57 protein-coding genes, 1 tRNA gene and 1 pseudogene (1 of these 59 running past the window's edge) are annotated in these 57671 nt (G+C 57.4%); 37 read left to right on the top strand and 22 right to left on the bottom strand.

Going from position 1 to position 57671, the window contains the following annotated elements:
• Positions 1-184 carry the 5' portion of a hypothetical protein gene (locus C482_RS17645; protein WP_152422043.1) on the bottom strand. 38 nt of this gene lie to the left of the window's left edge, so only the first 184 of its 222 coding nucleotides appear in the window; it begins with the start codon at positions 182-184; its stop codon lies beyond the left edge, outside the window.
• A 360-nt stretch (positions 185-544) separates the two neighbouring features.
• Between C482_RS17645 and C482_RS17640 the strand changes: the two genes are divergently transcribed.
• The 17 genes and pseudogenes from C482_RS17640 (at position 545) to C482_RS22910 (ending at position 14471) form a co-directional block, all read left to right on the top strand.
• On the top strand, positions 545-2362 hold the full coding sequence (locus tag C482_RS17640) for an eCIS core domain-containing protein (protein WP_049896935.1): 1818 nt from the start codon (positions 545-547) through the stop codon (positions 2360-2362).
• 16 nt (positions 2363-2378) lie between these two features.
• Complete coding sequence (locus tag C482_RS17635) at positions 2379-3074, top strand: hypothetical protein (protein ID WP_049896933.1); 696 nt, start codon at positions 2379-2381, stop codon at positions 3072-3074.
• A 4-nt stretch (positions 3075-3078) separates the two neighbouring features.
• On the top strand, positions 3079-3849 hold the full coding sequence (locus C482_RS17630; protein WP_006169151.1) for a hypothetical protein: 771 nt from the start codon (positions 3079-3081) through the stop codon (positions 3847-3849).
• Positions 3850-3893: 44 nt separating this feature from the next.
• Positions 3894-4331 carry a hypothetical protein gene (locus tag C482_RS17625; protein WP_049896932.1) on the top strand — a complete coding sequence of 146 codons (438 nt, stop codon included), beginning with the start codon at positions 3894-3896 and terminating at the stop codon, positions 4329-4331.
• Positions 4324-5037 carry a hypothetical protein gene (locus C482_RS17620; protein WP_006169149.1) on the top strand — a complete coding sequence of 238 codons (714 nt, stop codon included), beginning with the start codon at positions 4324-4326 and terminating at the stop codon, positions 5035-5037. Before C482_RS17625 ends, C482_RS17620 begins: the two co-directional genes overlap by 8 nt.
• Before the next feature lie 4 nt (positions 5038-5041).
• On the top strand, positions 5042-5806 hold the full coding sequence (locus tag C482_RS17615; RefSeq protein ID WP_006169148.1) for a hypothetical protein: 765 nt from the start codon (positions 5042-5044) through the stop codon (positions 5804-5806).
• Between the two features lie 47 nt (positions 5807-5853).
• A complete protein-coding gene (locus C482_RS17610; RefSeq protein WP_006169147.1) occupies positions 5854-6615 on the top strand; it encodes a hypothetical protein in 762 nt (253 codons plus the stop codon).
• Positions 6616-6674: 59 nt separating this feature from the next.
• Positions 6675-7454 (top strand): hypothetical protein, encoded by a 780-nt coding sequence (locus C482_RS17605; protein ID WP_006169146.1) that lies wholly within the window; start codon positions 6675-6677, stop codon positions 7452-7454.
• 59 nt (positions 7455-7513) lie between these two features.
• Complete coding sequence (locus tag C482_RS17600; RefSeq protein ID WP_241431950.1) at positions 7514-7927, top strand: hypothetical protein; 414 nt, start codon at positions 7514-7516, stop codon at positions 7925-7927.
• 798 nt (positions 7928-8725) lie between these two features.
• A complete protein-coding gene (locus C482_RS17590) occupies positions 8726-9514 on the top strand; it encodes a hypothetical protein (RefSeq protein WP_006169143.1) in 789 nt (262 codons plus the stop codon).
• A gap of 184 nt (positions 9515-9698) precedes the next feature.
• Positions 9699-9911 carry a hypothetical protein gene (locus C482_RS17585; RefSeq protein WP_049896930.1) on the top strand — a complete coding sequence of 71 codons (213 nt, stop codon included), beginning with the start codon at positions 9699-9701 and terminating at the stop codon, positions 9909-9911.
• A 153-nt stretch (positions 9912-10064) separates the two neighbouring features.
• A pseudogene (locus C482_RS17580) lies at positions 10065-10676 on the top strand (hypothetical protein); the annotation flags it as partial.
• 131 nt (positions 10677-10807) lie between these two features.
• A complete protein-coding gene (locus C482_RS17575; protein WP_193787764.1) occupies positions 10808-11560 on the top strand; it encodes a hypothetical protein in 753 nt (250 codons plus the stop codon).
• A 22-nt stretch (positions 11561-11582) separates the two neighbouring features.
• A complete protein-coding gene (locus C482_RS17570; RefSeq protein WP_006169140.1) occupies positions 11583-12224 on the top strand; it encodes a hypothetical protein in 642 nt (213 codons plus the stop codon).
• 4 nt (positions 12225-12228) lie between these two features.
• The gene (locus tag C482_RS17565) at positions 12229-12993 is read left to right on the top strand and encodes a hypothetical protein (RefSeq protein ID WP_006169139.1); all 765 of its coding nucleotides are present in this window, start codon (positions 12229-12231) and stop codon (positions 12991-12993) included.
• Between the two features lie 192 nt (positions 12994-13185).
• Positions 13186-13626 (top strand): hypothetical protein, encoded by a 441-nt coding sequence (locus C482_RS17560; RefSeq protein WP_006169138.1) that lies wholly within the window; start codon positions 13186-13188, stop codon positions 13624-13626.
• Positions 13627-13970: 344 nt separating this feature from the next.
• On the top strand, positions 13971-14471 hold the full coding sequence (locus C482_RS22910; RefSeq protein WP_394295547.1) for a hypothetical protein: 501 nt from the start codon (positions 13971-13973) through the stop codon (positions 14469-14471).
• A gap of 250 nt (positions 14472-14721) precedes the next feature.
• Here the strand turns inward: C482_RS22910 and C482_RS17550 are convergent, their stop codons facing one another.
• The 5 genes from C482_RS17550 to C482_RS17535 are packed head-to-tail and all read right to left on the bottom strand — an operon-like array spanning position 14722 to position 16977.
• The gene (locus C482_RS17550) at positions 14722-15489 is read right to left on the bottom strand and encodes a proteasome assembly chaperone family protein (protein WP_006169136.1); all 768 of its coding nucleotides are present in this window, start codon (positions 15487-15489) and stop codon (positions 14722-14724) included.
• Positions 15490-15494: 5 nt separating this feature from the next.
• Positions 15495-15677 (bottom strand): RNA-protein complex protein Nop10, encoded by a 183-nt coding sequence (locus C482_RS20725; RefSeq protein ID WP_006169135.1) that lies wholly within the window; start codon positions 15675-15677, stop codon positions 15495-15497.
• A gap of 42 nt (positions 15678-15719) precedes the next feature.
• Entirely contained in the window at positions 15720-16520 is an 801-nt protein-coding gene (locus tag C482_RS17545; protein WP_006169134.1) for a translation initiation factor IF-2 subunit alpha, read from the bottom strand.
• Positions 16517-16690 (bottom strand): 30S ribosomal protein S27e, encoded by a 174-nt coding sequence (locus C482_RS17540; RefSeq protein WP_004215334.1) that lies wholly within the window; start codon positions 16688-16690, stop codon positions 16517-16519. The genes C482_RS17545 and C482_RS17540 overlap by 4 nt, the downstream gene beginning before the upstream one ends.
• Positions 16691-16695: 5 nt before the next feature.
• A complete protein-coding gene (locus C482_RS17535; protein ID WP_006169133.1) occupies positions 16696-16977 on the bottom strand; it encodes a 50S ribosomal protein L44e in 282 nt (93 codons plus the stop codon).
• 248 nt (positions 16978-17225) lie between these two features.
• Here C482_RS17535 and C482_RS17530 point away from each other — a divergent pair, with 248 nt between their 5' ends.
• The 4 genes from C482_RS17530 to C482_RS17515 all read left to right on the top strand — a co-directional run bounded on the left by C482_RS17530 (position 17226) and on the right by C482_RS17515 (position 19098).
• On the top strand, positions 17226-17492 hold the full coding sequence (locus C482_RS17530) for an HAH_0734 family protein (RefSeq protein ID WP_006169132.1): 267 nt from the start codon (positions 17226-17228) through the stop codon (positions 17490-17492).
• A 211-nt stretch (positions 17493-17703) separates the two neighbouring features.
• A complete protein-coding gene (locus C482_RS17525) occupies positions 17704-18156 on the top strand; it encodes a GtrA family protein (RefSeq protein WP_006169131.1) in 453 nt (150 codons plus the stop codon).
• Positions 18157-18216: 60 nt separating this feature from the next.
• Positions 18217-18291, top strand: a tRNA-Met gene (locus tag C482_RS17520).
• Between the two features lie 393 nt (positions 18292-18684).
• Positions 18685-19098: a DUF7555 family protein gene (locus tag C482_RS17515; RefSeq protein WP_006169130.1), complete on the top strand. Its 414-nt coding sequence runs from the start codon at positions 18685-18687 to the stop codon at positions 19096-19098.
• A gap of 118 nt (positions 19099-19216) precedes the next feature.
• On the opposite strand, the gene C482_RS17510 is transcribed toward C482_RS17515, so the two are convergent.
• The 5 genes from C482_RS17510 to C482_RS17490 all read right to left on the bottom strand — a co-directional run bounded on the left by C482_RS17510 (position 19217) and on the right by C482_RS17490 (position 26005).
• The gene (locus tag C482_RS17510) at positions 19217-20584 is read right to left on the bottom strand and encodes an ABC transporter ATP-binding protein (RefSeq protein ID WP_006169129.1); all 1368 of its coding nucleotides are present in this window, start codon (positions 20582-20584) and stop codon (positions 19217-19219) included.
• Positions 20568-21701, bottom strand: coding sequence for an ABC transporter ATP-binding protein (locus C482_RS17505; protein WP_193787763.1), 1134 nt, complete (start codon positions 21699-21701; stop codon positions 20568-20570). The genes C482_RS17510 and C482_RS17505 overlap by 17 nt, the downstream gene beginning before the upstream one ends.
• Positions 21702-21868: 167 nt before the next feature.
• Positions 21869-23080, bottom strand: coding sequence for an ABC transporter permease (locus C482_RS17500; protein ID WP_006169127.1), 1212 nt, complete (start codon positions 23078-23080; stop codon positions 21869-21871).
• The gene (locus C482_RS17495; RefSeq protein WP_083858645.1) at positions 23080-24048 is read right to left on the bottom strand and encodes an ABC transporter permease subunit; all 969 of its coding nucleotides are present in this window, start codon (positions 24046-24048) and stop codon (positions 23080-23082) included. Before C482_RS17495 ends, C482_RS17500 begins: the two co-directional genes overlap by 1 nt.
• A gap of 130 nt (positions 24049-24178) precedes the next feature.
• A complete protein-coding gene (locus C482_RS17490; protein WP_049896929.1) occupies positions 24179-26005 on the bottom strand; it encodes an ABC transporter substrate-binding protein in 1827 nt (608 codons plus the stop codon).
• Positions 26006-26514: 509 nt separating this feature from the next.
• On the opposite strand from C482_RS17490, the gene C482_RS17485 reads away from it, so the two are divergent.
• From C482_RS17485 to C482_RS17455, 7 genes are all read left to right on the top strand, one after another.
• Positions 26515-28293 (top strand): ABC transporter substrate-binding protein, encoded by a 1779-nt coding sequence (locus C482_RS17485; protein ID WP_006169124.1) that lies wholly within the window; start codon positions 26515-26517, stop codon positions 28291-28293.
• Between the two features lie 170 nt (positions 28294-28463).
• Complete coding sequence (locus tag C482_RS17480; protein ID WP_006169123.1) at positions 28464-29525, top strand: ABC transporter permease; 1062 nt, start codon at positions 28464-28466, stop codon at positions 29523-29525.
• Positions 29526-31238: an ABC transporter permease gene (locus tag C482_RS17475; RefSeq protein ID WP_006169122.1), complete on the top strand. Its 1713-nt coding sequence runs from the start codon at positions 29526-29528 to the stop codon at positions 31236-31238.
• A gap of 5 nt (positions 31239-31243) precedes the next feature.
• Positions 31244-32680 (top strand): ABC transporter ATP-binding protein, encoded by a 1437-nt coding sequence (locus tag C482_RS17470; protein ID WP_006169121.1) that lies wholly within the window; start codon positions 31244-31246, stop codon positions 32678-32680.
• Positions 32680-34083 carry an ABC transporter ATP-binding protein gene (locus C482_RS17465; RefSeq protein ID WP_006169118.1) on the top strand — a complete coding sequence of 468 codons (1404 nt, stop codon included), beginning with the start codon at positions 32680-32682 and terminating at the stop codon, positions 34081-34083. Before C482_RS17470 ends, C482_RS17465 begins: the two co-directional genes overlap by 1 nt.
• Positions 34084-34304: 221 nt before the next feature.
• Positions 34305-34862, top strand: coding sequence for a DUF7555 family protein (locus C482_RS17460; protein ID WP_006169112.1), 558 nt, complete (start codon positions 34305-34307; stop codon positions 34860-34862).
• A gap of 270 nt (positions 34863-35132) precedes the next feature.
• Complete coding sequence (locus C482_RS17455) at positions 35133-35684, top strand: DUF7529 family protein (protein ID WP_006169111.1); 552 nt, start codon at positions 35133-35135, stop codon at positions 35682-35684.
• Between the two features lie 162 nt (positions 35685-35846).
• On the opposite strand, the gene hpt is transcribed toward C482_RS17455, so the two are convergent.
• The 5 genes from hpt to C482_RS17430 form a co-directional block, all read right to left on the bottom strand.
• Positions 35847-36416 carry a hypoxanthine/guanine phosphoribosyltransferase gene (gene hpt, locus C482_RS17450; RefSeq protein WP_006169109.1) on the bottom strand — a complete coding sequence of 190 codons (570 nt, stop codon included), beginning with the start codon at positions 36414-36416 and terminating at the stop codon, positions 35847-35849.
• Between the two features lie 97 nt (positions 36417-36513).
• Positions 36514-37218, bottom strand: coding sequence for a DUF7344 domain-containing protein (locus C482_RS17445; protein WP_006169107.1), 705 nt, complete (start codon positions 37216-37218; stop codon positions 36514-36516).
• A gap of 110 nt (positions 37219-37328) precedes the next feature.
• Entirely contained in the window at positions 37329-38498 is a 1170-nt protein-coding gene (coaBC, locus tag C482_RS17440) for a bifunctional phosphopantothenoylcysteine decarboxylase/phosphopantothenate--cysteine ligase CoaBC (RefSeq protein ID WP_006169106.1), read from the bottom strand.
• Between the two features lie 169 nt (positions 38499-38667).
• Positions 38668-39165 (bottom strand): DUF1269 domain-containing protein, encoded by a 498-nt coding sequence (locus tag C482_RS17435; protein WP_006169104.1) that lies wholly within the window; start codon positions 39163-39165, stop codon positions 38668-38670.
• Positions 39166-39354: 189 nt separating this feature from the next.
• Entirely contained in the window at positions 39355-41631 is a 2277-nt protein-coding gene (locus C482_RS17430; RefSeq protein WP_049896928.1) for an IucA/IucC family protein, read from the bottom strand.
• Between the two features lie 229 nt (positions 41632-41860).
• Between C482_RS17430 and C482_RS17425 the strand changes: the two genes are divergently transcribed.
• The gene (locus tag C482_RS17425) at positions 41861-42727 is read left to right on the top strand and encodes a hypothetical protein (RefSeq protein WP_006169102.1); all 867 of its coding nucleotides are present in this window, start codon (positions 41861-41863) and stop codon (positions 42725-42727) included.
• Positions 42728-42844: 117 nt separating this feature from the next.
• Here C482_RS17425 and C482_RS17420 read toward each other — a convergent pair whose 3' ends face one another.
• Positions 42845-43582, bottom strand: coding sequence for an NAD(P)/FAD-dependent oxidoreductase (locus tag C482_RS17420; RefSeq protein WP_006169101.1), 738 nt, complete (start codon positions 43580-43582; stop codon positions 42845-42847).
• Between the two features lie 109 nt (positions 43583-43691).
• On the opposite strand from C482_RS17420, the gene C482_RS17415 reads away from it, so the two are divergent.
• Positions 43692-44213: an SRPBCC family protein gene (locus tag C482_RS17415; protein WP_049896937.1), complete on the top strand. Its 522-nt coding sequence runs from the start codon at positions 43692-43694 to the stop codon at positions 44211-44213.
• A 246-nt stretch (positions 44214-44459) separates the two neighbouring features.
• Positions 44460-45797 carry a Trk system potassium transporter TrkA gene (trkA, locus tag C482_RS17410; RefSeq protein ID WP_006169099.1) on the top strand — a complete coding sequence of 446 codons (1338 nt, stop codon included), beginning with the start codon at positions 44460-44462 and terminating at the stop codon, positions 45795-45797.
• Positions 45798-45902: 105 nt separating this feature from the next.
• Here the strand turns inward: trkA and C482_RS17405 are convergent, their stop codons facing one another.
• Positions 45903-46982 (bottom strand): M42 family metallopeptidase, encoded by a 1080-nt coding sequence (locus C482_RS17405; protein WP_006169098.1) that lies wholly within the window; start codon positions 46980-46982, stop codon positions 45903-45905.
• 158 nt (positions 46983-47140) lie between these two features.
• On the opposite strand from C482_RS17405, the gene C482_RS17400 reads away from it, so the two are divergent.
• From C482_RS17400 to C482_RS17390, 3 genes are all read left to right on the top strand, one after another.
• Positions 47141-48310 carry a thiolase C-terminal domain-containing protein gene (locus C482_RS17400; protein ID WP_006169097.1) on the top strand — a complete coding sequence of 390 codons (1170 nt, stop codon included), beginning with the start codon at positions 47141-47143 and terminating at the stop codon, positions 48308-48310.
• Positions 48307-48705 carry a Zn-ribbon domain-containing OB-fold protein gene (locus C482_RS17395; RefSeq protein ID WP_006169096.1) on the top strand — a complete coding sequence of 133 codons (399 nt, stop codon included), beginning with the start codon at positions 48307-48309 and terminating at the stop codon, positions 48703-48705. The genes C482_RS17400 and C482_RS17395 overlap by 4 nt, the downstream gene beginning before the upstream one ends.
• 113 nt (positions 48706-48818) lie before the next feature.
• Positions 48819-49673: an NAD+ synthase gene (locus C482_RS17390; protein WP_006169095.1), complete on the top strand. Its 855-nt coding sequence runs from the start codon at positions 48819-48821 to the stop codon at positions 49671-49673.
• 12 nt (positions 49674-49685) lie between these two features.
• Here the strand turns inward: C482_RS17390 and C482_RS17385 are convergent, their stop codons facing one another.
• Positions 49686-50708 carry an alpha/beta fold hydrolase gene (locus C482_RS17385; protein WP_006169094.1) on the bottom strand — a complete coding sequence of 341 codons (1023 nt, stop codon included), beginning with the start codon at positions 50706-50708 and terminating at the stop codon, positions 49686-49688.
• Positions 50709-50911: 203 nt separating this feature from the next.
• On the opposite strand from C482_RS17385, the gene C482_RS17380 reads away from it, so the two are divergent.
• From C482_RS17380 to C482_RS20720, 3 genes are all read left to right on the top strand, one after another.
• Complete coding sequence (locus C482_RS17380; RefSeq protein ID WP_006169093.1) at positions 50912-51124, top strand: deaminase domain-containing protein; 213 nt, start codon at positions 50912-50914, stop codon at positions 51122-51124.
• Positions 51099-51533, top strand: coding sequence for an SMI1/KNR4 family protein (locus tag C482_RS17375; protein ID WP_241431947.1), 435 nt, complete (start codon positions 51099-51101; stop codon positions 51531-51533). Before C482_RS17380 ends, C482_RS17375 begins: the two co-directional genes overlap by 26 nt.
• A gap of 134 nt (positions 51534-51667) precedes the next feature.
• Positions 51668-52668 (top strand): IS630 family transposase gene (locus C482_RS20720; RefSeq protein WP_086009517.1). Its coding sequence is split into 2 segments (ribosomal slippage): positions 51668-52157 and positions 52157-52668, totalling 1002 coding nucleotides; the frame shifts between segments, so codons are not numbered across the junction.
• A gap of 574 nt (positions 52669-53242) precedes the next feature.
• Here the strand turns inward: C482_RS20720 and meaB are convergent.
• The 3 genes from meaB to C482_RS17350 form a co-directional block, all read right to left on the bottom strand.
• Positions 53243-54343: a methylmalonyl Co-A mutase-associated GTPase MeaB gene (meaB, locus tag C482_RS17360; protein ID WP_006169089.1), complete on the bottom strand. Its 1101-nt coding sequence runs from the start codon at positions 54341-54343 to the stop codon at positions 53243-53245.
• A complete protein-coding gene (locus C482_RS17355; RefSeq protein ID WP_006169088.1) occupies positions 54340-54798 on the bottom strand; it encodes a cobalamin B12-binding domain-containing protein in 459 nt (152 codons plus the stop codon). The genes meaB and C482_RS17355 overlap by 4 nt, the downstream gene beginning before the upstream one ends.
• A 190-nt stretch (positions 54799-54988) precedes the next feature.
• Positions 54989-56887 carry a carboxypeptidase regulatory-like domain-containing protein gene (locus C482_RS17350; protein ID WP_449406377.1) on the bottom strand — a complete coding sequence of 633 codons (1899 nt, stop codon included), beginning with the start codon at positions 56885-56887 and terminating at the stop codon, positions 54989-54991.
• Positions 56888-57671: the final 784 nt, after the last annotated feature.

Raw genomic sequence — 57671 nt, 5'->3', positions numbered from 1 at the left:
CAACCCAGCTCCCTTTTCTTGTACCGGGCTGAAAATATTGATGAGGGGGTTCGGGAACCGCTAAATCCCTTCTGCTTTCCAATGGTAAGTTATATAATTCCTTTCTGTATATGTCTGTAATAGATGGGATTTCGCCGTCCTCGGAAATCCAAATCCGACTCAGGTACTTCATCATCTCGGTCATCAGTGTCTCCAACATCGAAGGCGTCAAAAACGGCTCGTCGATCCAACCGCAACGCCACCCGCACTACAACCGACTCACAGTCATCTGCTGCTCGGCGTAGCCGGTCTGCTGCTGAGANCGGCTCGTCGATCCAACCGCAACGCCACCCGCACTACAACCGACTCACAGTCATCTGCTGCTCGGCGTAGCCGGTCTGCTGCTGAGACCAATAGCGAACACGCCGATCGAATCTGGCTCTCAGCCGACGACTGCGAAGCGGTACTCGGCCACTCGGTACCCACAGTGTCTCTCAGGCGAACGCTCGAGCAGGTAGTAAACACCGAAGGTCGTGAGACAGTTGAACAGTGGGCCGACGAAGGGATGCCAGTCGAGATAATGGGTGATTCTGAGAAGATGGCTGCGTTCCGAACGCGGCAAGCGCAGTCTCCTGANCACCGAAACAGATACACTCACCTGGATGATGACCGGTCTGGAGAAATAGCCGTTCCCGACCCTGTTCGCCGAGTTCTCTCCACACCTGGCCAGCCGCTGGATACAGCGACTCAGTCGGACTTAGCCGAGCGTCTGGGTGATCGTTTCGACGACGTCACGATTCATACCGGCCCGGAAGCAGCGAACGCCTGCGAGTCGATCGACGCCCGCGCGTTCNGCGCCACAGGCAAGTACCTGCTTGCCCACGAGTTGGTGCATACTCGCCAGCAGACGGACGGACAGGTCACTCGATTGCCGGCTGCAACGGAACTCGAGGTGCGAGATTCCTCGAGTGCGGACGAGCTTGCCAGTGAGGCGCTCCGATCGGACGCGGGCGTTGGGGCGCTCACGCCGAGCCAAGCAGCGCTGTCCGTCCAGCGGATGCACAAACACGAACTCCTCGAGGTCCTCGACGACGAACTCGAGGAGGACCTGTCCGAGGAGTTCGAGGATGGCCTGCCCGAAGAAATCCTCGAAAAGCTGCCGGAGGCACTGCGTGAAGGCTACGAGAACGGCCATCCAGCGTTCACGCGGGCTTACGAGCGGGAGTTCGACAACGCGACGTTTCAGGACCTCACCAAATCGTCGTTCCGAAACAGTGAGCGCTGGGGTGAGAAAGGAGAAGTCCACTGGACCTGGGAGGAGGTCGCCAGTTCGATCCTGTTCAATAGTCGAGACGGGATCGAGGACCTCAGCGAGCGCGAGCAACGAACGCTGGCGCTGTTCATGAACGAGTCAGACGAGATCGCTGCGGAGTTCGGAAAAGCCATCGAACGCCACTGGCAAGGTCTTTCCGGCGGAGACTATCTCAACGAGACCGTCGAGAAAGGGACTGCCGGTGCGATGGTCGATTTCTCGCTCGGACAGCCGTTTATCGCAACCGCAGTGGGGGCGATTACTGCGCCTGTCAAAGCGCAACTCGAGTATCAGGTCGATAAACGTCTGCCGAAGGATTACGAAGAGTACGGAAAGTTCGAGATCCTTGGTGCTGCTATCAATGAAGTTAGGGGAGATGATAATGACTACCTGGGAGAAAGTGAGGAGGAAGCCACAGCTGAAACTAATCAGGCGCAATTTGATGATGCAAAATACAATAATCAAATTCAACACGAAATAGAGCCCGATACTGGAGACCAGGTGATAGACCTAGAGCGGGTCGAAGACAATCTCCAGCAGCTCAGAACGATGCAGAGCGAGGAGTGGGTCGATCTGGGGCAGGACCAGCGTGAAGAGTACATTAAGACGTTGCAGAAGGAAGGACTCATGTCGCGCGTGCTCGTCGGGACGATGGCATCAGTCGATCCGGAACAAATTAATCGACCGGATCCTGTCGAATACGCGAAAGATGGTGCGACAAGTGGCGGGGTCTCTGGAACGGCCACGACAGCACGGGAGGCAGGAACCACTGCCGTAGATTCGGGGACGATCGATCTATTTAGTTCCGTGTCGTCTGGCGTGAGGCACGGGAGTCTAAAAGGAGTCGCGACGGCGATTACGAAGGTAGGAGCTGAGGCTTTCAACACTGAAAAGAAAATCAAGGGAACCGGCGATCAGCTGGAAGAAGTGCTTTTGAAAGGCGTAAAAGGCGTTCATCCCCAACCGGAACAAGAGCAGAGGTATGATTCGACGGACTCGTACGACGAACTCGTCGTTGAACTCATCAAGCTTCTCGAACAGGAGGAACTTCTGGAGGCATACAATGACTGATACTGGAACAACATCGATGGAAGCCCAAATTGTCGGTCGGGATCCGCCAGGAGTTGTTGTGCAGGTAATTGACCACAGAGAATACACACATCACGTGTTGTTCGATTGGGACGGGGACCTCATTGGGCACGTCCACGAACGATATACAGAGGAAACACAGACTGATCCCGAACCGAGTCGAATTCTCAAGCGCGTCCAATTTCGTGCACGGTACGAAGCTCACCGCGAGACGGATGCCCACTGTCTCGGGTCGATCGTCAATATAGACGTTATCGAAGACGCCATTACTGTCCTCGAAGCTCTCGATATTCCCCAGATAATGGACCACTTTGAGCCGTTCTTGGACACAATTCGTTCGCCGCCCGTTGACAAGGAAGTCGTTGCGTTCACTGCACTGTTCCTCTCTCTAAACGATTGCAGAGACGAACTTGTTGGTCAATCTGATCCGATTACGTTCTATCAGGAAAACGGAGAGCTAGTCAACACTGATGTAACTCTCCGGAAAGAGCCGGATGTCCATATTACTATTCCGCCTCTGGAACACTGTTTCGCCTGTGATAAACAGTTTCGCGATCTTATCGTTCGTCATCTCGAGTGTCAGGTTAGAGATCTCTACTACAAACAAGGTCGCCAGCCTCCTGAACGATATCGAGTCGAAGGGCGAGGACTCGATGAACCTGGAATCGTTCCTTTCGACGAACAAGCGAAATAGACCTATGAAAGCAAAAATCATCGGAACCGAAGACGATATTATTGGCGTCCAAGTCATTGACCCGCGTGGAAATGTCCACCTGGTTGAGATCGATGTTGAAAACGAGGATACCGAAGATCTCCACGCTCAAGAGTCATACCCGTTAGATTCGTCGGAGCGAACCGACGAACAGGAACGAATTATGAACCAGGTCGCCGCCCGAGCACGGTTCGAGGCCCATACACAGACAGAGTACGAGATTCTTCGAGATGGGTGGGTCCCACGACAACTACGACGAGGAATCGATGCGCTCGAAAATATGCCAGTCAAGGAGTTTGACGAGGCGTTTCGCGAGTATTATCATGCGCTGATTAACCCAGCGAAAGCCAAAGAAGAGTACGGTATCACTGAGGGTGAAGTCGAATTTTCTGGCGAACCCCAAATCGTGCTGATCATGAAAGGATTCTGTATTAATGAGCAGAACGAGGTTGTAAACGTGCTACCTGACCTATATCTCTATTATTCAAATGAGCACGTTAATGAAACATATACAACAGGGCACGCCGCAAGTTGTTCCACAGACACAACACAAATAACGCCGATGATTCCACCGTTCAAGGAACCTCCTGCTGATTTTGTCTACCCAGAAGATTTCCGAGGCTTTCTAATCCATAACATAATATGCCAAATTAGAGATGTATATCGGAATATGGGCGAGAAAGCGCCGGAGCAGTACGATATCGACGGGTATGGCAAGCCAAAAGGGAACTTTGACCGCGACGAGTATCTTCCATAGAGTGACTAAATGAAAATTTATATGCCATGGAAGTGTTACTTTTGATGTCGCGTGTGCTCGTCGGCACGATGGCATCGGTTGATCCGGAGAATATCGATCGACCGGATCCCGTTGAATACGCGAAAGACGGTGCGAGAAGTGCTGGAGTTTCAGGTACAGCTACTACATCGGGGAGCGCCGGGAAGAATGCCGTGACTGGAGAAAATATCGACCTGATTGGTTCGATCGCGACCGGGACAACGAGAGGCGGCCTGAAAGGCATTGCAACGGTTATCACAGCACTTGCTGCCGATCAACTTGGTACTAAAAAGAAGCTCACTGAAATTGGGGACAAACTGGAAGCCGATGTCTTGAAATACGTGAAAGGAATTCATCAGCAGCCAGAACAGACGGAGAAGTCAACAGACTCGTACGACGAGCTTGTTGTCGAGCTGGTTAGAATCCTAGATGAAGAAGCACTATTCGACGAACACTATGACTGACACTGATCACAAACCGATGGATGCACACGTTATCGGACAAGATGAAATGGGTATTGCCGTCGAAGTGGCTGATCGAAAGGGATACACGAATCACGTATTGTTCGGTCGAGATGGTGAACTGATCGGTCACGTTCACGAACGGTTTTCAGAATCGAGTCAAACTGACCCAGAACCCTCCCGGATTCTCAAACGCGTGCAGTTCCATGCTAGAAACGAAGCACATCGACAGACTAATGCTGGTCTCCTTCTGCCCGTTTTCGACTGGCAAGTCATCGAAGATACCATTGCGATCCTTGAATCATTTGATATTCAACAAATCATGGAGCAGTTCGGAGACTTTTACGATGCCATTCAATCCCCACCTGTGGATGACCTCGCTTTCACTGCACTCTTTCTTTCACTAAACGACAAGCGTGACGCGATCGTTAATCGGTCGGATCCGCTATCCTTCTACTTTGAGGACGAAACCCTCCTGCACACTCATTTCCGTTACGAGGAGGAGCCCGATGCCTACCTGACGATTCCACCGTTCGAAAGGCCGGTAGCCTGCGATAAAGGGTTCAGAGATATATTGGTTCATCACCTCAAATGTCGTATAAGAGATCTCCATTACATGCAAGGGCTTCAGCCTCCATCAGAATATCAGGTCAAGGGACTTGGAATCAATAAACAAGAAATCGTCCCGTATAATGATCAAGCACTATAGAACCATGAAAGCAGAAATCATTGGAATCAGAAATGGAATTATTGGTGTGAAAGTAGTTGACCCACGGGGTAATTTGCATCTTGTAGAAATTGATATTGAAGAAGAGGGGGCTAATCATACTCACGCGCAAGAATCCTACCCTTTAGATCCGAAAAACCAAACTGAAGAACAACAGCGCATAATGAACCAAGTTGAAGCCCGCGCCAGATTCGAGGCGCACACACAGACAAGTTACGATATACTACTCTCTGACTGGGACCCACGACAGTTGCGGCGTGGGATTGATGCCTTGGAGAAGATGCCACTCGACCAGTTCGACGATGCCTTTCGGGAGTATTATCATGCATTGATCAATCCAGAGCGAACTAAACAGGAATATGGAATAACCGAAGGCGCAGTTGAATTTGAGGGGGAACCTCGGATCGCACTGGTGATGAAAGGTTTCTGTATCAACGATAAAAACGAGGTCGTTGATGTCCTACCGGATATGTATATTTATTATTCGAAAGAGGACATCGAGGAGACTTACACGACTGGAACACCGGCAAGTTGTTCGGAGGATACGACACAGGTAACTCCGATGGTACCTCCGTTCATAGAAGTGCCCGAGGATTTCATTTACCCAGAGGATTTCCGGGGCTTCCTCATCAACAATCTTATCTGCCAGATTAGAGACATATACCGGAATATGGGTGAAACACCGCCCAAACAGTACGACATCGAGGGATATGGAAAACCAAAAGGGAATTTCGACCCAGATGAGGTTTGAGTTCCGCCTTTTTGTCTCAACTCGTTTATTGACGGTAGAATAGCGTCATGAAATCAGAAATAATTGGAATCAGAGAGGGTGTTATCGGCGTCGAAGTAGTTGATCCACAGGGCAATCCACATCTCATCGAACTTGCCGTAGATAATGACACTGCCGATGACTTCCACGGTCAAGACGTGTTTCCGACCAATCCGTCAGATCGCAGTGGAGAACAGGAACGAATTATGAATCAGGTCTTCGCTCGGGCACGGTTCGAAGTGCATACGCAAACAGAGTACGACATTCTTCGTTCTGGCTGGGACCCTCGGGCACTTCGGCGGGGAATCGACGCAATCGAGACGATGTCTGTCGAGAAGTTTGATACACTCTTTTATGAGTACTACAAATCACTCCTCGATCCAACCGCGCTTCGAGATGAATACGGGATCACAGATGATTCGACCGAGTTCGATGGCGAGCCACGAGTCGCACTTGTAATCAAAAGTATCTGTATCGATGAACATAACGAATACGTGACCGATCATCCGCTATTTATATTCTACACTGCCGAGGATCTCGACGTGAATTACACCGCAGGCCCCGATCCCACGTGCTCCGATAGGACCACAGAAATCCCCGTGATGCTTCCCCCATTCGATGGCTATCCAGAAGACCTGATTTACCCTGAAGATTTTAGAGGATTGCTTATTAATAATCTCATCTGCCAGATTAGAGATATCTATCGAAATATGGGAGAACAACCGCCAGACCAGTATGATATCAACGGCTTCGGGAAACCCCACGGAAACTTCGATCGCGACGAATATTAAATCGATTTAAAAACCATAAATAAATTATTAATTCTTCCGATAACAATCTAAGTAGAACAATGAAAGCCGAAATAATTGGATTCAAAAATGGAATTATTGGCGTGAAAGTTATCGATCATCAGGGTAACCCACATTTAGTTGAGATTGATATCGAAGATGAAGATGCAGAGGATTTTCACGCACAGGAGTCCTATCCTCGCAATCCATCTGACAGAACGTCGGAACAAAACCGTACTATGTATCAGGTCCGGGCACGGGCTAGGTTTGAGGCACATACACAGACAGAACACGAGATTCTTCTTTCCGACTGGGACCCTCGACAACTACGACGAGGAATCGATGCGCTTGAAACCATGCCGATAGAAGAGTTCGACGAGGCATTTCGCGAGTATTATCACGCACTTATCAATCCAGAACAGACAAAAAAAGAGTACGGAATTACCAGAGAGTCGGTCGAATTCGATGCTGAACCGGAGATTGCGTTACTGGTGAAAGGGTTCTGCATTGATGAGCAGAACGAGGTTGTGAACGTATTACCTGAGATGTATGTTTATTATTCGAACGAAGCTATCGAGGAGATGTATGCAACAGGGCACGCTGCGAGTTGTTCCAGCGAGACGACACAAATTACACCAATGGTGCCACCATTCAGGAATGTCCCGAGCGATTTTACTTACCCCGACGACTTCCGTGGTTTTCTAATCCACAATATAATTTGCCAGATCAGAGACATCTATCGTAATATGGGGGAAGAACCGCCGGAGCAGTACGATATCGACGGGTATGGCAAGCCAAAAGGAAACTTTGACCGCGACGAGTATCTTCCATGGAGTGACTAAATGAAAATTTATATGACATGGAAGTGTTACTTTTGATGTCGCGTGTGCTCGTCGGCACGATGGCATCGGTCGATCCGGAGAATATCGATCGACCGAATCCCGTTGAGTATGCAAAAGAGGGTGTATCGAGTGCTGGAGTATCAGGAACAGCGGGTACGGTACAGAAGGCAGGGACCAATACTGTCGACTCGGGCAGCACAGATCCAATAGAGGCACTGTCAATCGGAGCAGCGAAGGGGAGCATCAAAGGCTTTGCAACAATCCTCACGAAGATCGCTGCCGAGCGGCTTGGCACTGGAGAAAAAATCAAAGCGGTAGGAGACAGAATAGAGGAAGACCTTCTGAAAGCTGTGAAAGGAATCAAATCCCAGCCAGAACAGACGCAGGATTCGAAGGAAGCATACGACGAACTCGTCGTCGAACTAATTAGAATATTGGATGAGGAGGAGCGTTTCGAGGATTATGGCCAATAACGGATACGAATCGATGGACGCACATATTATCGGAGAAGACTCCGTGGGAATCGCAGTCGAAGTAACTGACTGCAAAGGATACACGAACCACGTGTTATTCGACCGGGATGGGGAACTCATTGGTCACGTACACGAACGATTCACAGAAGCAACCCAAACTGATCCAGAGCCATCCCGAATNCGTGTTATTCGACCGGGATGGGGAACTCATTGGTCACGTACACGAACGATTCACAGAAGCAACCCAAACTGATCCAGAGCCATCCCGAATACTCAGACGGGTACAGTTCCGGGCACGAAACGAGGCTCATCGCCAGAGTGAAGCCGATCTTCTCTTTCCCATCCTCGACTGGACCGTCATTGAAGACACCATCGGCGTACTCGAATCGTTCGATGTTCCACAGATTATGGAACACTTCGAAGACTTTTATGAAGCGATTCAGGATCCACCCGTCGAAAACGTTGCCTATACTGCACTGTTCCTCTTCCTGAACGATGGTCGTGATGAACTTGTTAGACAATCTGATACAGTAACGTTCTATCACGAAAACGATGGCCTCACTCATACTGAGTTTTCTTTCGAGCGCGATCCCGACGCTTATGTTACAATCCCGCCGCTCGAGGAGATATTCGCCTGTGATAAGCGGTTCCGGGACCTTATTATCCACCAGCTTAAATGTAGAATAAGAGACCTCCACTACATGCAAGGGTGTCAGCCTCCAGAGAAGTATCGGGTCGACGGGTTAGGGGTCAACGATTCTGAAATTGTTCCTTTCAACGAACAGGCAAAATAGATTCATGAAAGCTGAAATAATCGGAATCAAAGAGGGTGTTATTGGCGTAGAGGTTATTGATCCGAACGGGAATTCACATTTGGTCGATCTTGCCGTCGATAATGAAGAGGAAAATGATTATCATGGCCAAGACGTCTATCCACATAGCTCGTCTGAGCGAACCGAAGAACAAGAGCGTCTGATGAATCAAGTCTTTGCACGAGCCAGGTTCGAAGCCCATACTCAGACGGAATATGAGATCCTTCGGGACGGCTGGGACCCTCGACAACTACGACGGGGGATTGACGCTCTCGAGAACATGCCAGCGGAGGAGTTTGATGAAGCGTTCCGTGAGTATTACCACGCACTCATCAATCCGGAGAAAACCAAGGAAGAGTACGGCATTACTGAAGACTCAGTCGAATTTCCTGGTGAACCCCAGGTCTCGCTGATTATGAAAGGATTCTGTATTAATGAGTCGAACAAAGTTGTGAACGTCCTTTCTGATTTCTGTATTTACTACTCAAATGAGAATGCGGAGATGAATTATACGACAGGAACATTTGCAAGTTGTTCGGATAATTTGACACAGATAACGCCAATGATTCCACCGTTCAAAGAACCACCTGATGATGATGATGATGATTTCGTCTACCCTGAGGATTTCCGAGGGTTCATGATCCATAACCTCATCTGCCAAATTAGAGATGTTTATCTGAATATGGGTGAAAATCCACCAGAACAATACAACATTCAAGGGTTTGGGAAAGGGACCGGTAATTTCGATTATGACCAATATCTACCGTGGAAATAACCTATAGTTTTCCTGAGCCATCTTGACACTCACGAATGAAATCAATATTAAATTCTTCTTGAAATGAGAATGAAAATATACCTAGGTTACACAGCAGCTTTCAGGAAAGGTGAAACGACCTCGGTCTTGGAATCGGCAGTGTAAATTCAGATTTAAAGAGGATGTGAAAGGTGTTGCTACGGTTTTGACAAAACTCAGCCTGGAAGAGTCTGGGACGAGAGGGAAACTCACAGCAGTTGGTGACGCCCTCGAAGACCGATTCGCCAAACACGTCAAAGGGATTCGCAGAGAGCGGGCTGCCGGCCTTGACTCCTCACAGGAGTACGACGAACTGGTCCATGCGCTCTTACACGTATTAGATGAGGAGGACCTATTGGAGGAACATTATCATGGGTAACGTGCCACCGTCCCGAATGGAAGCAGACGTTATCGGACTGGATAGCCCAGGGGTAGCTATCCAGGTGATCGATCACCGCGACTATACCCATCACCTGCTGTTCGACTGGGACGGTGAACTCATTGGTCNGATAGCCCAGGGGTAGCTATCCAGGTGATCGATCACCGCGACTATACCCATCACCTGCTGTTCGACTGGGACGGTGAACTCATTGGTCATGTTCAAGACCGATTTACAGAAGAGGTCCAGACTGATCTCCAACCTGCGAAAATACTCAATCGCGTTCGGTTTCGCGCACGTAACGTCGGACATCACGAGACTGACGCGAAACTCCTCAGCCCCATCTTCGACTGGGTCGTTCTCGACGAGGCCATCGATGTCCTCCAGGGTTTGGACCAATTATCGATTATGGAACACTTCATGGACTTTCTCGAAGCAATTCGAGATCCCCCCGTTGATGACGTGGAGTTCACCGCCTTGTACCTCCATCTGGATGATGCGAACGAAGAACTGATCGATCAGTCCGATCCCGTGACGTTTTATTTCGACGATCAGGACCTCGTTCACACACCAGTTAACCTCGAACGTGAGCCAGATGTGTACGTGACGATTTCACCGCTCAAAAGACCCTTCGCCTGCGATCACACCTTTCGAGATCTCATCGTCCATCAGCTCAAATGCCAGATTCGAGATCTCTACTACAGGCAGGGTGGGCAGCCACCGGAACAGTACCAAGTCAATGGGATCGGTCTTCACGATACTGAANCAGCTCAAATGCCAGATTCGAGATCTCTACTACAGGCAGGGTGGGCAGCCACCGGAACAGTACCAAGTCAATGGGATCGGTCTTCACGATACTGAACTCGTCCCATTCGAACATCAAGCACAATAGAACCATGCAAGCAAACGTAATCGGAATTAAAGAAGGTGTTATTGGTGTGGAGGTTATCGATCCACGTGGTAATTCTCATCTCATCGAATTAGCTGTGGATAACGAAGATGCGGATGACTTTCACGGCCAGGACACTTACCCACACAGCTCCGGAGAACGGGACAATGAAGAAGAGCGTTTAATGAATCAGGTCTTCGCTCGCGCTCGGTTTGAGGCCCATACACAAACGGAGTACGACATCCTCCGTTCGGGGTGGGACCCGACCCAGTTACGCCGGGGCATCGACGCTCTCGAGCGCATTTCAGACGACGAATTCGACGACCTCTTCTACGAGTATTACATGGCGTTGCACGATCCGACGGGCCTCAAAGACGAGTACGATATCGGTCCAGACACTGCCGAAGTCGAGGGGGACCCTCGGATCGCACTCGTGATCAAGAGCTTCTGTATCGACGATCAAAATGAGATTGTGAACGATTTACCTCTGTTCGTCTTCTACTCGAGCGAACAGGCCGACAAAAATTATACGGCTGGTCCGGATCCCGACTGTCCCAGTGGTACTACTGAAATCCCGTCGATGCTCCCGCCGTTCAAAGACGCACCAGAAGACTTCGTCTATCCAGAGGACTTCAGAGGCCTGATGATCAATAATCTCATCTGCCAAATTAGAGACGTTTATCGCAATATGGGTGAGCGTCCGCCGAAGCAGTACGATATCGACGGCTTCGGAAAGCCCCACGGGAACTTTGATCGGTGATACTAATTGTAGTATTCATCGGATGAATGAAAAGTACACGCATCACGTGTTGTTCGATTGGGATGGGAACCTCATTGGGCACGTCCACGAACGATATACAGAGGAAACGCAGACTGATCCCGAACCGAGTCGAATTCTCAAGCGCGTCCAATTTCGTGCACGGTACGAAGCTCACCGCGAGACGGATGCTCACTGTCTTGGGTCGATCGTCAATATAGATGTTATCGAGGATGCCATTACTGTCCTCGAAGCTCTCGATATTCGCCAGATAATGGACCACTTTGAGCCGTTCTTCAATACAATTCGTTCACCGCCCGTTGACAGAGAAGTCGTTGCGTTCACTGCACTGTTCCTCTCCTTAAACGATTCCAGAGACGAACTTGTTGGCCAGTCTGATCCGATTACGTTCTATCAGGAAAACGGAGAGCTCGTCAATACTGATGTAACTCTCCGGAAAGAGCCGGATGTCCACATTACTATTCCGCCTCTCGAACACTGTTTCGCCTGTGATAAACAGTTTCGCGATCTTATCGTTCGTCATCTCGAGTGTCAGGTAAGAGACCTCTACTACAAGCAAGGTCGCCAGCCTCCCGAACGATATCGAATTGAAGGACGAGGACTCGACGAACCTGGAATTGTCCCTTTCGACGAACAAGCGAAATAGACCTATGAAAGCAAAAATCATCGGAACCGAAGACGATATCATTGGCGTCCAAGTCATCGACCCGCGTGGAAATATCCACCTCGTTGAGATTGATGTTGAAAACGAGGATACTGAAGACCTCCATGCTCAGGAATCATACCCGAACGATCCAACAGAAAGAACTGCTGAACAAAATCAGATTATGTATCAGGTCCGGGCACGAGCCAGATATGAGGCTCATATAGCCACAGAACACGATATTCTGTTGCCGGATTGGGATCCAAGACAACTACATCGTGGTATTGAGGCCCTCGAAAACATGTCTCTCAAAGTGTTTGGTGACAACTTCCGCGAGTATTATCACGCGCTAATCAATCCTGAAAAGACCAGAGAAGAGTACGGGATTACCGAAGGATCGGTTGAGTTTCCCGGCAAACCCCAGATCGTATTGATTATGAAAGGGTTCTGTATCGACGAGCAGAACGAAGTCGTGAATGTATTACCAGATATGTATATTTACTACACGAATGACCAAACCGAACAGACGTACACTGCGGGGACGTCGGCTAGCTGTTCGGATGAGACGACACAACTTACAGTGATGCTGCCACCGTTCGTGAGCATCTCTGATGACTTCAACTATCCAGAGGACTTTCGCGCCTCGGTAATCAATAATTTGGTCTGCCAAATCCGTGATATCTACCGAAATATGGGCGAGGAGCCGCCTGCAAACGTTGATCTCGAAGGATTTGGAAAGCCTGCCGGTAATTTCGACCCAGATGAGTTCTGAGTTCCGTGTCTATCCCCATCACCTGCTGTTTGACTGGGATGGTGAACTCATTGGTCACGTTCAAGAACGATTTACAGCGGAGGATCAGACCGATCTCCAGCCTGCGAAAATACTCGAGCGCTTCGGTTTCGCGCACGCAATGTCGGGCATCACGAAACTGATGCAGAACTCCTCAGCCCCATCTTCGACTGGGTGGTTCTCGACGAGGCCATCGATGTTCTCGAGAGCCTGGACCAATCAGCCATCATGGAGCACTTCATGGACTTTCTCGAAGCAATTCAAGATCCTCCCGTTGATAACGTGGAATTCACCGCCTTGTACCTCCATCTGGATGATGCGAACAAGGAACTGATTGACCAGGCTGATCCCGTGACGTTCTATTTCGAGGATCAGGATCTTGTTCACACACCGGTTAGCCTCGAGCGTGAACCCGACGTGTACGTGACGATCTCACCACTCACACGCCCATTTGCCTGTGATCATGCCTTCCGAGATCTTATCGTTCACCAGCTTAAATGCCAGATTCGAGACCTCTACTATATGCAAGCCAGTCAGCCACCCAGAGAATATCAGATCGACGGAGTGGGCATTCACGATACCAAAATCGAGTCTTTTGAACATTCAACCAAATAGACTTATGAAAGCAAAAATAATTGGGATTGAAGATGGTGTCATTGGAGTCGAGGTTATAGATCCACGTGGGAATCAGCATATTATCGAGATACCAGTTGATAACGATGAGGCAAGCGACTATCATGGACAAAATGCCTACCCACACAGCTCTGAGGAGCGTACTGAGGATCAAGAACGTCTTATGAACCAAGTTTTTGCTCGAGCTCGTTTTGAAGCACATATAAACACCAATTACGATATACTACTCTCTGACTGGGACCCACGACAGTTGCGACGTGGGATCGACGCCCTCGAGAAGATGCCGCTCGACCAGTTCGACGAGGCCTTCCGAGAGTACTACCANGTTGCGACGTGGGATCGACGCCCTCGAGAAGATGCCGCTCGACCAGTTCGACGAGGCCTTCCGAGAGTACTACCACGCGCTGATTAATCCAGAACGAACTAAACAGGAGTACGGGATAACCGAAGGCAGAGTCGAATTCGAGGGAGAACCTCGGATCGCCCTGATCATGAAGGGGTTCTGTATCAACGACGAGAACGAAGTTGTCGAAGTCCTCCCGGACATGTACATCTACTATTCGAAGGAGGACATCGAGGAGACTTACACGACTGGGACGCCAGCGAGCTGTTCGGAGGGAACCACACAGATCACCCCGATGGTGCCTCCGTTCGTAGAAGTGCCCGAGGACTTCGTCTACCCCGAGGACTTCCGGGGATTTCTGATCAACAACCTCATCTGCCAGATCAGAGACGTGTACCGGAACATGGGTGAAATACCGCCCAAACAGTACGACATCGAGGGATACGGCAAACCAAAAGGGAACTTCGATCGTGACGAGTACTAACGCGAGTCGAGACGCACGACACTCTCCTCAGCACATCTTCAACTGGGTCGTTCTCGACGAGGCCATCGATGTCCTCAAAATTTCCCAAGTGTCTGATAGAATAGCGTAATTCACTGACTCGTCGAGCTGCGAAATAGTCATCAAACTGGTGAGTAGTCACCGTTCAACCTGTGCATTATAACTCATTTTCGGAACCCGTCTACAAACAAGAGCACAAGAAAACAGGAAAAGAGGAAATCTGTTCGCCGACTCAGCCGATATACCGCAGGTCGTCGTCCGTCGGCACGTCCATCTGCTGTTGCTGTTCCATCTCCTGAATCTTCCCGATAACGTCTTCCATCTCCTCAGCACGCTCATCGAGCGTCTCGTAATCCAGGTCGATCTCGAGTACTGCTTCTAACACCTCGAGCACGGCGCGGGCACTTTTCGGATCGACGAGGTAACCGCTCGTCTCGCCCATCAGACACGCCACCTCGAACTCGCGACGCGCGCCGAGGCCGAGCAGTAGACCCGAGACACCGACGATACCGCCCGCCGGCTCGTCCTCTCTGAACTCGACGCCGGCCTCCTCGAGATCCTCGCGCATCGACTCCGCTGTCATGGCCCCCACGACGGCGTACTCGTCGATGAGCTCGCCCGTCGGAATACCCCCGAGTGCGAACGCCTCGGACGCGCCGAACTCCTCGGCGATGTCGAGGAACGCACTCGTCAGCACGTAGTGGCCATCGTTCGTCTGCGCCTGATGATCGCCGGTCAGCAAGAGCAAATCGCGCCCCTCCGGCGGGGATACCGCGTAGATTTCGGCACAGGTGAGTTCCGAGACGCCGTCTTCGACGGTCACCTGTGGCGGGAACTCGCGGGAGTACACCCGTCGAACGAGCGTACTCTCGCCTTCGAGCTCCTCCAGCAGGTGGTCGACGGCGAGTTTCCCAACGTGTCCGACACCCGGCAACCCCTCGACGAGTACGGGGTCGTCCAGTTCGAGTTCGGCGACCGCGTCGATGTCGAGTTCGTCCATATACCCTAGCAGCGATGGCGACGTTTAAGAGCGCGTCGGTACTCGCCGTAGGGATCTTCGGGATCGAAGGGTGCCGGGGCGCTGTTTTCGGTGTCAGCGCCACAGTCCGGACACGTTGCAGAAAGGGAATATCGCGGGCGGTCGTGTCGCTCGCGCCACGCCGAACACACCCGGATATCAGATTTCATTGGTAGTATTGTTGGTGAAGCGGGGATTGCCGTTTCAGTCGGCTACTCCTCGTCAGTCCGCCGCTCGCGGTGGTACTCGCCATCGCCATCGTGGTCCTGAATCGCAGCGATCGCGCGATCAGCACTCTCCTCGAGTTGGGCCTCGGCAGTCTTGTAGTTCGGTGCCTGAACCCGAATTCGGTACTCGGGTGCGCCGACGTAGGTGACTTCGAGGTCGACTTCCTCCGGCACCTCGCCGTTTCCTTCGGCGGCCTCCAGTGCCTCGCGGATGCCGTCGACACCGGTTGCCGATGGGTTCTCGAGATCGACGTAGCCGGTGACGTTGACGTACGGCACCGAGACGTTCTCGCGAGCGGTTTCGACGAGCGATTCGATCTCGTCGTCCGTGAGCTCGGTGCTCTCGAGTGCTTCACGGCCGTGGATCGCAGCCTGCTTGAAGCCTTCATAGAGACTGCCGTGTGCGCCGATGAGTTCGTTTGCGATGGCAGTGAACTCCTCGTCACCAACATCGTCGCCGGTCGCCAGATCCATCCAGTTGTCGGCCTTCTGCTCGTTTTTCCACTGCTGGATCTTCTCCGAGCGCTGGTGGTCGTTGACGTCCTTGAGCGAGAGGTCGATCTGCTGGGACTCCTCGTCGACGTCTAGGACCTTGCAGACGACGATCTGGCCCTCACGGACGTGATCGCGGACGTTCTTGATCCATCCGCTGGCGACCTCGGAGATATGGATCAGGCCGCGTTTGTCCTCATACTCCTCGAGATCGACGAAGACACCGAAATCTTCGATCTCGTCGATCTTGCCGACGACGAGTTCGCCGGGGTCGGGCCAGCCGCTGTACTTCATCGTGACTCGACGGTTTCGACGATCTCGTGTTCGATCTCGGCTTTGCCACCGGTCGGTCGCGCGAGCGTCGTACCACAGACGGCACAGGCGACTTCCGTGGAGGCCTTGCCGAAGACGGTCTGTTCGTTCTCGCAGTCACTGCATCGAACGCTGTAGAAATTTCCTGCCATTGAAATCACTCCTGGAACTCGAGTCGGCCGGCGCGCCATCCCTCGCGGAGGTGGGCTTTGCCACACTCGTTGCAACGGTACTTGAGGTCGGTCTTCTTGGTTGGCTTCTCGCCACCGGGAACCTTCGAGAAACGACCGGAGTTACCGATCGAGGCGGTGTTGCGTCGGGTTCGGCGAGCGTCCCACTTCATACCGGAGGAACGCCCTGATCGGGACTTCTCGACTTCGTGTTCGTGGTGTTCGTTACAGTGCGGGCAGTACGTATTGAATCGGCGTGGCATCTGCATGGTTATCTCACTTGACGTGGGCTAAGACAGCGCTGTTTAAAACCCGTTTGGTTCGTCGTCGGCGGCAAGAGCGATTCTCGCGCGAGCGCGCGTTTCATCATGTATGGCAACATCGTCGTATATGGCAACCGCCGCCACTATCGTCGTCATTTCCTGTCGGCAGTATCGGCTACACCGTCGTCGACAGCACCGGCTCCCAGCCACAGGTGTTCGAAGCGTTTAATCCGCTCTCCTGAGAACTGTGTCGTATGAAGCGGCTCATCATCCACGGGGACCCCGGCATCCGAAAAGGGGCAATCATCGAACACGACGGTGAGGAACTCGTCTGCTTCGGGATCAACCGCAATGGCGAGTGGCACGGTCCCGAAGAGGTCCAGCTGTGGTGTATCGTCGGTGCCGACTCGGAGTACGAGGACTTCGAACACCAGAACTACATTCCACACTTCCTTGATGTCGAACGCGTCGACGCCGACGCCGTCGACGTTGTCCGTCCCCAGGGAGACCTCGCAGTGTAACACGTCAGGGCATCGTTTTCGACTCTCTTTCGATCTACCCCATCGAAACACACTCTCAACACGTGGCTCAGAAGCCACCCTGTCACTCACGATTTCACAATCTCACAACCGCACGATCGACACCGGACGCAGCTGTTAGCACCCACCCCACAGTTCAGCTGTACTCGAGTCCGGTCGGTCAACACGTCTGAAAGTCAAGCACGGAGTCCAGATGGCTGAGTCACTTATTGATGCGATTCGAACGCGTGGGCGTGCGTTGCTCTCGACGAGTCGATTCAGTCAGTTCGCCAGCGTTGGATTCGTCGGTGCGACGGTTGACAACGTTGGACTCATTGCATTGGTCGAACTGGCTAGCCTGAATCCGGTGTTCGCGAAGGTCATCTCCTGGGAGCTCTCGATTATCGTCATTTTCATTTTGAACGAGTACTGGACGTTCGCCAGCCACGGCAAGGTGAGCACGTGGGCGTTCGGAAAGCGATTTCTGCGGTCCAACGCGGTCCGGTTCGGTGGATTTCTGGTGACGCTGACGGTACTTGCAGTGTTGGTCAACTGGTACGACGTCAACTATGTTATCGCAAACCTGGTTGGAATTGGGATTGGGTTCTTCGTGAACTACACCTGTGAGAGCCTCTACACGTGGAAGGTACACCGAGACGGACGGTAGAAACCCGCACACGGCGTCCGAAACACAACCCTTAACTAGCACACCGGGTTACGATATGGTAGCGGGATGGGATAGCCAGGAGATTCCGGCGGGCTCATAACCCGCAGACCGGTAGTTCAAATCTACCTCCCGCTATGTTTTGGCGTGAACAAATTCGTGAGCGTCACCCATAGCATGTGGTTGTTCGAACCAAACGAGACACGCACAGCGCTAGCGAGCATGTCTCGCCGTGGTTCAAATCTACCTCCCGTTATGTTTCACGAATTCAATGACGAACACCGAGCGGAGCAAGGTGTGGGTCCAGGATCGTGAAAATGGTTTAGAGTGGATTTGAAGTAGACAACGAGGGAGCGAAGCGACCGAAGTTGGCGTAGTTCAAATCCACCTCCCGATACGGTTCGGGGCGAACACAAGTAGCAACCGGATACCCACCGGATCCTATAATAACTCACCACTGGCTCGTCCAGCATCTGTGCACGGATAACACAAACCAGACACTAGAAGTAGACCCCCCACTCAGATAGCGACATGACACAGGAGTCCCGTCGGCTCCTCCGCACCGCCGATGCGCTGGTCTCTGCACTACTCATCACCGCCGCCGTAGCCGTGATTGGACTCGTCGTCTCGGTGATCCGCGGCGGCAACTGGACGACAGTCCGTGAAGCAATGTTCGTCATCGGCATCCTCCTCCTGACGTTCGGAACCATCCTTACCCGACCCGGCGTCCGCCCACGAGTCAAACGCGAACTGGAAGACGACGACGAAACACGACCCCAACTCGAGTCCGATGCAGAGACGCCGACACCACATCAGGAGCGCCTGGCATCACTACTGAACAGTTCGAATCCCCTTACGGAATCCGAGCGCTTGTCACGCGGCGTTCGATTTTTGCTCGCTGGCGGCCTGGTTCTCGTCGTGACGTTCGGGACGGAGTACTGGTAAGCGACTAATCGCGTCACACTGAACACCGAGAAGCGAACACCGAGCATCGCATCTCAGCGAAGCCGAGTCAAAACCAGAATAGCGGCGGACAGATTGCTAGCGAGTCGACCCGCGTCGGTCAGTCCGATCGAACCGTCTGGTCGAGTTCCGTCGGCGGCAGTTCGTTCTCGATACGAAGACAGGACGCAGTCTGTCCGGCATCGGTCTCCTCGAGTGCGGGCGACTGCGTCTCACACGGCGTCGCGAACTCGGTAGCGAGTAAGTCGCGAGCATCGTCCTCGTTGTCAGTCACGATATTTTCGATCGCCGACTCGAGAACGGCCTCCGCTTGTGGGTCCGAGAGCGGCTTCGGAATATCGAACTCATCGCGCAGTCGGGCCTTCGTTTCGGCGGTCGTCACTTCTTCAGTCGTTTCGTACTCGTCGACCTCGGTGATGAGCATCTCGCGGATTGCCTCGACGTTGAGCGCGCTGTCGTCGAGTTTCTGGCGGAGATCCATCACACGCCGCCAGGTTTGCTGGTCGAACTCGTAGCCCTCTGGTTGGATGACCTCGGGACATCGCGTGTGGAACCGACAGCCCGACGGTGGGTTCGACGGACTCGGCACGTCGCCAGTGAGTTCGACACCCATACCACGATCGGTCGGATCGGCGGTCGGGATCGAGGCCAGCAACGCCCGCGTGTAGGGATGTTGCGGATTCGCGAAGACCTCGTCCGTCCGTCCGAGTTCGACGACTTCCCCGAGGTACATGACGGCGACGCGGTCACAAATCTGGCGAATAACAGCCAGGTTGTGACTGATGATCAGGATACTGAGTCCGAAATTCTTCTGGAGGTCGTTCATCAGTGCCAGAATCTCGGACTGGATCGAGACGTCGAGCGCCGACACCGGCTCGTCTGCGATAATCATGTCGGGGTTCATCGAGAGCGCCCGCGCAAGGCCGACGCGCTGTTTCTGCCCACCGCTCAACTCGTGTGGGTAGCGGTCGGCATCCGATTCGGAGAGGCCAACCCGTTCTAACAGATCGGCCACAATCTCGTTTCGACGGGGCTTGTCAGTCAGCCCCTGTACCGTCAGCGGCTCGGCGATCGCATCACCGATGCTCATCCGTGGGTCGAAACTCGACTCTGGATCCTGAAAGATCATCTGGACGCGGCGTCTAAACGCCTTCATCTCCCCGCTGTCGTATTCGGTGATATCCTCACCATCGAACCGGACCGTCCCCTCGGTTGGCTCTTCGAGGCGGATGAGCGAACTCGCAGCGGTGGATTTCCCGCAGCCACTTTCGCCGACGATTCCAACCGTCTCGCCGGGATAGACGTCGAAGTCGATTCCGTCGACAGCGCGAACGCGGCCGACTTCCTTCGAGAGAATTCCCTCCGTGATCGGATAGTGTTTCTTCAGGTTTCGGACGGAGAGCAACGGCTCGTCACTGCCGGTGTTGCCACGACGGCGGCCAGCTGATCGGTTACTCACGGTGATCACCTCCGTTCGTCCGCTCCTGTCCATCATCCGTCCCGCCATCCGTCCGACCGGACCGCTGCTCACCGCTGCCAACCGCAGCGTCGGCACCGACTCGCTCGAGTACCGACGGGTCGTCCGCAGTCTGGTAGTGGACACACGACACCTCGTGCCCATCCCCGGCAGCGGACTCGAAAGCCGGCTGTGCGCCGGTTCGACACTCCTCCATCGCGTACGGACACCGGTCTGCGAACCGACAGCCCTCGGGCGGGTCGATCGGGTCCGGTAACGATCCCGGAATGCCACCCAATGAGCCATGGCCCGGCAGGCACTCGAGTAGCGCCTTCGTGTAGGGGTGAGAGGGCGACTCGAAGACGTCGTAGACGCTGCCTCGTTCCATCACCTTGCCGGCGTACATGACGACGACGCGGTCTGCGATTTCGGCGACGACGCCGAGGTCGTGGGTGATGAAGATGATGCCCATCTCGAACTCCGCCTGGAGGTCGCGCAGGAGTCTGAGGATCTGGGCCTGAATGGTCACGTCGAGTGCCGTCGTGGGCTCGTCGGCGATGAGCAGGTCGGGCTGGCACGCGAGCGCCATTGCGATCATCACGCGCTGTTTCATGCCGCCGGAGAGTTCGTGTGGGTAATCATCGAGGCGGGCACTGGCCTCGGGGATGCCGACCCGGCTGAGGAGGTCAACGGCTTCCTCGCGGGCGTCGTCTTTCTTGATGTCCTGGTGGAGCTGAATCGCCTCGATGAGTTGCCAACCGACAGTGTAGACCGGGTTGAGTGCGCCCTGTGGGTTCTGGAAGATGTGGCTGATTCGTGCGCCACGGATGTGGGTGAGTTCCTCCGCAGAGCGAGCAGCCAGATCGTCGCCGTCGAAGACGACGGAGCCGTCTGCGATCGAGCCGGGTGGGCTCTTGAACAGTTGCGTAATCGATTCGCTCGTCACCGTCTTTCCGGAGCCGCTTTCGCCGACGATACAGACGGTTTCGCCGCGGTGGACGGAGAAGTCGACGCCGTCAACTGCCTGTACCTGTCCGTCGTCGGTGTCGAACACCGTTCGGAGGTTTTCGACGGTGAGCAGCGGGTCGCCGCTTCTGGTGTCAGTGCGGGCTTGCGTAGTGGTATTCATGGTCGACTCGTTGGGGGTAGTCGTTGTGGATGTGGCGGTGGATTGAGTTGGTCCTGTGTCAGATGCGTCTCCGGCTTTGTGACCGGGTTCGGTTCCGTCTTCGTGCTCACTCTCGTTCCCACGGACGCGGTCAGGACTCGGCGAGGACGGTGGTGTTGGTGTCGGCGTCATTCGCCACTTCCCTCCGAGCGTGGGTCGAGTGCGTCACGAAGCGCGTCGCCGATGAAGTTGAACGCGAGGATCGTGAAGAACAGGAAGACCCCCGGAATCGTCGAGATCCACCAGGCGTACTCCAGGTCGTCCCGACCGGATGCAATGACCTCACCCCATGATGGGACTGTTGGGTCACCGAGGCCGAGGAACGCCAGACTCGCCTCGAAGAGGATGAGTCCGGGGATCAACAGCGTTACCGCAGTGATGACGCTGTTCGAGACGTTCGGCAGGAGATGCCGACGCATCGTCCAGAAACTACTTGCGCCCGCGTTCTTCGCGGCGAGGACGTACTCCTCTTCACGGCGTTGGAGTGCCTCACTCCGGACGATGCGTGCAATGCCGCCCCAGCCGAGTAGGCCGAAGATCACGATCATGCTGAACAGGCTTCCCCCGTAGAGGTAGACGATCATTAGGTACAGGAAGAACGTCGGGAACGTGATCTGGATGTCGACGTAGCGCATGAGGACGGCGTCGATCCAGCCGCCGAAGTAGGCGGCACTCACGCCGACGATCGCCGCGATCGTGATCGTGATCATCGCGGCGATCAGGCCGACTTGCATACTGACTTCCATCCCGTAGATGACCGAGACGAGGATGTCCTTCCCTTCGTGGGTCGTCCCAAGTGGGTGGGCCCAGGTACCGTGACAGCGGCCACCCGAGACCTCACCGGCACACTCGACCGGCATCCACTCTTCGACCGACATGAACACTGGCGGCTGGTAGGCGTTGCTGGGTTCGACGGCCGGCCGATCAAGGAATCGCGGTCCGATTGAGCCGATGACGAAGATCACTCCCAGGTAAATCAGGCTGACAACGGCCGCCTTGTTCTTGCGGAACTGTCGCCAGTAGTACTTCGTCATCCGCTTGTTCTCGTACAGCGGCACGACGACGAAACACAGGATCGACAGCAGCGTCAGAATGTACAGCCAGTCGAGTGCCTGCAGGTTGACACCGAGCGTTCCGATGGTGTCGGTCCCCGGCGTCTTGATGACGTAATCGTAGATGACACCGGCGGTAAAGACGATGTAGATGCTCGCGATGAGGACCGCCTTGAGCGACAGCGATCGACGTGCGTCGTCGACCCTCTCCCAGTCGACATCTTCGAACGTCTCTTGACTTCCGGTCTCAGTGCCGGTCGACCCATGCGTGTCAGTATCGACCGACATCAGGAATCACCGTAGTCGATCCGCGGATCGAGCACTGTGTAGGCGACATCCTGTGCCAGGTTTCCGATAATCGTCAGGAACGCCGGTAACAGGACTGTCCCCATTACTAGCGGCGTATCCTGATTGACAATTGCCCGGAAACTGAGCATGCCAAGTCCCGGAATGCCGTAGACCACTTCGATCAGGTATGACGACACTAGGATAATTCCCAGGAGGTCACCCACGAGAATCGTCGCGAGCGGAACCGACGCTGGACGGAAGATGTGATGCGTCAGGATTCGACGCCCCTCAACACCCTTTGCCTTCGCCGTCTTGACGAACTCAGCTTCGACGTACTCGAGTGCTTCTGCACGCGAGTAGCGCATCAGGCTCGCAATCGAGCTCAGTGTGAGCACGATTATGGGGAGTATCAGCTGTTGGGCGTTCTCTAACGAGAAGATGGCTACGTTCGTATCGAACAGGATCGGCACCCAGCCGAGCATCACCCCGAAGATCACGAGCAGGATAATTGCGAACCAGAAGTCCGGAATACTTAGCCCGAAGAAGGCAAAGAACGTCGCCGCGTAGTCACTCCGGGTGTACTGGTTGGTCGCAGAGTACAGCCCGATTGCGATACCGAGGATCGTCGAGATGATGATCGAGGGAACCCCGTACATCATCGAGTACGGTATTGCGTCAGCTATCGCTGTCGTTACCGGCTGTGAACGTGTTTCAGACCATCCCCAGTCGAGTGAGAGCATGTTCCCCATAAAGTCGACGTACTGGACGTGAAGCGGCTGGTCGTATCCGTAGTAGCTCTCGTATGCGTCTCCGATCTCTTGCGGGTCTTCACCGGCCTGTGCGGCCTGGAACTGCATTTCGGCAAGCTGTGTATCCGGCGTAAAGTACAGGAGCATAAACGTCAGCGTCAAGACGATCAGTGACGCGACGACTGCCCACGCAACTCGACGCAGAATGTATGTTGTCATGCTCATACGCCATCACCACTGCATTCCAATAAGAATCTGAAAGGTAGCAACACGGTTGAATTTCGATTTTGTCGTTCTCGGTTACGTTAAGGTTGATGCTATCGCACGAGTTGGGTGTCGGTCAGCGAGATTATGCTTCGTCGAACACCCAGGTGTGGCGGTCCCACGCCTGACCGAACACCTCTTCGGGCCCATCGACGTAGCCCTGGTAGCCGATGATATCGTCGCTCATGGCGACGAAGTTGACCGGCTGATCCTCACTCAGGACACCAAAAATTTCTGCGAGTGTCTCCTCGCGTTCGCTCTGGTCTGTGCTGGTGCGGACAGTGCTAAACAGCGACTCCATGTCAGCATCCGGGACGTAGCCGAAGTAGTTCGTCGGTGCCTCCTCCGTCCAGAACGCGTCGGTTGCCGCCGGTGTTCGTGGATAGGTGTTGAAGTTAATTCCGTACATCAGGTCCCAGTCTTCTGTACTTGCGGAGTTATCACGGGGACCGTCGTTGTTCGGGCCACCGGTCCACGGCTGATCATCTTCGTCGCCCTGCCAGGAGTTCTGCACGTAGTTCGGGATCATCTGGTCGAACGTCACCGACTCGAACTCGACCTCAATGCCGAGTTCCCCCAGCTCGTCGCCCATAAACTCAGCTGTGGTTTCAGTCGTTCCGGTGCCACGCGAGTAGACCATCGTCAGCGTGACCTGCTCACCGTCTGGATCGAGGAGCGTTCCGTCGCTGTCGTACCCGTACCCCGAGCTCAGGTTCGCTTCGAGAAGGTCTCGCGCAGCGTCCGGATCGTAGGTATCTCCCTCGCCGAATCGAGTCACTTCGGATTCATCGTACCATTCGGACCACTGGGGCTGGAACGTGTGTGCGACCTCTGCGTAGCCACGGAGAATATTCTCCGAAATCTCGACCTTGTCGATCGCCATCGAGAGTGCCTGGCGAACCTCACGCGTGCGGAGTTCCTCCCAGCCGTTCATCCGCTGGTTGTACGCCATGATGGTCAGGTACGGGTACGGAACCTCCATGACGTCGACGTCCGGCCGGCCCTCGAACCGCTCGACGCGAGTCGACGGAATGTTGGTCTCCTCGATCTCTCCCCGCCCGAGCGCACTCAACCGAGTGCTTTCCTCATCGATCGCCTGATAGGAAAACTCCTCGAAGTTTGGTGCGTTTTGCCAGGCTTCGACCTGCTCCTCGGTGATGTAGTCTGGGAAGTCATCCGCATCGAGGTCGTTCATGTAGTACTCGTCGTTCTTGACGGCAACGAACTCGGAGTCGCGGTCCCAGCGCTCGAAGGTGTATGGACCAAGGTTCCCACCGTAGGCGAGTTCCTGTACTTCTGCGTCCTGATCGAGACCCTGACCGTCCTGCTCGTCGACGTACGGCTCAAGCAGCCCCTGTGGCATACAGTACGATCCCCAGAGGTCTGGCTCGAGCGGCCAGTCGGCGTTCGGGTTTTCGAGTTCGATCTGGAACTCGAGTTCACCGGTTTCTTCGACGTGTGTTCCAGCCCAGTTGCCGGCTGCTTCGGAGAGTGCCCAGTTGCCTTCGCCCTGGTGAACCTCCTGGATCATGTAGACCCAGTCCGAGGCGGTCATCTGCCCGTAGTCATTGCCCCACTGGAGGTTGTCGCGGAGGGTTGCAACGTACACCTGCGCGTCACCGGTATCCTCGATGTCCATCCACAGTGGGAAAATCTCGTTGTCAGTGGTGATCGTGTACGCGCTGTCCATCACCAGTGCGAGTCGGTTGTTCGTGTTGTCGTCGGACACCTGAATGAAGTTCATCGATTCGGCGTCCGTTCCGTCGGCGACGGTGTAGGTATCGCCAGTTTCGTCGTCGCCACCAAGACCATCCAGACAGCCAGCAGCCCCAACCACACCCGCTGCAGTAAGTCCTTGGAGGACACGGCGTCGCTTGATACCAGTACGGTATCGCTTGTTATTCTCCACCATGAAATCACGGTGTTAGTACAAGTATAAATAGATTGTTGTTCCTGGTTCAATAAGATATTACCAGGGGCCCGTACCCTGTGTTTGCCCAACGCCTGTTCTGTAATATGGTATTGACAACAGTGTCTGTTCGGATATGGGTGTATACACTGGAATAAACAGACAATATGTTGTGGTTAGAACCTCTCCCTAATCGGGGTATTTATAAGACCCGGTTGGCCAGCAACTGCGTTGTATCACCAACGCATGCATCAGGGTGGCCCGTATCGGGAAGCTGGTTAAACAGTGTTTAACTGTAACGACTGATAATTGTGGTAGTTATCTAACTCGAAACTCGCTTATACCTGTGGCCTACCCTGCCTGCAGCGTCTCTATTCTAAGAAATAGATGTTGCCACTAATCAGGGTGTATTGTCCACAATTGTCGCACAATACAATATTGTGTACAAGTAATGGTAGCACACCGAATCCAAAACAAAAATTTATGGGACATGAGTGTCTCGTCCCAGTCGAATGGCGAATGAAATCGATCAGTCCCGGCGGACTTTCCTGAAGACTGCTGGGGCGGGTGCGGCGGTGGCAACGTTTGCTGGGTGCATTACGGACGAAGATCCTTCCGAAGACGAAGGTGGGGACGAGGGTATCCTGAACCGGGTCAACTCGACGATGACGTCGCTTGATCCGATTCAGTCGACCGACACGGCCTCCGGTGAGGTCGTCAATCAGATCTACGAGGGACTGACCTACTTCCCGAACGGTGGCTCGGAAGTCGAGAACCTCCTCGCAGAAGAAGTCAATATTTCAGACGACCTGCTGACGTACACGTTCACGCTAAAGGAAGCACAGTTCCACGATGGCAGCGAGCTGACTGCCGACGACTTCGTGTACGCGTTCCGTCGTCTTGCTGAATCCGAACACAGCGAACGCGCAAACTTCATCCTCGGCGACATCTTCCTCGCAATCGAACATGAGACGGACGACGATGGTGGGGTCGTTCCGGATTCGATTGCTGCCGAAGCGGTCGACGACCGAACGCTCGAGATCACGCTCAGTTCAGCGAACCCGAACGCGCTTGCACTGTTGACCTACGACTCCTTCTCCGCAATTCCAGAGGGAATCGTTGGCGACATCGAGGGCTACGACGGCGAGTACGAGCAGAGCGAGCTCGCGAACCAAGTCGCAGTCGGTACTGGCCCATTCGAATTCGACCTGTGGGATCCAGACGCAGAAGTCGAAGTCTCCACGTTCGAAGACTATCACGGGAGTGTGGCAAATATTGACGGCGTCCACTGGCAGATCCTCGAAGACGACACTGCACGATTCACGTACGCAATGGATCGGAGTGCGGACCTTTTCGAGATTCCGACGCCCAATTACGAATCGGATTTAATCGACGCAGAAACGGACGACGAAGGGCGCGAAATCGGCGAGTACGGCCCCATCGAAAACGGCGACATGGTCAACTACATTGGTGTGCCACAGCTCTCGACGTTCTACTTCGCGTTCAATGCACCGTCTGTCCCACTCGAGATTCGACAAGCCATTGCATACGTTCTCAACCGCGAGGACCTCATTCAGGATATCTTCATGGGACGTGGTGAAGAAGCAGTGACGTTCACGCCGCCAGGTGCGTTCCCAGGCGGTCCAGAACGTCGTGATGAGTTCATCGAGGACTACCCGTACGGACTGTTCGAAAGGGACCGTGAGGCCGCACGTGACCTCATTGAGGAAGCCGGCTACGACGACGACGATCCGTACGAATTGACCCTGACAACCTACGAGAGTGAGGTCTTCCAGGAGGCCGGTCGTTACCTCCGTGACAACCTTGCCGGACTCGGTGTCGACCTCCAGCTCGAGGAGACGCCGTTCGCGACGTTGCAGGAACAGGGAGAAAACGGCAACCTCGAATTCTTCTCCCTTGGCTGGACCTGGAGCTGGCCAGCAGCAGACTACGGAATGTTCGGCTTCGAACCCGAGAACACGAATACATCCCTAATGCCAGGGGATGCAGACGGTTACTACCTCGACTGGCATGAAGAGGACTCCGACGCGTCGGCAATGGCCCAGGAAGCCTGGGAAACAGTCGAGGCGAACCCAGAGCCTGAAGAGGGACAAGAGGTTCGCAACGAGGCGTACATCGATATGGAGCAGGCCGTCTGGGACGACGCGATCATGCTGCCGCTGTACCACGAGATTCAGGAGCAGTTCCACTACAAGCACGTCGACATCGAACCGTTCGGCACGATGGGTGACTACCTGCAGCGGTACAACCACGTCACGCTGGACGAGTAACGACGTTCTGTCGTCGAATCACACCGCGGTATAGACGGGGTCCGGGAGTTCTCCCTACCCGGACCAACTGCACGTGCGTTCAACGATAATAGGGAGGTTTATAATCAAGGAATGCTCGAACAACCTATAGTACGAGATATGATGCAGACGTTGCAGACGGGTGATCATTCGTGAGCCGCTGGCGGTACTTCTTCCGCCGGTTGCTCCTATCGGTCCCTGTCGTTCTCTTTGGGCTCACGATTACGTTCGTCATCGTACGAATGGGCCCCATCGACCCTGTCGCCGCCATTGTTGGTCCTGAAGGGGGAGGCGCAAGTCGCGGACGTATCGAAGAACGACTCGGGTTGAACGAACCGCTCTGGCAACAGTATATCGACTTCATGGTTGATATGCTGACGTTCAACCTCGGTCAGTCGTGGGTTATTCAGCCAGGTCGAAGCGTCGAAAGCCTGCTGATGACCTACGCGCCACGAACACTTTGGCTCGGGTTCTGGTCAGTCCTGATCGCGATCTGTATCGGGGTCCCGCTCGGCTTCTACGCCGGACTGAACCCGAACACGAAGAGTGACTACCTCGCATCGTTCGGCGGGATCGTCTGGCGCGCAATGCCTAACTTCTGGCTTGCGATCATCATCCTCGCCGTCCTTCGCCAGTCCGAACGGTTCTTCTTCGGACTGAACTGGCAGTCACTTGGCGTCGATAGTGCCCTCATCGGACAACCACCACTCGACTTCATCGCGTTCACTGACTGGGTCACGATCGGAATGATCAGTATCCCGGTCGGGTTGTACTTCTCGTTCGAAACACTCATCGCATCGATCAAACAGGTCATGCCCGCTGCGATCGTGCTTGGCTCGGCTGCGATGGGGAACGAAATGCGAATCGGTCGAACGGCAGTGCTCGAAACGATCAACTCGAACTACGTCGAGACGGCAAAGGCCAAGGGGCTTCGTGACCGCGTCATCGTCTGGAAGCACGTCTTCCGGAACGCGATGGTTCCGCTCGTCCCGATCATCACGAACGAGGCGTTTATCCTGATCGGCGGCTCGGTCATCGTCGAAGTCATCTTCGGTATCAACGGTATTGGCTACCTGTTCTTCCAGGCAGCCACTGAGGGTGACCTCCCGCTGGTTGGTTCACTGATGTTCGTCTTCATCATCCTGATTGTCTCGATAAACATCCTCCAGGACTTCCTCTACACCGTTCTGGATCCACGCGTGGGGTACGAATAGATGAGCATGAACGAATTCGACGACAAGACGCTGCGAGAACGAATCGCCAAAAACCCACAACCGGCGCTTGCCTGGTTGGCCGGTGCGCTCGTGCTGGTTGTCCTCGAGTTGGGGCGACTCGCATCCGGGATTGTGCAAGTCGGCGAAACCACCCGGTTTGTACTCGGCGGGATCGCATCGGTCCCGGGATCGGTCGAAGAATCCGTCGCGAGTACACTCGGTGGGATTGCAGGACTCGTCGCGTTCGGTCTCACGGTGCTCGTGTTACTCGGCATCGCAGCCATTCTCGTCAAGTGGCTGTTGATCCCCTGGACACTGGTCGACCGCCTCGGCATCGAGGCAAGCACCGGGGTAAAGGACATCGTTGAACGCGTCATCGTCACCGGTCTACTCGTCGTTGCCGCGGCGCTCGTCGTCCTGACTCCAGTCGGTGGCGTCCTCGAAATGGCCGTGAGCGCACTGACCCGCGGCGTCGAATGGGTTGGCTCACTTCCGACGATTACGAGCCGCGAACTCATCCCAAACGAAGGATACCAGCAGCCAGATGGTAGCTGGGAAGGGACCTTCCTCGGGCTCTCGCCTGCAGTTGCGTGGGCGCTTCGTGTCGCGGTCGTCTACGCGTACGCACTGGTCTGGCTCGCCTGGCTCTGGCGCGGCTACGAAACGTTCCGCGAACACTACCGTGAAGCAGACTGGACGCCTCGCGACGACAGTATCAATCGCTTCCGGAACCACTACTGGGGGATGTTCGGTCTCATTGTCGTCATCATGTTCCTCGTGATGGCGCTGTGGGCACCGGCAGTAAGTCCTGCAACAGCGGAAGCCAACCTGTACCAGCCATACGAACACGAGTTCGAGTACTATGGCGACGATGGGGTCGAAACGATTAGCCACGGTGACGCAAACTTCGATAGCCGCTCACAGGGATCTCATACTTACGTCAGTGTAATGAGCTATGACGACTACGACCGGTTCCATCCGTTCGGAACGAATACCGACGGGAAGGATCTCTTTACCTTCTTGGCGTATGGAGCACAGGTCTCGCTCGTCATCGGACTGCTCGCAACCGTCTTGATGGCAGTCATCGCAACGGCACTCGCGCTCATTACGGCCTACTACAAGGGTGTCGCTGACCTGGTAACGATCGTGGCCAGTGACTCGATTATCTCCTTACCACGATTCTTACTGGTCCTGTTGCTCTCCGTGCTGTTCATGCAGGCCAATCACCCGGTCGCGGAGATATACGACGGAGGCTTGCTACTGGCGTTAATCTTTGCCGGGACCGGCTGGCCACTCCTGTGGCGGGCGGTCCGTGGTCCGGCACTCCAGGTCTCCGAACAGGAGTGGATCGACGCCGCAAAGAGCTATGGTCAGAGTCCGGCAGCAACCATGCGAAAACACATGGCGCCGTACATCGCCGGCTACATGCTCATCTACGCCTCGCTGTCGCTCGGTGGGGTCATTATCGGCGTCGCTGCACTCTCGTTCCTCGGCTTCGGTGTGCAGGCACCGACGCCTGAGTGGGGCCGTGCAGTCTACGAGGGACGGTCCCATATCGACTCGCCCTCGTGGCACATCGCAACCTTACCGGGTATCCTCGTCGTGTTACTCGTTACCGGGTTCAACGCCCTTGGTGACGGTATCCGCGACGCAATCGATCCACAGAGCGAGGCCAGCGACGGTGCCGCTGGTGCTTCCGGAGGTGGTGGATAATGTCTATGGACTCAGACTCTCCAAGTACATCTACAGCGACGACAACAGCTGAATCGACAACGACGGCCGGACAGGCAACCCACTCAGAGCCGATCCTCACTGTCCGAAACCTCCAGACCTCCTTCTTCACGGACAAGGAGGTCATCCGTGCAGTCGACGGGGTAAGCTTTGACATCCGACCCGGCGAAACCGTCGGAATCGTCGGCGAGAGTGGTTCCGGAAAGAGTGTCACCGCCCGTTCGATCATGGGACTCGTCGACTCGCCCGGCCGGATCATGCCGGGAAGCAGCATTCGCTTCAACCACGTCGAGACGCTCCAGGCGTTCGCCACGAAGTTCGCCGATCGAACCGTCAGCCTCGACGACCTTGAGGCAGAACACGACCCGGCCTCGCTGTTCGACCACCCCGAAATCGACGTGACACCGCGGACGTTCGACTACGACGACCGCGAGGAAGCGACGATCGAAGACTTCGTCGGTGCCTACGGCGAAGAGCTCGAGTTCGTCGGTGACGACGACTGTGTTTTCGTCAGAGGTGGCGGTCCGAACGATCCGGAGTCGATCACCGGCGGATTCGTCGAACTCACTCGCTGTACTGGTGAGATCCTGCGGGCGATGCGCGGTGGGCGGATCGCGATGGTCTTTCAGGATCCGCTGACGAGCCTCAATCCGGTGTACACGGTTGGCAACCAGATCAAGGAGGCACTGCGGCTGCACCAGGATCTGTCGGGACAAGAGGCAACCCAGGAAGCGATCAGCCTGCTCGAGGCGGTCGGGATTCCGGACGCGCGTCGGCGCGTAACGGAGTATCCCCACCAGTTCTCGGGCGGGATGCGCCAGCGTGCAGTCATTGCGATGGCGCTCGCCTGTGACCCTGACCTGTTGATCTGTGACGAGCCGACGACGGCACTCGACGTGACCATTCAGGCCCAGATTCTGGATCTGCTGCGAGAGCTTCAGGAAGAGCGCAACCTGGGAATCATGTTCATCACCCACGACATGGGTGTCATCGCTGAGATCACCCACCGCGTGAACGTCATGTACGCGGGCGAGGTCGTCGAGACGGCGGGCGTCCACTCGCTGTTCGACGACCCGAAACACCCCTACACGCAGGGGCTACTCGAGTCCATTCCGGGTCGCCAGGATGGCGAGCGACTGCAGACGATCGAAGGCAACGTGCCGACGCCGAACGAGCCGGCGACGTACTGTCGGTTCGCACCGCGGTGCCCGAAGGCGTTCGAAGAGTGTGAGGCGGTCCATCCGGATACGGTTCCGGTTGGCGATGCGGGCGAGGACGAACAGACTGACCACACGGCAGCATGCCTTCTCTATATCGATAAATACGTGAACAATCACGTTCGGACGGAGACTGGTGCACAGGTACAGACACAGACGCAGGCACAATCGCAAACAAACGCCGACACACACGGAGGTGACGACTGATGAGCCAGAACGCTATCGAAGCAAACGCAACTGAGACGGAGCCACAGGCAGGGTCGTCCCAGGACAAGGATGTCATGGTCAAGGTTCGTGACCTGCGGACCTACTACGAAGGGAACGGCCTCTTCGGCGGGACGCCAGTCAAGGCTGTTGACGGCGTCACCTTCGACATCAAGCGCGGCGAAACGCTTGGACTGGTCGGTGAATCTGGTTGTGGGAAAAGTACGCTCGGGCGAACGCTCATCCAACTCGAGTCCGCAACAGGTGGCGAGATTCGATTCGACGGCACCGACATCACGACGCTGTCGGGTGCGGAACTCAAAAAGTGGCGTCGGAACGCCCAGATGGTGTTCCAGGATCCAGACTCGAGTCTCAACGACCGGATGACGATCGGGGAAATCGTCCGCGAACCGCTCGATGTCCACGACTGGAAGACGCCGCGTGAGCGTCGGCAGCACGTGAAAGAACTGCTCGACACGGTCGGGCTTCAGCGCGAGCACTACTACCGTTACCCCCACCAGTTCTCTGGTGGGCAGCGCCAGCGAATCGGCATCGCGCGAACGCTGACACTCGAGCCAGAGTTCATCGTGCTCGACGAACCGGTTTCGGCACTCGACGTGAGTGTCCAGGCAGAGGTCATCAATCTGCTCGAGGACCTCCAGGAGGAGTTCGGCCTGACCTACCTCTTTATCGCCCACGACCTCTCGGTCGTCCGGCACATCTGTGATCGTGTCGCTGTGATGTACCTCGGTAACATCATGGAGATCGGTCCGACTGAGGAGCTATTCACCGATCCGGCGAATCCCTACACACACTCGCTGCTATCGGCGATTCCGGAACCCGATCCCTCGGCCCACAAGGACCGGATCACGCTTCATGGAACGCCACCGAGTCCGCGATTTCCGCCGGATGGCTGTCCGTTCAGCACGCGCTGTCCGGCTCGGATCCGTCCCCCGGAGTACGAAGACTTAGATAACGATCTCTGGGTCCAGCTCGATACGCTTCGTGAAGTGTTACGCGAGCGCGACCGCGCGGAGAAATCGGTTACTGACCGCATTCGGGAACTGCTCGGCAAGGAGCCGCGGTTCGGAACGATCGAAGGAATCTATGGCGAACTGTTCGACAAGCACGACGTTCCGGCCGATGTACAGGAGATTCTCGATGAGACGGCGGATCTCGCGCGTGAAGAAGGCGAGATTGCTGCACTTGACCGGCTCGGGGAAGAGTTCGGCAGTGTCTGTGAGGGATACGGCCCTGAGAGCGACGGCGAGAGCGAAGACGCTGACGAACCGGTTGCACCCGAGTACTACACAGTCAGTCCCTCGGGACGACGCAGCCTCTGTCACCGCCACAATCCGAGCACAAACCACGCAGAACCCGATCAGGTACTCGACGAGCGTCATTAACGTCACAGACGAGTGGTGACTGGCTGTCTCTAAATGCGGCCGCTCGTGGCCGTTTCACGCAGTCGATCCACGCACTTCTCATCATCGCAGTTACTGCTTTGCTGTGTTCGACTGGCACTGACCCGGGTGAAAGGGTGGCAATCGAAGTCCATTTCTGCCCGCTTTGAGTAGTACTCACTACATCGACACCTGCGACGAGACAGCCCTAACTGGCTGGTTCGTTGGGCAGCCGTTACAGTGATAGCGATGATGGTTACCGTAACAATGACGGTGACGACGAACGTGACGGCCACTACGAACACCACGACCACTACGACAATCTCCACGCCGATTCCATGACCACTGATCACCACGGGAATTCGTTCCACGTCCGACTCTCCGTCTGGATCGATGCGATCACCTACGCCACCGCGATTACCACTCTCGTAACCCTCATTGCACTCCTCCTCGGTCTCGTCACCGGCGGCGGCCCCTCGCAGGCGAAGTTCACCCTCTTTATCGTCGGTTTTCTCCTGCTCGGCTATGCGACAGTGCGACTGTGGCCGTCCACACCGAGCGATCTGGACACCCATACCGAACTCGCCGGCGTCGAAGGCGACTCGATCCCAGAAGTTGCAGACCAGACACGGTTTCAGGCATTCGTCCAGCAGCTGCCACCACTCCGATGGGTCCAGTCACCCCCACCGGAAGCTCGTATTCGAACCCCGGGAAAGCTCCTCCTCGGGAGTATCGCAGTGTTGCTCGTGTCCTTTCTGATGGAGACGGTGTTCGGGATCTGAGTCGCACCCGACTACCCAGCGCTCAGGTATCGTTCATAGGTCCGTTCGTAGTTGTTCTGCTATTCACCCGCTATCCCCGTTATCCCCGCTATAATCGCTCTATCTTCGGTACTACGCACGCACACGACACTATACGAACCACGAACGACGAACGCAAGTCAGCCAGCGAACACCAGCGAACACCAGCGACCACCAGTCTCCACCAACCACGAGTTCGACACTTGAGTCAGCGTGAAAAGAGTTATCCGACTCCTGTGCCCACCCCTTCGTATGGCACGGATTGGGAACGACGACAGTGCTGAACAAGTCGAACGAGTCAGCACGACCGCAATCAAAGACGCCTGGGCGCAGACGACCGACGAACTGGAGGTACTCGCCGAGCAGCGTCGTGAGAACGGCTGGGACACCGTCGCAATTCCGGCAATCCAGACGGCCGCGGTCAGCCGAGACGCCGGGTCGAAACACAACGAACGATTTGGAATCGTCTTCGTCGTCCCGGACAACTATGCCGACTCGTTCTCGGAGGCGTTCGAACGGGGCGAGTTCCCACGATTCCAAGCGTACCGAAACGAGGTGAGTGGGGCTGTCTTCCTCGTCGTCGAGTACCTCGACCCCGACACCGAGACTGCAATCCTCCTCGCCGGACAGTACGAACGACGCCACGTCGGCGGGATGCTCTCCGCTGCCACCGACGAGGGCGTACTCTATACGCACGCAAAAACGCTCAACGGAACACTTCTTGGCTCGTTCGAACACGAAGGAGATGAGTACGAGCCACTCGTCCCCGACACCATCGAGCCGATCGGTGACACGTCGGAGTAACGCGTCTCAGAGTATCAGGTATCAGGTATCAGGTGTCGGGTGTCGAGTATCGGGTATCCCGAGTTACCTTTCATTTTGTTTCGTTGTGCCGTGGCACTGCTCGTCGAGTGTGAGGCTGCGTCCTGAGCGCGGACAAACGAAAGCGAGACTTGGCGTAGCCGTTCAGGAATCGCCGTGTTCGTCGATGATGACGACTTCGCCGTCGACGACGTCAACGTTGATGAGTGTCTTGACGTCGTAGCCGGCGTCGTCGACCTTGTTCTCGCCGCCGACCTTCTTGATCACGGCGACGGTGTCGATGACTTCTGCACCGATACTGTCGAGCGCTTCGAGGACCGATGCGAGCGTGCCGCCGGTCGAAAGCACGTCGTCCAGAACGAGGACGCGCTCGCCCTCGCGAACGTCGTTGATGTACATCTCGTTCTCGGAGTAGCCGGTCTGCTGGGAGATTGCGACCTCGTCTTCGAGCCCGTACTTGCGCTTGCGGATGACGGTCAGCGGAATGTCGGTCATCAGCGAGACAGCGGTCGAGATGTGGATTCCCATCGCGGCTGGCGTGACGATTCGGTCGACATCCTGGAGTTCGGCCTTGCGGATGATTCGGATGACGATTTCACGAAGAAGTGTTGGGTCGAGTTTCGGGACGCCGTCACTGATCGGGTGTACGAAGTAGTGATAGCCGTTCTTTTCGATGATCGGTGCCTCGAGGAGCGACTGCTGCAACTGATCCATGTCGTGGGTCGGGCGGTAGCGGAGTAAAAGTTGACGATACGTGTGAGCAGTGAGTCGACGTGACGAGGTGGCGGCGACGAGAGCAGTTACCAGCTGATCAGTCACCTGATCCGTAACTCAGTTCCGGCGGCTGATCGCCGTGCCCGAGACGCATATGTCGCTCGTGATAGATGTGAACGACGGCTGTCAGCGTCACGACGACGGAGATGAGCGCCATCCAGGCCAGATTCGATAGCATTGTCAGCGGGTGAATTTCGAGCCAGAGCGCTGCGACCAGTGCGGTGCTGATCGCCCCGAGTGAGAGGTACAGTTCCCGCCAGGCGAACTCGCGACCGGGGACAATCTCGAGATAAACGCTGATATCCCGCGTCCGGTCGGTCGCGCGGATCACACCCCGATCGGAGTCAAAATGGAGAATGCCGGCTTCGTCCATCTTCGGCAGGTGCGTTTGCTGCAGCGTCGTGTAGACACGCTTTCGCTGCGCTGGCGTGACGCCCTCGAGTGTCGTGTCATACTCCCAGGCAGCCAACTGCTGGGCGAGGTCACCGAGTTCGACCGGACGGCCGTCCTGTTTGAGGAAGTGAAGGACGTAGCGACGACGCTGGTTGCGGAGGACTTCGAACACTTCGCCCTTCGAGAGTGGCTCCGGTTCGGCGACGGCTGTTGTCTCCTCCGAGATATCCGTCTTGTCGCTAGCTGTCTCAGTCACATCCACTGCGTTCGCGTCGCTGTCCGTGTTGTCCGCGTTGGTATCTGCTGTCGGCTGCGGTTCGATACTGTCGTTTCGTTGTTCCTGGGCCACTCCGGATCACCTCGATCCCCGTCCATTTCCGAATCCAATCGGCGCGCTAATGGGTTGGTTCGATGGGATGAACGCCACCTATATAACTCTCCTGACCCGCTTTGAAAAAGTCACTCATCTAACCAGTCTGAGAGCATGGCCGCGATCGAAGCCGCAATTTCGTCGGCGAGTGCCGATTTGGTGCCCGAAAATTGCGCAACGTCGGCGGCGTGGACGAGCAGCGCTCGCGTCTCGTCGCCGCCCATTACGCTTGCATCGTTCGCGACGACAAACGCGAGCTCCGCACGCGCTCGCATCTCTCGTGCCTTGGTGATCATCTGCTCATCCTCACCCGACGTTTCGGTCTTGAAGCCAACGATCGGCAGGTTGGGATGGGCCGTGCGAATCTCGTCGATCAGCTTCGGGGTGGACTCGAGTTCGAGCGTTAGCTCTTGGCCCGACCGGATCTTCTCGTCGCTGGCGTCCACGGTGTAGTCGCTGATTGCGGCTGCCGAGACAAGTACGTCCGCATCAGCACAGGCTTCTTGTGTTGCGGTGAGCATCTCTTCGGCGCTCTCGACTGCTCGGATATCGGCATAGGGGAGGGACGGCCCATCGTGGACCAGTGTCACGTCCGCGCCGCGGACGTAGCAGGCGGCGGCGACGGCACGGCCCATCTTCCCCGAGGAGCGGTTCGTCAGGACCCGAACCGGGTCGATCGACTCGCTCGTCGCGCCACTGGTGACGACGACGTGCTCACCCGCGAGTGGGCGCTCGCCCGCCGCGCGTGCCACGTCGCAGACGATTGCCTCTTCACTCGCGATTTTGGCCTTCCCCTCCTCGATCCGCGGGTCGACAAAGTCGACGCCCCACTCGGAGACCATGTCAATGGCCTCAAGTACGCCGGGGTGATCGTACATCGGTTCGTGCATCGCCGGAGCGATGACGACGGGTGTGTCGGCTCCGAGCGCAGTCGTCGCGCACGTCGTCACCGGTGTGTCGTCGACTGCACTGGCGATCTTGCCGACCGTGTTGGCCGTCGCTGGCGCGATCAGGAACACGTCGGCCCAGCCGTCGTAGCCACAGAGGTCGACGTGCTCAACGCTGCCCGTGATCTCCGTGACCACGTCGTTGTCCGTAGCAAATTCCACGGCCCAGGGGTGGATGATTCCCTGGGCACTGCCGGTCATCACGCCGCGAACGGTGGCACCGCGTCGTCGCAACTCGTGGGCCAGTTCGACCGTCTTGACGGCCGCGATCGAGCCCGTCACCCCGAGTGCAACGTTAACTCCCTCGAGCATTCGTCTGTTCTTCTCACGGGAGTGTGTTAAGCGTAGCGAGGTTGCTGGTCCCGTAGCTTCATAGCGGTTGTCTCAGCCACAACGACCTGGTTGTCTAAAAATGGGACTGTTCAGTGTCCGGACGTGAAAGCCCGGGATTAGAACACGGCCTAAAGCGTGTCAGAAGTAGCTAGGCTGCAACCTCCTCAGCTGCAAACAGTTGTCGAAGAGTGTCTTCGTCCGAGGGCGAGAGGTTCGTTCTGATGACCTCAGGGTCGTACGACGCGAGGTCCTCGACGACACGTTCCTCAGAGATGTCGTGGGCAAGCATGAACAGCGCGGAGTGGCCGGGTTCGATCGTGTCGGCCACCTCATCGATGAACTCGTCATCGACACCAACATTAGCGAACTTTCCAGCGAGTGCACCGCTTGCGGCACCAACCGCGAGACCGAGCCACGGCATCCAGAAAATGATGCCGATAAGCAGTCCCCAGAAGGCTCCGCCAAGTGCCCCCGAACCGACCAGACTTCGTGCTTGTTTTACTTTGACGTGGCCGTCTTCTTTTCGAACGACAACGGCTGCGTCGTCGAGCTGTAACAACTCCTGTTTCTGTAGTTCGTAGAGCTCGTCACGGACATCCTTCGCGCCGTCCATGGAGTCGAACGCGAGTACGATGAGTTCCTTCATCGGCAGTGATCGCACACTGCTGTAAGTGATAAAACTTTCACACGAGTCTGTGGAACACTGGTTTGGCGTCTGGTCACTAGCGGTGATCAGTCGATGCCACACGTTTGATCCCGTCACCCTCAGCGGTCCCTCGACGATGTCGTTGACTGGGCGTGTTCTATGCCCCCTGGCGACCGCGACCTAATTATATCAGAAATTGATTGTCTCTCGATCAATGTGTCCGAGCGGGTTCGATACCTGACTCGTCACGTACTCGTGGCGCTTCCCCTGCAATCGCATCGCCGTCAACGCCTTGTGCGTCGCCTGCGGTGCGAACAGCGCACGCTCGTCGCGGCGGATCTGCGTGTCAAGCTCGTTCCCGGCCGTCTCCATGCGAGCGCGATCGAACCCCTGCTCGCAGTGGTTGCGAATCACCCGCCAGCACTTGCGCTCGTCGACGCCGGTCTCAACGACGAGTGTCACAACGAGTTCGGCAAGGTGGTTCTGAAAGAGCGCGTAGTACAGTTTCCGATAGAGCTCACGCTCGTCGTCGGTGTCGAGGTCCGAGTCAGGATACGGCGAAAACGACAACCCGTGATTCTCAAGGCGACCGCTATGGACCCGAATGCCGCCAAGGTCTCGGACCACCGTGCCGACCGGTCGTGCGGTTTCGCGTTCGAAGACAATGAGACTGTTTTGCAGGTGGCTCTCGAGTGCGACGCCGTAGCCGCTCATGAGGACTAACTGGTCGGGAACGACCGCGTCCGCGTAGGCGTCGACGAACGAGAGTGCCGCCGCGGCCGTCTCTGTCGTGTCCGTCGCGGCGGCATAGCGTTCGACCAGATCGCAGACGAGCGGCCGACCGGTTGCCGGTGAGTCGGCGAGCAGGCTCGAGGCGACGACCGGCACGGCGTCGTCTGCCTCTGTCACCAGCGAGTGGGCGAGCGGATTCGTCCGGAGCAGTCCGGCGAGGTGGCGCGCGTCATCGAACGCCTCACCCTCGGTGTGGGGCTGGGAGTCGCCCGGCGCGTAGTACGCTGTTGCCGCCGACTCGGCGAGTACGCCGAGGGACTCGAGTTCCGTCCGCTCTGTGATCGCGTTCAGCAGGGCCGTGACTCGAGGGCCGTTCGTGACAGCCTGTGGCGAGAGTGTTCGCACGACGTTCGTGGTCTGGACAGCGAGTGGCAGTTTGAGGTGTGGATGCGGGGCGCTCGCGGTGTTGTCGGTGTCGCCGGTGCCGTTGGTGCCGTTGGTGTCGCCAGCGGCAGCGGCCGCTGTGATCGCAGTAGACTCGGTCTCAACGGGGACCACCGTCCTGAGGTTGAGCAGCGGCGTCACAGGCTGTGTACAGTCGGGGATGGGAACGACCCGCCCGTCAGCACACTGGGCAGCGTACCGGTCGAGAATCGTGTGATAGAACTGGAACGGGTGGACCGGAACGACGGCGTAGGCATTGGGATCCTCTGCTGCAGGCAGCGCTCGCTTGAGTGCACTCTCGAGTCCATCGACCATCGCGAGTAGGCGAGCGGTGAGACTCTCGTCGGTCGTCGCCGCCTGCGTCTCGAGTGCGTACGTCCGATCGATCGCGACGAACCGGAGCTCGATCCGGTCGGTGAACGCTGGCGCGTACGCGAGCCCGTCTGCGGCACCCATTCCTCGCCGAATCTTGCCAGCGGGATGAAACGGGTGCCCGTCGGTGACGATGCGTTCGAAGGCGGCAGCCGAATCGGCGGCGGGGATACCGCTGGTGACAGACTCGAACACCGAGTCACCGCTGGTACCGGTATCTGTGCCGCCCGCTGACCCGACCCGTTTCGCGACGGATCGCGCCTGCACCGGTTTTGCAAGTTGCGCGAGTGCGAGGCTGACGACGCTCTCTGTCACTTCCTCGAGGAGGCGATCCGCCTGTTCGGCGTCACACACTGCCCCGTCCGACTCGAGTAGTGCCAGAACCGAACCGGGATGGCTGAGGGTGTCACTGGTCGTCTCGCCGTGCTCGGTCGCGTTCGCCGCCATCGAGAGCCGCGAAATCCGTCCGACGAGTCGAAACCGGTCGTAGCCGTGGCGGCGTGCAATCGGTACGACCAGCAGCGTCTCGGAACTCGGAAAGGGCTGTAGGGCGAGTAGCCGACACGATTCGGGCAGCGGTTCGACGGCTGCGAGAAGACTTGATCCGTCGAGCGTTCGACTCGTGTCCCCGGCCGCGTCCGGAACTGCGGGCGACTCACGGTCTACGACGTGTGCGTCGGGAACGCCGTCCGGACGCCCGCGGAGCACCCCGTGAACGAGTCGTCGGGTAATCTCGCGACGGGCGTACTCGAGTGCGTCGAGGTAGTCGTCCTCAGCCGCAGTGGCAATACCAGAGGGTGGGTCGTCTTCGGTTTCCTGTCGACGGTGAGTGCGGACGTACCAGGTCGCCGCGCCGAGGGCGTCCCGTTCGGCACTCGTCGCGAACGGTGTGTTCGTCCGTCGGTTCGGTCCGGTCATGGTCGCCTCACGAGGAACGAACTCCAACGGCTGCCGGGATAACTTGACGGGGGTATGGCACCTAGTGATACAGTTCGTTTATCGTTCCGCTTTCGTCTCGATTTCGCCCGCATTCTCGCGACGTCGTGCCCCACAACAGCCGGTTATGACCGATGACCGGACGCTCCGGAAACCGTGTCAGTGTAGCTAAGTCTATCTCCGCTCGACGCGTAAGTTCTTTTGAGGACTGATGGAGACACACAGTAACTCACCAGAAAACACCAGTACCGACCGTGAATCCGATGCCACAGAGAGCGCCGGCTCCTGGACCAGAATGATCCGCACTGGCCTCTTTACTCTCTCACTCGTCCTGGCCGCGGTGATGACCGTCCTGTTTCTTCCCGACTTGCTCGTGCTCCTCGTGACGGGCTGGACCGCCGAAGCTGGAGCGGAACTCGGCATTCACCGACTGCACGTGATGGGAATCGCTGCAGTTGTGGGCGTGTTCCTGCTTGGACTCTTCTCGCAGGCGTTCCGTCCGCTCGAGCGCATCGCGTCGATGTGGGGTGCGTTCGTAAGCATTCTCGTCGTCAGCATCGGCACCGTCGTGTTCGGTGTCGGTCGCCCCGAGGAGGTGCTCCCGTTCTTGCTGGTCACGACCGTTGCGCTCGTGACCCACCCTGCGGGACGAGGATTGCTCCGCCGCGGGAACTCGTACAGTCCGGTGCTCCTCGCACTGGTCGTCGTCGCCGCGATTCCGATCCTCGCGTTCGTCGCGACACAACTGAGTCTCACGACGAATCTGGCCGACCCACACGCCGTCGACGGACACTACGTGATGATGGCTGGTCTCGCGCTCGCCCCGCTCGCGTACGGCGTCTTCGCCGCACTCGGCTTCACCGGCTGGCGACTCGCCTCGTGGCTCGCCGCGCTCCCGATGGCGTACTACGGTCTGCTGTCGCTCTCGTTCCCTGCGCAGGTGGGCGCGACGAGTACGACGTGGAGCATCCTGGCTATCCTCTGGGCAGTCGCGTTCGTCGTGACTGCGGAGTACTCGCGCGCGGGTACGTCCACGCTGTTCCGGCGCGATACCAGAGCGAAGCGAGCGAGCGTCTAACTCACCACAACCCCCTTTCTGTACTTGCCCGCTGCCCCGTACTGTCCGTGTCCACCTTCAGTCCTGTTCCCGTCCCACTCCATCCCTCCCTCGTCCGACGGTTCGCCTGCGCTCGCGTCAGTCCTGCTCGACGCTCGGATGCATCGTCGGCTGCTCGTCGAGTGGCTCCGCGAACGCCTCGAGCATCGTTTCGCGGGCTCGCTCGTCGCGTGCGCGCCGTTCCTCGTCGTCGATCTCCTCACAGCCAGGTGGCACCTCGCGGTCGCGTCCAGTGAAGTATCCCGCTGGGACGACCCAGTCGTGGTAGAAGTTGACATCGGAGTCGTGGATAACCGCAAGTCCCACCTTCGAACCGTGGCCGGCCGCAACGATCGACTGGTGTGGCTCACCGGCGAGTCGACCCGCGGCATAGACGCCGTCGACGGCCGTCCGACCAGCATCGTCGACCGCGACGAAGTGCTTGCTCCCGCGCTGCGTGCGACCAACATCGAGCGGGACGAGGTACTCGCTGTCAGACCACGACGCCGCGACGATTCGCCGCGCTTCGATCGGCTCGCCACCGTCCGTCTCGAGTATGAACCCTGCCTCAGGATCGGTATCCTCTCGCAGCTTGGCGCTCGTCACGAGTCCGAGTTCGAACGTCACACCGGCGTTTCGGGCCTGGTCGCGGGCCAGTTGCAAGTACCGGCGGGCATCGACGCCGTCCGGGAAGCCAGGGTAGTTCTCGAGGCTCGCGTTTCGGGCGAGGATGGATTCGCCACCGTCGATGACGAGTGTGTCCATCCCTGCACGTGCGGTGAAGATCGATGCGGCGAGGCCGGCGACGCCGCCGCCGATGATACAGACGTCTCGCATGTCCGTGCGTTCGGAGGCCCGCGTATAGAAGTTGTTCGTCGGCTGCTTGGTGGAATCGAGGCCGAACCTGATGGGAATCCTTACAGTGAAACCACTCATACTCCTCGCCGTGGACAGAATTCTCCTCAGCACCGTTGTGTACCGCCCACCCGAGGAGGTCTTTCCGTACGTGCAATCCTTTGCCGACTACCCTCGCTACACGGAACACCTGACCGACGTCCGCGCACACGGCGACGGCGGCGTTGGCACAGTCTACGACCTGCGACTCTCGTGGTGGAAACTCAGCTACACCGCCCGCTCGAAGGTGACCGGTATCGAGAGTCCCGAGTCACTCGAGTGGCACCTGCAGAATCATCTCGATGCGCGCGGGGAGTGGCGGGTGGAGGCGGAGCCGTCGGCTGCGCCGCCAGGGAAGGAGACAGCGAGCCGGATCTACTTCGAGGCGGTGTACGATCCGCACTCGGCGGATCCGAGCGCGATTTCGCTACCGCGGTTCGTCTCGCTCGACTGGGTGATCGGAAAGGTCAAGCCGCGGTTACTCGACGAAGCGAAGGGGGTTGTCAGGCGGCTGGTGGCGGATATCGAGGGCGAGCCCCGAGAGGTGGAGTTGACGATTCACGAGTTGCCGTGATGGGGTAGCTGTGTGTTCTGCTTCTATATGGGGCTGTGTCTGCGTCTGTGTCTGTATCTGTATCTGTATCTCTGTAACCGCTGTATGCCTGGTCTCGCTGCTGACTGTGTGCTGTCCACCGCTTCATCGCTCCTGCGTGTCCACTCTGCACTGCTCACCGGTCGGTCCGCAGCCAACAACTCACTCCCATCTGCCGGCCACTCATTCTTGCGTCTCGTTCCCGTACTACGGACTGGTGAGTAACGGATGCGAATCATCGTCGTCGGTGCCGGTGAAGTCGGATCGAACATCGCGGGCAACCTCGACGATGACCACGAAGTCGTCGTCATCGATACGGACGAGGACCGCGTCGACGAGATCACTTACGAGTACGATGTCATGGCAATCAGGGGCGACGGAACCTCGGGCGTGGTACTCGAGGAAGCCGGCATCGAGGAAACGGATCTCGTCATCGCGAGTACGGACGGCGACGAGACGAACATCGTCGTCTGCGGCGCGGCCAAGACTGTCGACGACCCGTTCACGATTGCGCGGGTGAAGAAGACCAACCTCCTGCGGACCTGGGAACGAACGGAGGAGGCTTTTGGCGTCGACGTGATGGTCTGTACGGACCTTTACACCGCCGAGACGATCGTCGACATCGTCAACCTACCAGGCGCGCGCGATGTCGACACTTTCGCGAACGGACTCGTTCAAATGGCCGAGTTCAGCATCGACGCGGACAGCCCGATCGCCGGCGAAACCGTCTCCGAGGCCGATCGCTTCGAGTCGCTGACGTTCGCAGCACTCATCCGCGAGGAGGAGGTCGTCATCCCGACCGGCGAGACGGTCATCGAAGCGGGCGACGAACTGGTTGTCATCGGTTCCGTCGAACACACCCGCGAGTTCGCTGGCGAGTTGACACCGTTCCCGACCGTCGAACAGGCGAGCGAGGTGGTAATCATCGGCGGGAGCGAAATTGGCTACCAGACGGCTCGTCTCCTCGAGGCGGACGGACTCGACCCGCGACTCGTCGAGCGTAATCCACGCCGCGCACGCGAACTGGCAGAACGGCTCCCGGGTACGCTCGTCCTCGAAAGCGACGCGACAGACATCGACTTTCTCGTCCGTGAGCACGTCGCCGACGCGGACATCGTCATCGCCGCACTCGAAAGCGACGAGAAGAATTTGCTCGTCTCCTTACTTGCAAAGCGGATCGGTGTCGAGCGCACGCTCGGGGTCGTCGAGTACGGTGAGTACGTGGACCTCTTCGAGACCGTGGGGATGGACGTTGCGATCAATCCGCGGCTGGTAACCGCCGAAGAGATCACACGGTTCACCCGTGAGCAGCGGACCGAGAACCTCGCAATGTTGGACCACGACCGGGCCGAGGTCCTCGAGATCGAGATCAATGAGGACAGCGCTCTCCTCGGCGCTCGCCTGCGTGAAACGATGGCTGAGCTTCCAGACGGCGTCGTCGTCGGTGCGATCACACGCGATGGCGAATTGATTACCCCGCGCGGCGAGACGGTACTCGAGACGGGGGACCACGTGGTTATTTTCGTCGAAACGGCGGTGTTGGATGCGGTCTCGGCGATGATTTGAGAGGGAGACCTGGAGCTATTACTGGTGATCTGATGAGACGAGCCGGTGGAAAATTACTGGTGATCCGTGTGTTAATACTCGTCACGCCGAACTTGCACGCTCAGTTCACAGTGTGTAGTCGTGCTCGCCGTCCTCACTCGCGAGGAACGCCTCCAACAGGTCGATCGTCGACGCCACGTCCTCGACGTGGGCCGTCTCCGTCACCGTATGCAGGTATCGCGTCGGAATCGAAATCGCACCCACCGGTTTCGCACCTGCCGTATTCTGGAACCCAGCCGTGTCGGTGCCGCCAGCCGGAAGGATCTCGAGTTGGGACTCGATTTCCTTCTCGTCGGCGACCGATTGGAGACGACGGTGGACCTTCGGATTCGTGATGACACTCGAGTCCTTGAGTTTGATCGCGGTCCCGTCACCGAGTTCGGTGACGTGCTCGCCGTCCTCAAAACCGGGCACGTCGTTCGCGACGGTCACGTCAAGAGCGATAGCGAGGTCGGGGTCGACGTCGACGCCGAGCGCGTTCGCGCCGCGCAGGCCGACTTCCTCCTGGGCGGTTGCACAGAAGTGAATTGTCACGTCGGGGTTCTCGAGTCGGCGGGCGGCCTCGAGCATCGCGAACAGGCAGATGCGGTCGTCGAGCGCCTTGCCCGTGACCGTTTCACCGACGAGTTCGGTCGACTGGTCCATCGTCACGAGGTCGCCGGGCGAGACACGTTCGTCGACATCCTCGTATGGCAGGCCGACATCGACGTAGGTGTCCTCCACTTCCGGGGTCTTCGTGCGTTCCTCCTCGTCCAGTGTGTGTGGTGGCGGCGAGCCGATGACTCCCGGCAGGTCGCCGTCCTCGGTGTGGATCGTGACGCGCTGGGCCTTGAGTACGCGTGCGTCCCAGCCACCGAGCGGGTCGAGTTCGACGAAGCCGAACTCGCCTTCCTTCCCGCTGACGTGACGAACCATGAAGCCGATTTCGTCCATGTGCGCGGCGACGGCGACCGAATACTCGGAGTCACCGTCGAGGGTGCCGACGACGTTCCCCATCGCGTCGGTCTGGACCTCGTCGACGCTTGATTCGAGTTCCTCGACCACCAGTTCGCGGACGCGATCCTCGTAGCCGGGGACACCGCTGGTTTCAGTAAGCTCTGTCAGAAGCTCGACATCGAACGGCACGGTATCGTCAGTGAGAGACATAGTCGCACGTCGGTACGAGACGGTTATAAACGCGTGGAAAGCGTCCCCCGTGTATTTTCATTGGTTATTACCTAGCGTATTTGACAACGGTTTTGACCCCGTCGACCAGTCTCGGTGTAACCGCGGAGTATTAACGGGACGACGAAGTACGAATGCGTATGAGTGGCGTACGCGTCGCCGGAACGGGATTGACACCGTTCGGAAACGTCCCCGAACGAACGAGCAGAGACCTCTTCGCCGAAGCGACACAGACCGCGTTCGATGTGAGCGACGTTCCACGAGCGGACGTCGAAGCAGTGTTTTACGGAAACTTCATGGGCGAACTGGCAGAGCACCAAGGCCATCAGGGACCGCTGATGGCCGAAGCCGCGGGCGTCCAGGCACCAGCGACGCGGTACGAATCGGCCTGCGCCTCAAGCGGGATGGCGATTCGCGACGCCGTGATGCGCGTCCGAAACGGCGAGCACGACGTCGTCCTCGTCGGCGGCGCAGAACGGATGACGAACCTTGGCACCGCCGGCGCGACGGAAGCGCTCGCCATCGCCGCCGACGACCTCTGGGAAGTCCGTGCCGGGATGACCTTCCCCGGCGCGTACGCACTGATGGCCCAGGCGTACTTCGACGAGTTCGGCGGCAGTCGCGAGGACTTAGCAAACGTCGCAGTCAAGAACCACAAAAACGCCTTAACCAACGAAAAGGCCCAGTACCAGAAGACGATCTCCGTCGAGGAAGCCCTCGACGCGCCGACCGTCTCGAGTCCCCTCGGTCTCTACGACTCGTGTCCCCTCTCGGATGGCGCAGCAGCACTCATCCTTACGAGTGAGGAGTACGCCGACGAACACGACCTCGACGCCCCAGTCGCGATCACCGGCACCGGGCAGGGCGGCGACCGGATGGCGCTGCACGACCGCGACCACCTCGCGCGCTCGCCCGCCGCCCGCGACGCCGGTGCAGAGGCGTACGCGGACGCCGGCGTCGACGCCAGCGACGTGGATCTCGCCGAGGTCCACGACTGCTTTACGATCGCCGAGGTGCTCGCCATCGAGGCGCTCGACCTCGCTCAGATCGGCGAGGGAATCTCGGCCGCCCGTACCGGCCGAACGACCGCGGACGGCGACGTGCCGATCAACCTCTCGGGCGGCCTCAAGGCGAAGGGCCACCCGGTCGGCGCGACCGGTGCGTCGCAGATCGCCGAGGTTACAAAGTTACTGGCGGGCACGCACCCGAACAGCGAGCACGTCGCCGACGCGACGACCGGTCTCGCACACAACGCGGGTGGAACGGTCGCCAGTGCGACGGTTCACGTTCTCGAGGAGGTGGACCCATGAGCGACCCAGACGAAAACACCGTCCGCGACGCCGGCTTCGACGACTGGCTCGACGCCGCCGAAGACGGGGAGGCCTACTACCTCGAGTGTCCCGAGGGTCACACCTCGCTACCACCGCGCCGCCTCTGTCCGGAATGCGGCTCGACGGACCTCACCGAACAGCCCCTCCCTGACACCGGCGAAATAGCGACGTTCACCGTCACGCACGTCCCGACGCCCGCCTTCGAGGACGACGCACCCTACGCGACCGCCATCGTCGACTTCGGTCCGATTCGCGTCACCGGACAGGTCGTCGACCACGACCCGGACGAGGTCGAAACCGGCCAGACGGTTGCACTCGAGATCAGCCGCTCTGAGACGACGGACGAGCGCGTTATCGGGTTCACGTCGGTCTGATCAGTAGGTCAAGGGATCGAAGGAAACAACTGCCAGTCCATCGCACCCGTCGGAGACAATGCGTACGAAGGCAGACGACTTTTTCCGCAGCTGCCGCTACCACGGTCGTTCACATGGCCAATCTCCACGAGCAGATGCAGGACGACATCAATCCCCTCGACCTCCGATTCGACGCAGACGAACTCGAAGCGCAGGTCGATCACCTCACCCAGTTCATTCGCGACCGTGTCGACGCCGCAGACGCAGACGGGACCGAGATCGCGCTCTCCGGCGGTATCGACAGCACTACAATGGCCACCCTCGCCGTCGAGGCGCTCGGCGCTGACAACGTCCACGCGATCACGCTCCCGAAGGCAGTCAACGAAGCTGCGAACATGAGCGACGCCGAACGCGTCGCCGAAGCACTCGGACTCGAGTACGACGTGATCGAGATCGACCCGATCATGGACCAGGTACTCGGGCTCGCCGACGCCGAGAACCAGAACAAATCGGAGGACCGCTGGGAAGGTCGGTATGTCGGCAACACGAGCGCTCGCGTGCGGATGACGATCACGTACCTGCTCGCCAACCGCGAGAATCGGGTCGTGCTCGGGACCGGCAACCGGGCTGAACTCGCGACAGGGTACGTGACGAAGTACGGCGACGGCGGCGTCGACTGCAACCCGCTCGGGAACCTCTACAAACAGCAGGTGCGGCAGGTGGCGGCTCATCTCGGTGTCTCCGAGGAGATCGTCCAGAAGACACCGACTGGCGGCATGGTCGACTACGAGAGCGACGAGGAGGAACTCGGCCTCGACTACGACACGCTGGATGCGGTGCTCGCGCTCTCGATCGACGGGAACCTGCCGAAGTCGGTCGTCGCACGGCTCACCGACACGACGGTCGAGGACGTTGCACACGTCGAAACGATGCACGAGAAGAGCGATCACAAACGGACGCCGCCGGCTGTCCCACAGCCACTCTTTTAGGGAGTGAACTGGCTACCTGTCGCCCACATCGATATCCGCATCGCCAGTCCCGCCCTCGAGTAGCTCTGCCGTGAGATACGCGACGAACTCGTCGGGATGTTCGGCGTGGGGCAACTGCGTCGCGTAGTCGATGGCGACCAGATCGAGGTCTGCCGCTTCGGCCAGGTCCCGACCGTCACGCAGCGGGACGAGTTCGGCGTCGCGGCCCCAGATGAGCGTCGTCGGTACGTCGAGCGCCGCGAGTTCGGTCGCGAGATCGAACTCCTCGACGGTGTGATCGGCGTCGTGTTCCTCCCCGGACGCGCCGCTCTCAGCGCCGGCTCCTGGGTCAAGCATCCCCGCCGCGAACGACGCCGGCGCATACCGCGCCCCCGGCTGGTGGGCGCTGCGCCAGGCGTACTCGACATCCGAGTCGTCGATCCGGTCGGAATCGTAGTAGCCGTCGCGGTCGTAGAAGTACCGGATCGAGGGCTTGCTTGCGAGGAGGTTGAACAGCGTCGTCCCGACGATGGGAGCACGAAGCAGGCGCTGGACCCAGGGTCGCGTCGCGCCGGTATCGTCGGTTGGACAGATCAGGACGAGTTCCGAGATATCCGTCTCGTCGGCGGCCTGGACGGCGAGCGAGCCGGTGAGCGAGGAAGCGACGACGATCGGCTCGTCGGTGACATCGTTCGCGAAGTCGCGGATGCACTCGGCGTAGAGCGTCGGCGAGTAGACCAGTGGTGGCCGGTCCGTGCGTCCGAAGCCGGGGAGGTCAACGGCGTAGACATGATAGTCCTCGGCGAGTCGTTCGAAGATGGCCGCGAACTCGTGGCTGCTCGCGCCGGCGTGGAGGCCGTGACAGAGCAGCATGTCAGGGTCGTTAGGGTCGCCAGCGACGGTGTATGCGATTTCGATGCCGCGCCAGCGGTAGGTTCGTTCGACACCAGTGAAGGGGTTCTCGAGGTTGCCAGCGCGACGTGTAAGGAGGCGGTTGCCGACGATGGCCGCGCCGACGGTTCCGAGGGCTGTACCGAGGACTGTTCGGGCTTTCATACGAGAGGGGTACGGCGGGAACGCTCTTAGAACTGGGGTTGTCTCGCGCTAGGTGTGCTATCCTCCGTTCAAACGAATCGACGTTGACAGTAGCCGTTGCGAGCGGAAAACGCCGATCAAACGAGGACGAAGAGCAGAATCCGTTATTACCGGGGCCCTACAAAAACGAACGCCACTACGACCATCGCAGCAATGACAATAGTATGGGCCCTGCCGCAATGTGGTGTACCGAACCCAAACTCCTCGAACACGTGGCTCAAGAGTATGATCCTGAAACAACCGAAGGAGAAATCCTCCTCTTTACGGAACGTCTTCCATGTGATGCAGGGTGTGAGAAACTCATCGAGCTATTTGAGTCCGAATACCCTGGTGTCAACGTGAACGTGAGTTATGATCCAGATATGGAGGGTAACTAAGATATCAGAAGGGACAAACGAAGTCGGTGAACGAGCGCTGGAATTGCTGGTCGAGTACGGCTATGGACCGAAAACAGAGATTGAAGACTGTACTGAGGAGGAAATCGCACACCTGGAAGATGAATTCGGCGTTGAACTCCCAGCGGCGTACAAATCTTGTATGCGATACATCGGAAACGGAACCAATGGATTTCTTCGAGGGAGTGAATTCACTTATCCCGCCCCGAAGTATCAGCGGGAATTCGCCGAAGACTGCATCGAGCGGTGGGACGAACTCGACTTCTCACTCGAGGAAACCGATTTCGTCTTTCGTGGTCTACAGGGGTCATCTTTCTGGTTTTTCAACACCGAAGAAGGGGAAGATCCACCGGTTTATCTCTACATGGAGGATTCGAAACCAGAACTATAGTATCCATTAGAGTTATTTACTCGTAGATTGTTGCAACAGGCAGTGGATCACCTCGAAGAGATTTCAGTCGAAGAGTTGCAAGANAACTATAGTATCCATTAGAGTTATTTACTCGTAGATTGTTGCAACAGGCAGTGGATCACCTCGAAGAGATTTCAGTCGAAGAGTTGCAAGATGCTCTCGACAAGGTGGACGGAAAGAAGCCGACACAACGGCTCTTAGCCGCAATAGCGTACAAAAACGGCGTTCAGCAGACTGAACTAGCCGAGTGGTACGGCGTAGAGCGACGGACGATCTATAGTTGGCTCAAGCGACTCGATACTGATGAGTCGCTTGAGCAGGCTGTTTCTGATGCTCACCGATCTGGGAGAAACCGAAAGCTCTCGGAAGAAGAGCAAGAACAATTCGAAGCAACTGTCCACGAACCACCTGAGAAGGTTGGGCTTGACGCGCCGGCATGGACGCCGGCGCTCGTCCAGCAGTATCTTGACGAGACTTACGATGTCGAATACTCAATCCCGAGTTGTCGGCGGTTGCTCAAAGAAGCGGGATTGAGCTATCAAAAACCACGCCGTACAGCTGCCGAATCCGATGCTGACGAGCAAGAAACGTTCCGCGAAGAGATCAAAAAAAGCGGTGGGAGATGGACGCCACAGTAGTCTGTATCGATCAAACCAAGAAATCCGTGCAAGTCGAGCCGCGTGCCGCGTGGTTTCCTCGCGGCACGCGGCCGTCTGTTGAATTATCCGGTCAACGCGACTGGACGTGTCTCTTGGGCGCGATCACAGAAGACGGTGATCGCTTTTTCGCTCGATTCGAAGAGTACGTAACCGCCGAACACGCCAGACATTTCATTCTTGCATTATGCAAAGAGTTCGAAGATGATTTGCTCATTGTACTGGATGGAGCGCCGTATTTTCAGGCATCGGCCGTCACGGACCTGGCGGCCCGTGACGACCTCGCCTTCGTCACATTACCGGCATACTCACCAGAACTAAATCCTGTCGAGGAGTGCTGGAGACAACTCCAAGCCGCTCTCAGCAACCGCTTCTTTGAGTCACTCAACGATCTTACAACGGCGATTGATACAGCTCTTGACCAACTCTCTATACCAAAAGTGAGCAATTATTTCTAATCTCTACTATAGTTACACACTNTCTTTGAGTCACTCAACGATCTTACAACGGCGATTGATACAGCTCTTGACCAACTCTCTATACCAAAAGTGAGCAATTATTTCTAATCTCTACTATAGTTGCCGATACGTTCTCCGAGTGGTTGTTTAGCGAAATTAGAGCCAAAGGAGAGAAGCACGACTGACTTCGTCCGTGGTTGACCCGGACTGTTATAACGATGTATCCCATTCCGACGGAGAGAAATCGTGCGCGCAACCCAACGGTGATGATCTGCACACAACTATCTGGGACACAGACGTTGGTTGTAGCCGTGTCTTTCTGACGTACTCTCGAGAGCAGCTACACTATACGGACCGATTCGTCCTCCCTCAACGAATGAATCGAATCCATACGGAAGCGAAGTCCACCCAAGTCCGAAGTAATCGATGCGAAAACCCTCTCTGCGGAACCAGCACCGTCTTCCACTTTACCCCGACAGTGATCTCACACACCGGGATTCGCGATGCATGCATCCAGTGTCTTGATCGCTCGAGCACGAGACAACAGAGGCAGCTACTGTTCCAGAGCAGGCTACTACGAGTCGAACTCCGCTTGCACAGCCTCGATATCCGCTTCGGAGAGACAGTCTTCGACCGGCGTCAGCACGTCGTCTGCGATCGCGTACGGGTTGGTCTCGCCCATCCGAACCGCCTCGGCTAACTCGTCGACGCCGCCGGCGGACTCGAGTTCATCCTCGAGCAAGGCGTTGATGTCTTCGCGAAGGAGGGTCCGGATCTCCTCGGCGTAGCGCTGGCGGACTTTCTTGGCGTGGGTGCCGGAGTCGACGAGGAACGACTTGTGGGCGGCGAGTTCGTCGATGAAGGTGTCGACGCCGGTGCCTTTTGTGGCGACGGTTTCGACGATTGGTGGCATCCAGTCGTCGAGATCGTTGGAGTCGGTTTCAGTGTCAGTGTCGTCGGTGCTGTCACCATCAGTGCCGGCCATTGCATCCGCACCGTGGTGTCCCGACCCGCCAAAGCCAACATCCGCTCCGATGTGAAGCATCTCCTGGAGTTCCTGGACGGTGCGGTCTGCACCGTCGCGGTCGGCCTTGTTTACGACGAACACGTCCGCGATTTCGAGAATACCGGCCTTCAGCGTCTGGACGGAGTCACCCGAACCCGGCGGAACAAGCACGGCGACAGTGTCTGCCGTGCGGACAATGTCGACCTCGTTCTGGCCCGCGCCGACGGTCTCGATGATGATCTTGTCCTTGCCAAAGGCGTCCATCGCCTTGACCGCGTCCGCCGTCGCCGTCGAGAGCCCACCGAGCGTGCCGCGGGCGCTCATCGACCGGACGAAAACGTCCATATCGCCGATCGTCGAAGCCATCCGGATACGGTCTCCGAGAACGGCTCCACCTGTGAAGGGAGAGGAAGGATCAATCGCGATAATCCCGACCGTCTCGCCGCGCTCGCGGTAGGTTTCGGCAAGCTTGTCTACCAGCGTCGACTTGCCCGCGCCGGGGCTGCCGGTGATCCCGATCACGTCGGCGTTGCCCGTGTGCGCGTAGAGCTCTGACACCAGGTCGCGGTAGCCTGGCGCGCGGTTCTCGATCTTCGAAATGATTCGGGCGAGCGCGCGGTGGTGCCCCTCAAGGAGGGCGTCCAGGAGGTCCTGATCGTCAGCGTTCATCGCTCGGGTGCGTTCTCGCGGACGAACTCGATGGTCTCTTCAATCGAGGTGCCGGGGCCGAAGATGGCGGCGACGCCCTCTTCTTTGAGTTCCGGTCGGTCTTCCTCGGGGATGACGCCGCCGACGAGGACGAGGGTGTCCTCGCGCGCACCGTACTCCTCGAGTCCGCTCATGATCTTCGGGACGAGGGTGTCGTGTGCGCCCGAGAGGATCGAGATGCCGAGGACGTCGACGTCCTCCTGGACTGCAGCCTGGACGATCTCGTCGGGTGCCTTGTGCAGCCCCGAGTAGATGACCTCGAAGCCGGCGTCGCGGAACGCTCGCGAGATGACGTGTGCGCCGCGGTCGTGGCCGTCGAGGCCCACTTTGGCAACGAGACAGCGGATCGACCGTCCCTCGCCCTGACCGTGCGATTGTGGCTGTGACTGCGACTCCTCGTCCTGTTCGCTGCTCATACCCGTCCCTTCCGTGGCCGCATGTTTGACTTTAACGGAAGTTTCTGGAGGTTGTGTGGTCGGACTGGTCGGCGTTTGTGAGAATGGAGTCAGGTGGCTATGAGAGGTGCATCACTATCCAGCGTGTGCTGGCCACCGAGCAGGGAGTCAAAAAATCGGTGTCAAATCGTGGTCACTCGTGGCTCCGGAATCAGGCAGACGCAGCGCCCGGCTGATTCGCGTTCGGTCCAGCAACGCCGGTCACGTCGTGTGCGATACTGGCGTTACCGTCGTCAGCAGCCTCGATCGTGATCGTCGTCGACTCGACCTCGTCGGCCGAGATACCGTGTTCGTACTCGCCTGGCTCATCGTCCGCCGGGACTTCGTAGGTAAACTCGACCGTCGTCGACTCGCCGCCCTCGAGTGTGACCGTCTCGGTCAGTTCAGGCTGGTAGTCGATAACGTCAGTGCCGAAGTCAGTGCCCGGCGGGAAGTAGAACGCCGTTCGAGTGTCTGCCTGCTCGCCGGTGTTCGTAACNTCGACCTCGAAGTAGGTGCCGAGCGTGAGGTTTGCGGTCGTCGTCTCGCCGGTTTCGACCTCGACGAACTCGATGTTCGAGTCGTCGTAGCCGTCAGCGATCGCGCGGAGCGCGTTCGTTCCAGGCGTGACGTCCTCGATTTCGTAGGAGCCGTCCTCGGCGGTCGTCACGTTGAACGCGCCGTCATCGGCGTCAACCACGTTCGCGTCAGCAATTGGGACGCCAGCGGCGTTNTCGTAGGAGCCGTCCTCGGCGGTCGTCACGTTGAACGCGCCGTCATCGGCGTCAACCACGTTCGCGTCAGCAATTGGGACGCCAGCGGCGTTCGTGACGGTGCCTTCGATCGAGCCAGCGGTGCGGTCGACGACGAAGTTCACATCGTCAACGTGTTCACCGGGTGCGACGGAAACGATCTTGTCGAGTTCGTAGCCCGGTGGCGTATCGACGACGTTGACGACGTACGTGCCTGCCGAGACGCCGTCGAGTTCGTACGAGCCGTTCTCGTCGGTCGTCGCCTCGTAGACCTCACCGTCGTCGTTCTCAGCAACGATGGTTGCGTTCTCGATTGGTGCGTCGTCGTCACTTGCCGTCACGTCGCCGCTAATCGTTCCTGCAGCCTGCTCCAGGGAAACGTTGACCGTGACGGTGTCGTCTTCTGGAACGTCGACGGATTCAGTGTGGCTCGCGAAGCCCTCGGCGTTGACCGTGAGGTCGTGCTCGCCAGCGGGGACATTCGCGAGACCGTACTCGCCGTCGGCGTCAGTCACGTTGGTGAACGTTTCGTTGTTAGCCTCGAGGTCGATACTGGCGTTTGCGATCGGTTCGCCAGTGGCGTCGTCAGAGACAGTTCCCTTAACGTTCCAGTTCGTTTCATCACCGGTGATCGTAACTGGGGCGAAGTCCTGTTCGTCCTCGCTGGCGACGATGTGGCTCGCGTCACCGGCTTCGGCGTCTGCCGGAACGACATCGGAGAACGTCAGCTCCTCGCTCTCGCCCGGTTCGAGGTGGACGACGGACGAACTGTCAGCGGTCGCCGCGTCTGCCGTCACGCTCCCCGTCGTAGCGAACTCGACAGTGTTTGCGAGCAGCAGGTTCGCTTCCTCAGTGAAGTCCTCTTCGTCGGTGAAGAAGTCGCGTGCAGTCGCCGTGAGCAGCAGTTCACTACCGTCGTCGCTGACGGCAACCGACGGGCCGGCGTAGCCGTCGCCGAAGTCGGCATCCGCGAGCGTGGTGCCGCTGTAGTCGTCGAACCAGCTTCCCCAGGTCGTGGTGCCGGTGAACAGCTCGACCTCGTCACCGACGTCACCGACGCCGGTGAAGATTGGGTGGTTCTGTTCGATGTCGAGCGTTACCGGCTCGTCAGATGTGCCGATTCCCTCGGAATCACGTTCCGCGGGATCCTCACTGACGGTGTTGAGCCGGTAAATTCCGTCTGCGTACGTCTCTGCGGTGCTACCCTGGTGTGAGTCGAGGTAGACCGCACTCTGGGTGCTCTCGAGTTCGTCGAGGAAGTCAGCAGCGAGTGCGTCGCTGCCGAATCGCTGTACGACGAACGTGTCGTAGTCGTCCATCACGTCGAGCAGGTCGTCTGCAACGACCACGTCGACGTCGAAGGTGTCGTCGTTGAGTCGCTCATCGAGCACGCTGGCGACGCCATCACCCTGACTCGTGTCGGCTGCGACATCGACGACCGCAATGTCGCCGCCGCCGTCACCGAGTTCGTAGGCGACCGTCTGCTCGTCCGGCGCGTCGCCGGTGTTCTCGACGGTTGCATTGACGCTGTAGGCGTCGCCCGGTGCGAGTTCGTCGGGTGCGTCAGTGAGATCGACACTGAAGAACGGCTCGAGGATGTCGATTGCGGCGGTCGCCTCATCATCCTCGGTGAAGACACCGTGGTCGTAGGTTCCTTCAGCGATGTTCTCCGTGTCGACATCGAACGTGACCGTCGTCTCCTCGTCGGGTTCGAGCGTGACGTTCTGTGCGTACAGTTCGTCGCCGAGGTCGTCGAAACGATACTCGACGGACTGGGTGTCGTCGACGTTGCCTGTGTTTGCAACGTCTGCGCTGACGGTGATTTCGTCACCGCGGTCGGCTTTATCGGGTGCGTCGAGACCCGTGATCTCGAAGTTCGAGGCGAGGACGGTGAACACGTCGCTCGCGTCGTCGTCTTCGGTCGTGACGGTGACAGTGTGGTCACCGCCGTCGAGGTCGCTCGCGTCGAGGTCGAACGTGATCGTCGTCTCTGCTGGGTGATCAATCGGCTCGTCGACGCCAGGTGCTGCCATGTCGACGGCTTCGGTTGCGGCTGGGTCGTCAGCGTCGTTCAGGTAAAGCGCAACCTCCTCGACTGCACCC

The organism is Natrialba chahannaoensis JCM 10990 (assembly GCF_000337135.1).
GTDB classification, from domain to species: Archaea; Halobacteriota; Halobacteria; order Halobacteriales; family Natrialbaceae; genus Natrialba; species Natrialba chahannaoensis.
Note: the sequence above shows the minus strand (reverse complement) of the source record. Positions and strands in the feature narration are given on the sequence as shown.

Excerpts from the sequence above, each read along its gene's own strand:
- C482_RS17635 (WP_049896933.1), top strand. The coding sequence starts at position 2,379 with ATGGAAGCCCAAATTGTCGGTCGGGATCCGCCAGGAGTTGTTGTGCAG.
- C482_RS17630 (WP_006169151.1), top strand. The coding sequence starts at position 3,079 with ATGAAAGCAAAAATCATCGGAACCGAAGACGATATTATTGGCGTCCAA.
- C482_RS17625 (WP_049896932.1), top strand. The coding sequence starts at position 3,894 with ATGTCGCGTGTGCTCGTCGGCACGATGGCATCGGTTGATCCGGAGAAT.
- C482_RS17620 (WP_006169149.1), top strand. The coding sequence starts at position 4,324 with ATGACTGACACTGATCACAAACCGATGGATGCACACGTTATCGGACAA.
- C482_RS17615 (WP_006169148.1), top strand. The coding sequence starts at position 5,042 with ATGAAAGCAGAAATCATTGGAATCAGAAATGGAATTATTGGTGTGAAA.
- C482_RS17610 (WP_006169147.1), top strand. The coding sequence starts at position 5,854 with ATGAAATCAGAAATAATTGGAATCAGAGAGGGTGTTATCGGCGTCGAA.
- C482_RS17605 (WP_006169146.1), top strand. The coding sequence starts at position 6,675 with ATGAAAGCCGAAATAATTGGATTCAAAAATGGAATTATTGGCGTGAAA.
- C482_RS17600 (WP_241431950.1), top strand. The coding sequence starts at position 7,514 with ATGGCATCGGTCGATCCGGAGAATATCGATCGACCGAATCCCGTTGAG.
- C482_RS17590 (WP_006169143.1), top strand. The coding sequence starts at position 8,726 with ATGAAAGCTGAAATAATCGGAATCAAAGAGGGTGTTATTGGCGTAGAG.
- C482_RS17575 (WP_193787764.1), top strand. The coding sequence starts at position 10,808 with ATGCAAGCAAACGTAATCGGAATTAAAGAAGGTGTTATTGGTGTGGAG.
- C482_RS17570 (WP_006169140.1), top strand. The coding sequence starts at position 11,583 with ATGAATGAAAAGTACACGCATCACGTGTTGTTCGATTGGGATGGGAAC.
- C482_RS17565 (WP_006169139.1), top strand. The coding sequence starts at position 12,229 with ATGAAAGCAAAAATCATCGGAACCGAAGACGATATCATTGGCGTCCAA.
- C482_RS17550 (WP_006169136.1), bottom strand. The coding sequence starts at position 15,489 with ATGGACGAACTCGACATCGACGCGGTCGCCGAACTCGAACTGGACGAC.
- C482_RS20725 (WP_006169135.1), bottom strand. The coding sequence starts at position 15,677 with ATGAAATCTGATATCCGGGTGTGTTCGGCGTGGCGCGAGCGACACGAC.
- C482_RS17545 (WP_006169134.1), bottom strand. The coding sequence starts at position 16,520 with ATGAAGTACAGCGGCTGGCCCGACCCCGGCGAACTCGTCGTCGGCAAG.
- C482_RS17540 (WP_004215334.1), bottom strand. The coding sequence starts at position 16,690 with ATGGCAGGAAATTTCTACAGCGTTCGATGCAGTGACTGCGAGAACGAA.
- C482_RS17535 (WP_006169133.1), bottom strand. The coding sequence starts at position 16,977 with ATGCAGATGCCACGCCGATTCAATACGTACTGCCCGCACTGTAACGAA.
- C482_RS17530 (WP_006169132.1), top strand. The coding sequence starts at position 17,226 with ATGAAGCGGCTCATCATCCACGGGGACCCCGGCATCCGAAAAGGGGCA.
- C482_RS17525 (WP_006169131.1), top strand. The coding sequence starts at position 17,704 with ATGGCTGAGTCACTTATTGATGCGATTCGAACGCGTGGGCGTGCGTTG.
- C482_RS17515 (WP_006169130.1), top strand. The coding sequence starts at position 18,685 with ATGACACAGGAGTCCCGTCGGCTCCTCCGCACCGCCGATGCGCTGGTC.
- C482_RS17505 (WP_193787763.1), bottom strand. The coding sequence starts at position 21,701 with ATGAATACCACTACGCAAGCCCGCACTGACACCAGAAGCGGCGACCCG.
- C482_RS17500 (WP_006169127.1), bottom strand. The coding sequence starts at position 23,080 with ATGTCGGTCGATACTGACACGCATGGGTCGACCGGCACTGAGACCGGA.
- C482_RS17495 (WP_083858645.1), bottom strand. The coding sequence starts at position 24,048 with ATGACAACATACATTCTGCGTCGAGTTGCGTGGGCAGTCGTCGCGTCA.
- C482_RS17490 (WP_049896929.1), bottom strand. The coding sequence starts at position 26,005 with ATGGTGGAGAATAACAAGCGATACCGTACTGGTATCAAGCGACGCCGT.
- C482_RS17485 (WP_006169124.1), top strand. The coding sequence starts at position 26,515 with ATGGCGAATGAAATCGATCAGTCCCGGCGGACTTTCCTGAAGACTGCT.
- C482_RS17475 (WP_006169122.1), top strand. The coding sequence starts at position 29,526 with ATGAGCATGAACGAATTCGACGACAAGACGCTGCGAGAACGAATCGCC.
- C482_RS17470 (WP_006169121.1), top strand. The coding sequence starts at position 31,244 with ATGGACTCAGACTCTCCAAGTACATCTACAGCGACGACAACAGCTGAA.
- C482_RS17465 (WP_006169118.1), top strand. The coding sequence starts at position 32,680 with ATGAGCCAGAACGCTATCGAAGCAAACGCAACTGAGACGGAGCCACAG.
- C482_RS17455 (WP_006169111.1), top strand. The coding sequence starts at position 35,133 with ATGGCACGGATTGGGAACGACGACAGTGCTGAACAAGTCGAACGAGTC.
- hpt (WP_006169109.1), bottom strand. The coding sequence starts at position 36,416 with ATGGATCAGTTGCAGCAGTCGCTCCTCGAGGCACCGATCATCGAAAAG.
- coaBC (WP_006169106.1), bottom strand. The coding sequence starts at position 38,498 with ATGCTCGAGGGAGTTAACGTTGCACTCGGGGTGACGGGCTCGATCGCG.
- C482_RS17435 (WP_006169104.1), bottom strand. The coding sequence starts at position 39,165 with ATGAAGGAACTCATCGTACTCGCGTTCGACTCCATGGACGGCGCGAAG.
- C482_RS17430 (WP_049896928.1), bottom strand. The coding sequence starts at position 41,631 with ATGACCGGACCGAACCGACGGACGAACACACCGTTCGCGACGAGTGCC.
- C482_RS17425 (WP_006169102.1), top strand. The coding sequence starts at position 41,861 with ATGGAGACACACAGTAACTCACCAGAAAACACCAGTACCGACCGTGAA.
- C482_RS17420 (WP_006169101.1), bottom strand. The coding sequence starts at position 43,582 with ATGCGAGACGTCTGTATCATCGGCGGCGGCGTCGCCGGCCTCGCCGCA.
- trkA (WP_006169099.1), top strand. The coding sequence starts at position 44,460 with ATGCGAATCATCGTCGTCGGTGCCGGTGAAGTCGGATCGAACATCGCG.
- C482_RS17405 (WP_006169098.1), bottom strand. The coding sequence starts at position 46,982 with ATGTCTCTCACTGACGATACCGTGCCGTTCGATGTCGAGCTTCTGACA.
- C482_RS17400 (WP_006169097.1), top strand. The coding sequence starts at position 47,141 with ATGAGTGGCGTACGCGTCGCCGGAACGGGATTGACACCGTTCGGAAAC.
- C482_RS17395 (WP_006169096.1), top strand. The coding sequence starts at position 48,307 with ATGAGCGACCCAGACGAAAACACCGTCCGCGACGCCGGCTTCGACGAC.
- C482_RS17390 (WP_006169095.1), top strand. The coding sequence starts at position 48,819 with ATGGCCAATCTCCACGAGCAGATGCAGGACGACATCAATCCCCTCGAC.
- C482_RS17385 (WP_006169094.1), bottom strand. The coding sequence starts at position 50,708 with ATGAAAGCCCGAACAGTCCTCGGTACAGCCCTCGGAACCGTCGGCGCG.
- C482_RS17380 (WP_006169093.1), top strand. The coding sequence starts at position 50,912 with ATGGGCCCTGCCGCAATGTGGTGTACCGAACCCAAACTCCTCGAACAC.
- C482_RS17375 (WP_241431947.1), top strand. The coding sequence starts at position 51,099 with ATGATCCAGATATGGAGGGTAACTAAGATATCAGAAGGGACAAACGAA.
- meaB (WP_006169089.1), bottom strand. The coding sequence starts at position 54,343 with ATGAACGCTGACGATCAGGACCTCCTGGACGCCCTCCTTGAGGGGCAC.
- C482_RS17355 (WP_006169088.1), bottom strand. The coding sequence starts at position 54,798 with ATGAGCAGCGAACAGGACGAGGAGTCGCAGTCACAGCCACAATCGCAC.